Here is a 54,745-nt window from a genome sequence, read left to right on the forward strand (position 1 = left end):
GCTGTTGAGTTCTCAAGGAACGGTCGCTTCCTTTGTACTCACCCTCTCGGGCTTTCCTCCGGGCTTCCCTTCGGTGTTTCCGACTCTATCAGATCCTTTCGGCTCCGATTCCCGGTCGGCGGGTTTGTCTGAGGACTTTCGGATTTCTCCGTCGCCCTTTCGACATTCACTACGCTAGCTCATTTCCTCCGGGGCTCATAATCGAGTCCCTCGAGTTCGAATTCGGGCGCGTCAAAGCGTCGAAAACGACCCCGGTGAGGGGGTGAGACTAGGTAGTGGGTTGGCCGCTCCGGCTGCAGGCGATCGCCGTACCCGGTTCAGCGGCTCGGGATACATTACGCACCTTCGGGGGTCGAGTCAACTTCGCCTGCGCCTCGGCACATGAGCCCGGTAGGGGCTCACCGTCGGGTCGTCGGCCACCCAGTAGCGCCAGGGGTGGATGTCGCCGTTCCCGCCCTCGCCCGCGACCCCGGTGCGCGGACCGCTCCGTACCTGCTCGGCGCCGACGGGGGTACCGGCCAGCATGCGCAGCGGGGTCTCGCCCGCGGTGCAGGCGTCCGTGCCGTCCAGGGCGCGGTCGACCTCCAGTGCGGTGGCCAGGCGGGCCGGGCCTTTGGCCAGCTCCTTGTCGTCACGGGCGGTGGGCCGGCGCTTACGGGCCAGCTCCATGCCCTCGACGACCTCGCCGGCCCTCAGGAGTACGGCGCTCGCCCTGCCCTCGGGTCCGCACACGAGGTTCATGCAGTGCCACATGCCATAGGTGAAGTAGACGTACACATGTCCGGGCTCCCCGAACATCACCGCGTTGCGGGCGGTGCGGCCGCGGTAGGCGTGGGAACCCGGGTCGTTCGGGCCGTCGTACGCCTCGACCTCCGTGAGGCGTACCGAGATCGGGCCGTCGGACGTCGTACGCACCAGGACGCGTCCGAGGAGGTCGGGTGCGACCTGGAGGACCGGGCGGTCGAAGAAGCTTCGAGGCAGTGGCGTACGGTCCGGGGGCGCGATCATGCCGTCCGAGGGTAGTCCACGGGCATGGTCCGGACGGGTCACGGCCGGGGCGGAACCGGCCACGGGCGGATCGCGTTTGTAGGGGCGAGGTCCGTTCGTAAAGGGAGAGTCAATGGCGTTCAAGAAGCTGCTCGCGAGCCTCGGAGCCGGCGGTGCCTCGGTCGAGACCGTGCTCACCGAGGTGAATGTCGTACCGGGTGGCGTGGTCCAGGGCGAGGTGCGGATCCAGGGCGGTTCCGTGGCCCAGGCCATCGAGGGGCTGTCCGTCGGCCTCCAGGCGCGGGTCGAGGTCGAGAGCGGCGACCAGGAGTACAAGCAGGACATCGAGTTCACCAAGGTGCGGCTCGGCGGTGCCTTCGAGCTCCAGGCCGGTGCGGTGCACGCGGTGCCGTTCGGGCTGGAGATCCCCTGGGAGACGCCGGTGACCATGATCGACGGCCAGGCGCTGCGCGGGATGCACATCGGGGTGACGACCGAGCTGGCGATCGCCCGTGCCGTGGACTCGGGCGACCTGGACCCGATCAACGTGCACCCGCTGCCGGCGCAGCAGGCGATCCTGGACGCGTTCATCCAGCTGGGCTTCCGCTTCAAGACCGCCGACATGGAGCGCGGCCACATCCGGGGTACCCGGCAGCGGCTGCCGTTCTACCAGGAGATCGAGTTCTACCCGCCGTCCCAGTACCGGGGCCTGAACCAGGTCGAGCTGAGCTTCGTGGCGGACGAGCACGCCATGGACGTCGTACTGGAGATGGACAAGAAGCCGGGGCTGTTCAGCGAGGGCTCGGACACCTACCGGTCCTTCCAGGTGGGTCACCACGACTGGCAGGGGACCGATTGGGCGGCGTACCTCAACCAGTGGCTGTCCGAGGTCGGGAGCAAGCGCAACTGGCTCTAGGCTTCGGTCTGTTCTTTCCAGATCATCGATCAGGAGGTACCAAGGTGACCGAGCTCAAGCGGCGGCCGCTCCCCCATGACTTCCACCCGCCGGTGCCGTCTTTCACGGTGACGAGCGCGGACGTCCAGGAGGGCGCGACGCTGAAGGGCGCTCAGGTCTACGCGGACGGGAACACCTCGCCGCACCTGCGGTGGGAGGGCTTCCCGCCCGAGACCAAGAGCTTCGCCGTGACCTGCTACGACCCCGACGCGCCGACCGGCAGCGGGTTCTGGCACTGGGTGCTGTTCGACATCCCGGCCTCGGTGACGGAGCTGCCCGCCGGTGCGGCGAGCGGCAAGTTCGAGGGCCTGCCCGAGGGCGCCGTGCACGCGCGCAACGACTACGGGACGCGGGACTTCGGCGGCGCCGCTCCGCCGCCCGGTGACGGCCCGCACCGTTACGTGTTCACGGTGTACGCGGTGGACCAGGAGAAGCTGGGTCCCGACGCGGACGCCTCGCCGGCCTTCGTCGGGTTCAACCTGCGGTTCCACGCGATCGCGCGGGCGCAGCTCATCGGCGAGTACGAGAACACCGAGCAGGGCTGAGTGCCCCGCTCCGATTGAGCCAAGCGTTCATTGAACGTTTGCCCGCCTCCGGTCTTGGAAGTGATCGGAGGCGGGCATTTTTTATTGCGTTGTCCATCTCGGCGCGCCCGTCCAGAGTTGAGCCAAGCCCGCCGGGGGGTGGGCAGGTGCGCACGGGAGGTGGGCTGGATGCGGGACACGCTGGTGCTGAACGCGAGCTTCGAGCCGCTGTCTACGGTGACTCTGAACCGAGCCGTCGTTCTGGTGCTCCAGGACAAGGCGGTGGTCGAGCAGGCCCATCCCGAGCTGCGGATGCGAGGGGCCGACGTGGACATACCCGCGCCCCGGGTGATCAGGCTGTGCAGGTACGTACGGGTGCCGTTCCGAAGACAAGCTCCATGGTCGCGGCGGGGGGTGCTCGTGCGGGACCGGCACCGGTGCGTGTACTGCGGGCGCCGGGCGACGACCGTGGACCACGTGGTGCCGCGGGCGCGGGGCGGGCAGGACACGTGGCTGAACACGGTGGCGGCGTGTGCGGAGGACAATCACCGCAAGGCGGACCGGACTCCGGAGGAGGCCGGGATGACATTGCTGCGGGCACCCTTCGAGCCGACGCCCGCGGACGCGATGCTCCTGGCTCTGGGGCAGGACGACCTGGCCGCGCTTCCCGAGTGGCTCGGGAAGGACGCGGCCTGATTCAGCCGAGTCCTGTCCGTCGGCGGCCGCGGGGTCGTGTCCGGTCGATCGCGCCCACGCGGCGGAACCGCGTGCCGATACAGCCCGCGCCCCTTTCGGGGCGCGGGAGGGAACCGGCGTTCAGCGGTGACCCCTAGTCGATGCTCGGCTTTTCGCGGCGCTCCGTCGCCGGGCCGTTGTTCTGGGCCGGGAGGGTGGCACCGCCGTTGCCGTTGCCGCCCAGGGGGCCGAAGTTGCCCATGGCGCCGGACAGGCCCTTGAGGGCGTCGCCGATCTCGCTGGGGACGATCCAGAGCTTGTTGGCGTCGCCCTCGGCGATCTTCGGGAGCATCTGGAGGTACTGGTAGGACAGCAGCTTCTGGTCGGGGTCGCCGGCGTGGATGGCCTCGAAGACCGTGCGAACGGCCTGGGCCTCGCCCTCGGCGCGCAGGGCGGCCGCCTTGGCCTCACCCTCGGCGCGCAGGATCTGGGACTGCTTCTCGCCCTCGGCCGTGAGGATCGCGGCCTGCCGGGTGCCTTCCGCGGTGAGGATCGCGGCGCGCTTGTCACGGTCGGCGCGCATCTGCTTCTCCATCGAGTCCTGGATGGAGGTCGGCGGCTCGATGGCCTTCAGTTCCACGCGGTTGACTCGGATGCCCCACTTGCCCGTGGCCTCGTCCAGGACGCCGCGCAGGGCGGCGTTGATCTCCTCACGGGAGGTCAGGGTGCGCTCCAGGTCCATGCCGCCGATGATGTTGCGCAGTGTGGTGACGGTGAGCTGCTCGATCGCCTGGATGTAGCTGGCGACCTCGTAGGTGGCCGCGCGCGCGTCCGTCACCTGGTAGTAGATGACGGTGTCGATGTTGACGACCAGGTTGTCCTGGGTGATCACCGGCTGGGGCGGGAACGGTACGACCTGTTCACGCAGGTCGATCCGGTTGCGGATGGTGTCGATGAACGGGACCACGATGTTCAGTCCCGCGTTCAGGGTCCGCGTGTAGCGGCCGAAGCGCTCGACGATGGCGGCGCTGGCCTGTGGGATGACCTGGATGGTCTTGATCAGGGCGATGAAGACCAACACCACCAGAATGATCAGGACGATGATGACCGGTTCCATCGTTTTCCCCGTACCCCTCTCCGCCTGGACGCCTTCGGACGATCTCGTGTCCGTCGCGCGTGCCTGTTCAAAGGATCTTGCCCGTCGAGTCTGACAGACTACGGCCCAACTCGCAGGCAGGATGGCTCAGATGACGACCGCGGTGGCTCCTTCGATGTCCACGACGTCCACCTCCTGGCCCGCCTCGTAGGCCCGGTCGGCGTCCAGGGAGCGGGCCGACCAGATCTCTCCGGCGAGCTTGATGCGCCCGCCGGAGCCGTCGACCCGTTCCAGTACGACGGCCTGCCTGCCCTTCAACGCCTCGACGCCGGTGGCCAATCGGGGGCTCTGCCGGCTGTGCCGGTTCGCGATGGGCCGTACGACGGCGATGAGGGCGACGGAGACGACGAGGAACGCGAGCACCTGGACGACGACGCCGAGGCCGAGCGCGGCGACGACCGCGGCCGCGACGGCGCCCACCGCGAGCATGCCGAACTCGGGCATGGCGGTGACGACGAGCGGGATACCGAGCGCCGCCGCGCCGACGAGCCACCACACCCATGCGTCGATGTCGTTCACGTGGTCATCGTAGGGCCACGACCGGGCGGCGGACAGGGCGCGTTGGGGGCCCCGGCCGGTTTGCGCGGGGGCCCGGCCGGGGGTCCGGTCGGGGGTGGGACAGGAGGGCGGCGCGGGCGGGGCGGGGTCAGGACAGGGGCAGGCCGTGGGCGGTCCAGCGGTCGCCGACCTGCTCGACCACGAGCGGGAGGCCGAAGCAGCGGGAGAGGTTGCGGGAGGTCAGCTCCAGCTCGATCGGGCCGGCGGTGAGGACCTTGCCCTGACGGATCATCAGGACGTGGGTGAAGCCGGGGGCGATCTCCTCGACGTGGTGGGTGACCATGATCATCGAGGGCGCGATGGGGTCGCGGGCGAGCCGGCCGAGGCGGCGGACGAGGTCCTCGCGGCCGCCGAGGTCGAGGCCGGCGGCGGGCTCGTCCAGAAGGAGCAGCTCGGGGTCGCTCATCAGGGCGCGGGCGATGAGGGTGCGCTTGCGCTCGCCCTCGGAGAGGGTGCCGAAGCGGCGGTCGAGGTAGTCGCTCATGCCGAGGCGGTCGAGGAAGGCGCGGGCGCGCTCCTCGTCCACGTCCTCGTACTCCTCGTGCCAGGCGGCGGTCATGCCGTAGGCGGCGGTGAGGACCGTCTGGAGGACCGTCTGGCGCTTGGGGAGCTTCTCGGCGAGGGCGATGCCGGCCACGCCGACGCGCGGGCGCAGCTCGAAGACGTCGGTGCCGGCCTTGCCCAGGGTCTCGCCGAGGATGGTGACGGAGCCCTTGGTGGGGTAGAGGTAGCTGGAGGCGACGTTCAGGAGGGTGGTCTTGCCGGCGCCGTTGGGGCCGAGGATGACCCAGCGTTCGCCCTCCTTCACCGACCAGGAGACCTGGTCCACCAGAGCCCGGCCCTCGCGGACCACGGATACGTCCTGAAGCTCCAGAACATCGCTCATGAGCGCGTTGTCTCCCCTTGCAGTGTGGCCGGTCTCGGCTGTCGCGTACGCCTGTGGCGCGGTCCGCCGCGCCGGTGGGCACGGCCCATATGAAATCTACGCCACCAGCGCGCCGGTCCATTCCATCGGTCCGGTCCTTAGGGTGGGGGCATGCTCACGGAACCGCGTTCAGGACGCCTCGCCGCTTGGGGAAATGCCCTTTTGGCCGGACTTGTCTCTCCGGATGACGCCGCGCTCGCCATTGTGGGTGAGGACACCGTCCACCGGGTGGCCGGGCTGCCCGGGGAGGCCGCGCCGGTGGGGCTCACGCTCGCGCTGGGGCGGCTGCGGGCGTTGGGCGCGTCGGGGCTGCGGGTCGCGCTGCCGGCGCCCGGTCATCCGCTGGGGCTCAGCGGACCGCCGGAGTTCAACGCGCGGGCGCTGGAGGCGGAGGAGGCGGTGGTCTGCGTCGGCGCCGCGTTCGGGCTGGTCCCGGAGGTGCGCGAGGCCGGGCCCGCGGGTGATGTGCACGCCGAGGTGGTCTGGCACGCCCTCCCGGTCCGTGAGGCCCCGCCCGCGGACGTGCCCTCCCTGGGCGAGGCGGAGCGCGAACTGGCGGAGGCGCTGCGCGACGCGACGGCGGTGCTGGCCCGGCTGGACGTCGCCGCCTCCGGGCCGGTGGCCGAGGCCGCGATCGACGCGTACCGGGCGAGGGCGGAGGCCGGCCGGGAGGTCCTGGCCCCGGGCTACCCGCCCCGCGCCGCCCGCGTCCTGGAGCTGGCCCAGCGCATCGCCCTGCTGATCTCGCTGGCCCACGACCACGGCCACGGTGCGGCGGTGACGGCCTCCGAGATGGCCGCGCGGGCGCAGGCCCTGCGCCCGGTGGAGCGGACGGCGCGGCGCGCGCAGGTGGCGGCGTACAACTCGATGGTGGAGGAGAGGGAGCGGGGGGTCCGGTGATCTCCGGGGCGTTCGCGGTGGTCGGCTGACACAGGACAATCGGCTGACACAGGACAAAGGGACAGGCCCCCCGGTGGATCCGGGGGGCCTGAGCCTCGGTCGAGGTGCCTCAGTGGTTGAGGCTGGTGTTGCCGAAGGCCGGGTTCAGGACGCCGATGACGCTGACGCTGTCGCCGGTCGCGTTCACCGGGACGTGGACCGGCGCCTGGATGGTGTTGCCCGAGACGACGCCCGGGGAGTGCACGGCCGCGCCGTCCGCCTCGCTCTGGGCGGAGGCCAGGCCGGCGCCGGCGGCCAGCAGGCCACCCGCCACCATCGTCACAGCCGCTGCCTTCTTCAGGTTCTTCACTTTCAACCCCTCTGGAACGTTCACCACGGCGGTTCTCCGTGGCACGCACTGGAGAACGGCGGAGATCGCCAGGAGATGCGCCAACCGGGTGACATTCCCACGACGGTATGAATCTCAGCCCGGAGTGGAACCTCAGCGAGCGGCGGGGTGTAGTGCGGGCGAGGACGGCTCAGCCGCTCACCCCGTGCCGTACGGCCCACAGCGCGGCCTGTGTGCGGTCGGCGAGGTCGAGCTTCATCAGGATGTTCGAGACATGTGTCTTGACGGTCTTCTCCGACAGCACCAGCGCGCGGGCGATCTCCCGGTTCGAGCGGCCGTCCGCGATCAGGCCGAGCACCTCACGCTCCCGCTCGGTGAGCGAACCGCCCCTGCCCTGACCGGAGTTCGCCTCCTCCTGGGAAAGCAGCGCGCCCGCGACCTCGGGCTGGAGCAGGATGTGCCCTGCGTGCACGGAGCGGATGGCGCCGGCGAGGGCGTCGGGGTCCACGTCCTTGTACACGTACCCGGCGGCGCCCGCGCGCAGGGCGGGCACGACGGTGCGCTTCTCGGTGAAACTGGTGACGATCAGCACCCGTGCGGGGTTGTCGAGTTCGCGCAGCTTGCGCAGGGCGTCGATGCCGTCCGTGCCCGGCATCTTGACGTCCATGAGGACGACGTCGGGCCGCAGCTCCTCGGCGCGGGCCACCCCCTCCGCGCCGTCGGCCGCCTCGCCGACGACGGCTATGTCCTCCTGCACCTCCAGGAAGGTCCGCAGGCCCCGGCGGACGACCTGGTGGTCGTCGACGAGCAGCACCTTGATGGGATCAGCCACCGGGGACCTCCATCTCGATCGTGGTGCCCTTGCCGGGCGCCGATTCCACGGTCAGCGTGCCGCCGACCCCGCTCGCCCGGTCCCGCATCGAGACCAGGCCGAGGTGCCGCCCGGCGCGGCGGACCGAGGCCGGGTCGAAGCCGGCGCCGTCGTCGCTGACCCGCAGCACCGCTCCGGTGCCCCGCCGCTCCACGCTCACGTCGACGCGCTCGGCCTGCGCGTGGCGCAGCGCGTTGTGCAGGGCCTCCTGGGCGACCCGGAGCACGGCCTCCTCCTGGGCGGCGGGCAGCGCCCGGTACCCGGCGCCGGTGAAGGTGACGCGGGCGGTGTGGGCGCGGTCGAGGACCTGGATCTGGGTGCGCAGGGTGGCGATCAGTCCGTCCTCGTCCAGCGCGGCGGGCCGCAGCTCCACGACGGCGGCGCGCAGTTCCTCGGCGGCCTCGGCGGCGAGCGCGGCGACCTGGTGCAGTTCGCCCTTGGCGCGCGCGGGGTCACGGTCGACGAGCGCGGCGGCGGCCTGGGCGGTCAGGCGGAGCGAGAACAGCTTCTGGCTGACCGCGTCGTGGAGTTCATGGGCGAGCCGGGACCGCTCCTCGGCGATGGTGAGTTCACGGCTGCGCTCGTAGAGCCGGGCGTTGGTGAGCGCGATCGCCGCGTGCTGGGCGAGCAGGGCGAGCAGTTCCTCGTCCTCTTGCGTGAAGCCGCAACTGCCTTCCGGTTTCGGACAGTTCTTGTTCGCGAGGAAGAGCGCGCCGATGATCTCGTCGCCGTCGCGGACAGGCAGCCCGAGGAAGTCCACGAGGTCGGGATGGGCGTGGGGCCAGCCCTCGAAGCGGGGGTCCTTGCGCACGTCGGCGAGGCGCTCGGGGCGGGCCTCGTGCAGCATCGCGGCGAGGATGCCGTGCTGGCGGGGCAGTGGGCCGATCGCCTTCCACTGGGCGTCGCTGACGCCGTCCACGACGAACTGGGCGAAGCCGCCGTGGTCGTCGGGGACGCCGAGGGCGGCGTACTGCGCGTCGAGCAGTTCGCGGGCGGAGGCGACGATCGTCTTCAGGACGTCGCGCATCTCCAGGTGCCTGCTCATGGCCAACAGCGCGGAACTCACCGCGGCGAGGCCGGACCGGGGACCGTGACTCATGACCTCACGGTACCGGCGGGGTGTGACAGCGCGGATGGGGCCGCCGTCGGCCCGGCACCGTCCGCTGGTCCTAGGGCGAGGGGCGTACGCCCCGAGGACCGGGTCCGGTGTCGTACGCCGCGGGACCAAGGCCCGTCGTCGTACGTCGAAGGGCTCCTCTTCTTCGGGGCTCGCGGCCGAGGCGGTGGGCGAGGGGGTGTTCCTACGGTGATCCGCACCCGTCCGACCGGGCGGGAGCGACGAGGGGACGGTAGTCATGCCGGTAGGGATCATCACGGGTGCCTCGAAGGGGCTGGGGCGGGCGCTCGCCGAAGCGCTGGCCGGGCGCGGCTGGGACCTGGTGCTGGACGCCCGGGGCGAGGGGGTGCTGAAGGAGGCCGCGACGGCGGTCGGCCGGTACGGCACCCGGGTCGTGGCGCTCCCCGGGGACGTCACGGACGCCGGGCACCGGGCCGCGCTGGTGGCCGCCGCGCGGAGGCTGGGCGGTCTCGATCTGCTGGTGAGCAACGCGAGCGCGCTCGGCGCCGAGCCGCTGGTCCGGCTGGCCGGGCTTTCGCTGGACGGGCTGCGGCGGGCGCTGGAGGTGAACGTCACCGCCGCGCTGGGACTCGTACAGGAGGCACTGCCGCTGCTGCGGGCGTCGGCCGCGGGCACGGTGATCGCGGTCAGCTCGGACGCGGCGGCACAGGCGTACGAGACGTGGGGCGGTTACGGGGCCTCGAAGGCGGCCCTGGACCAGCTGGCTGCGGTGCTCGCCGTGGAGGAGCCGGGCCTGCGGGTGTGGGCGGTGGACCCCGGGGACATGGCGACCGACCTGTACGCGGCGGCCGTACCCGACGACGACGACGCGCGGCCGGCACCCGACACCGTCGTACCGGCCTTCCTGCGGCTGCTGGACGAGCGGCCGGTCAGTGGGCGGTACGCGGCGCCGATCCTCGTGGCGGGCCGATGACCACGGTCGTACGCGTGCCGGAGGAGCTGTCCGCGCGGGTGCCGGCCGAGCAGCGGGGACCGGGGCGCGAGCGGGACGACGTACGGCTCCTCGTGTCGCACGGGACCCGGGTGGCGCACCACGCGTTCCGTGAGCTGCCCCTGCTGCTGCGGGCCGGGGACCTGCTGGTGGTGAACACCTCCCCGACGCTGGCCGCGGCGGTGGACGGCCGGATCGGGACCGCGCCCGTGGTGGTGCACTTCTCGACCCGCGGGGACGACGGCCGCTGGGCGGTGGAGCCGCGGGAGCCGGACGGCCGGGGCACCACTCGCGCGCGGGCGGGCACCCGCGCGGGGACGGAGGTGACGCTCGCGGGCGGGTTCCGGCTGGTGCTGGAGGAGCCGGTGAGCGGGGGCGGGGAGCGGCTGTGGTGGGCGCGGGTCGAGGGCGGTCCGGTGCCGGAGCTGCTGCGGGGGCACGGGCGGCCGATCCGCTACTCCTACACCACGCGCGATCAGCCGCTGTCGGCGTACCAGACGCTGTTCGCCCTTCCTTCGCCCGACGGGGCGGGCAGCGCGGAGATGCCGAGCGCGGGGCGGCCCTTCACCGCGCGGGTGGTGGCGGAGCTGGTGCGCAGGGGGGTGGGGTTCGCGCGGGTCACGTTGCACACGGGGGTGGCGTCGGCGGAGGCGCACGAGCCGCCGTACCCGGAGTGGTTCTCGGTGCCGGAGGCGTCGGCGCGGCTGATCAACGCGGTGGCGGCCGGGGAGGGCCGGGTGGTCGCGGTGGGGACGACGGCCGTACGCGCGGTGGAGTCGGCCGCGGGGGCGGACGGGGTGGTACGGGCGGCCGAGGGGTGGACGGATCTGGTGGTCACGCCCGAGCGCGGGGCGCGGGTGGTGGACGGGTTGCTGACCGGGCTGCACGAGCCGGAGGCCTCGCATCTGCTGATGCTGCGGGCCGTCGCCGGGCGGGCCGCGGTCGACCGCGCGTACGAGGAGGCGCTGCGCGGGCTCTACCTGTGGCACGAGTTCGGGGACGTCCATCTCCTCCTCCGGGAGGAGACCCCGCACTGAGCCTCACAGAATGCGTTGCGAAGGCAACTCTTCGTGAGGTTGATCTGTCTCCCCTGTGAGCCCGCGCATAGGGCCTACATCACGTACGAACAGACATAGGAGATGTACCCCCTCCCACGAACGGGACAGAGGTCCAATCTGTCCCGTTTTGCCCTTCCCGGGTCCACTATCGAGCTTCGTACGTCACACCTTTGCCATGGCATTTTGCGGCCGCTAAGAATTGCACCCGTCGCTCAGCGCCGTGGGTTCATCCCCGCGGCATTTGTGCGGGAGGAACCGATCCCCCGGCGGAAGCAGGAGCGACCTCCGCGCTATCGAAGAGGTCCAACGCCATGCCCAAGAACATCCTCAGTCGTGCTCGCTATCGTGCCGTGACCAGGCAGCGCAAGCTCGCCGTCGCCGGTGTCGCAGCGCTCGGCACCGCCGCCATCGCCCTGTCGGCCGTCCCCGGCAACGCGGACACCGTCACCACCGGCTCCCCCGCCGCCGCCGCGCAGGTCGCGAAGGTCGCCACCCAGGACGCCGCGCTGTCCGGCGTCAGGGGCACCGTCACCGACCGCGCCGCCGCGCAGAGCGTCAAGCTCGACGCCATCGCCGCGCAGCAGAAGACCGCCGACCAGGCCGCCGCCAAGCAGCGCACCGACGCCGCCGCGAAGCAGGCCGCCGCCGACGCCGCCGCCAGGAAGGCCGCGCAGGAGCGTGCCGCCAAGCAGGCCGCGGGCCGGTCCGAGCAGCGCCCGCAGATGCAGACCGTCGCCGCGAAGACCTACGCGAACAACCTCGACGGCTGGATCCGCCAGTCCCTGGACATCATGCACGCCAAGGGCATCCCGGGCAGCTACAACGGCCTCTACCGCAACATCATGCGTGAGTCCTCGGGCAACCCGATGGCCATCAACAACTGGGACATCAACGCGATCAACGGCATCCCGTCCAAGGGCCTGCTCCAGGTGATCCAGCCCACCTTCAACACGTACCACGTGCCCGGCACCTCGTGGAACATCTACGACCCGGTCGCCAACATCACCGCCGCCTGCAACTACGCCGCCCACCGCTACGGCTCGATGGACAACGTCAACAGCGCGTACTGAGGTCGGCGCGGACCTCTGACGAACGCGGAAGGGCGGCACCCCGTTACGGGGTGCCGCCCTTCGTGGTGCGCCGCGGAGACTACTTGCGCATGACCTCCGGCTCGTGGCGGCGCAGGAAGCGCGCCACGAAGAAGCCGCAGACCGCGCCGAGCGCGAGCAGCGCGATCATGTCAAGGGTCCAGGCCCCGGCCGTGTGGTTCCACAGCGGGTCGGTGCTGCCCGGGTTGTCACCGTTGGGGGCGATGTTGTTCAGGTCCAGCGTGGTGCCGGCCGCGGCCACCGCCCAGCGCGAGGGCATCAGGTACGAGAACTCGTTGACGCCGAGCGTGCCGTGCAGGGTGAACAGGCAGCCGGTGAAGACGACCTGGATGATCGCGAACATCACCAGCAGCGGCATGGTCTTCTCGGCGGTCTTCACCAGCGAGGAGATGACCAGGCCGACCATCATCGAGGTGAAGCCGAGCGCCATGATCGGCAGGCACAGCTCGAACAGGGTCGAACCGCCGAGGATGACGCCCTGGTCCGGGATCTTGCGCGGCGAGAAGCCGATCAGGCCGACCATCAGGCCCTGAAGCACGGTGACGGCGCCGAGCACGACCACCTTGGACATCAGGTAGGCCGACCGGGACAGGCCGGTCGCCCGCTCCCGCTCGTAGATCACCCGTTCCTTGATCAGTTCACGCACGGAGTTCGCGGCGCCCGCGAAGCACGCGCCGACCGAGAGGATCAGCAGCACGGTGGTGGCGGTGCCGTTGGGTACGTGCAGGCCGGTGCGCGGGTCGACCGCGGGGTTCACCAGCAGGCCCCGGTCGTGGTTCATCAGCAGGCTGACCGAGCCGAGGACCGCCGGCAGGATCACCGTCAGCGCGAGGAAGCCCTTGTCGGAGACGATCACCGACACATAGCGCCGGATCAGGGTCAGCAGCTGGGAGCCCCACGCCTGCGGCTTGGGCGGCTTGAGGGCCACCGGCGGCGGCATGTAGGCCGCCTGCTGCGGGGCGACGGCGTCGAAGTCCGCGGCGTACATCTGGTAGTGCTGCGAGCCCTTCCAGCGGCCCGCCCAGTCGTAGTCGCGGTAGTTCTCGAAGGCGGAGAAGACGTCGGCCCAGCTGTCGTAGCCGAAGAAGTTCAGCGCCTCCTCCGGCGGCCCGAAGTAGGCCACCGCGCCGCCCGGCGCCATCACCAGGAGCTTGTCGCACAGCGCCAGCTCGGCCACCGAGTGGGTGACGACCAGCACGGTGCGGCCGTCGTCGGCGAGGCCGCGCAGCAACTGCATGACGTCGCGGTCCATGCCCGGGTCGAGGCCGGAGGTCGGCTCGTCCAGAAAGATCAGCGACGGCTTGGTCAGCAGTTCGAGGGCCACCGAGACGCGCTTGCGCTGACCACCGGACAGGGACGTGACCTTCTTGTCCTTGTGGATGTCCAGCTTCAGCTCGCGCAGCACCTCGTCGATGCGGGCGTCGCGCTCCTGGGCGGTGGTGTCGGCCGGGAAGCGCAGCTTGGCCGCGTACTTCAGGGCCTTCTTGACGCTGAGTTCCTTGTGCAGGATGTCGTCCTGCGGGACCAGGCCGATGCGCTGGCGCAGCTCCGCGAACTGCTTGTACAGGTTGCGGTTGTCGTACAGCACCTCGCCCTGGTTGGCGGGCCGGTAGCCGGTGAGCGCCTTCAGCAGCGTCGACTTGCCGGAGCCGGAGGGGCCGATGACCGCGATCAGGGACTTCTCCGGGACGCCGAACGAGACGTCCTTCAGGATCTGCTTGCCGCCGTCGACCGTGACCGTCAGGTGGCGCGCGGAGAAGGAGACCTCACCGGTGTCGACGAACTCCTCAAGCCGGTCGCCGACGATACGGAAGGTGGAGTGGCCGACGCCGACGATGTCGGCCGGGCCGAGCTGCACCGAGCCGCCCTTGGGCACCGGGCTGCCGTTGACGTACGTGCCGTTGTGCGAGCCGAGGTCGCGGATCTCGAAGCGGCCGTCGGGCGTCGAGTGGAACTCGGCGTGGTGACGGGAGACCTGGAGGTCGGAGACGACCAGCTCGTTCTCCAGCGCACGACCGATGCGCATGACCCGGCCGAGCGAGAACTGGTGGAACGTGGTCGGGCTGCGGTCCCCGTGCGCCGCGCCCGGACCGGCCTGCTGCGGGTAGGCGGCGGCCTGCGGGTCCTTCTGCTGCGGGAACGCGGCCTGCTGCGGGACCTGTTGGGCGGGGTGCGGCTGCTGCGCCTGCTGCCAGCCGTTCTGCGGGGCGGGTGCCTGCTGGGGCACCGCCTGGTGCGGGGGCTGGGCCACCTGGGCGGGTGCCTGGTGGGGGGCCGCCTGCTGGGCCCAGCCCGCGGGGGCCGCCGCGTACGGCGCCTGCTGCGCCTGGCCGACGGCTGCACCGGCGAGATTCAGCCGCGGTCCGTCCGTCGCGTTGCCGAGGTGCAGCGCCGTCCCCGGGCCTATCTCCGTCCGCTGGATCCGCTGACCCTGGAGATACGTGCCGTTGGTGCTGCCGTGGTCCTCGATGACCCAACTGCGGCCGTCGAAGCTGACCGTGGCGTGTCGCCAGGAGACCCTGGCGTCGTCGAACACGATGTCACCCTGCGGATCTCTGCCGAGGGTGTAAGGCCTGGACGGGTCGAGCGTCCAGGTACGTCCGTTTGTTTCCAGTACGAGTTCCGGCACTCCATGCCCCACTGAGTTGTCCCCCGAATTACCCCCATCGCAGGGAGTCTAGGGATGTCGAACATCGTGGGGAACTATTTCAGGCCCGCCCCCCTGACCAAAACCCGGGCCTTGCGCGCAGCGCCGTACGGCGCTCCGACCGGAGTGCGGCAATTCCGGCGAGCGGGACAAGTAGGGCTGGTGGGGGCGGGATTGCAGGGGCAGTGGGCAGGTCGGTTGCCTCTGGAGCCTTGCGGGGAGGAGGAGTTGGAGGCGGGCTGCGGGGGGGGGGGTGGGGTGCGGCCGGTCAGAGGTGCGGGGGGGGCCGGGGGTGGGGTTCGCTGGGGACGGGGTGGGGTGCGGCCGGTCAGAGGTGCGGGGGGCCGGGGGTGGGGTTCGCTGGGGACGGGGTGGGGTGGGGGACGAGGTGGGGTACGGCGCTGGGGGTGCCGGGGTGCCGGGGTGCCGGGGTGCCGGGGTGCCGGGGTGCCGGGGTGCCGGCGGCGGCACGGTGCGGCGGTCGCGCGGGGCCAGGGCGGCGGGCGGCGGGGTGCTTCTCGCGAGCGGGCCGCGCCTGCCGCCGGGCCCCGGCACGCATTCCTCCCGGCGGATGCCGGAGGCGAAGCGCGAGGAACCGTGGGAGCGGCCGGCGTCGCGTGCTGGGGGACGACGGACACGCCCCCCAGCTCGCCGACCGCTCGCCGGCCGCGGGAAACCCGCCTCACGCGACTCCGCCCGCTCACGGCGCCCAGCCCGCGGTCCCCGGCGCGCTCGGTCACCTCTGCGGTCGCGGTGGCGATGACCTCGGTGGGAAGCTGTTGGCAAGATCCTTGATGCCGGGGCGCCATCCATTGTTCCGTGTCCGTCAGGCGGACCTCGGCGACGGGCGGCACTGGGTGCCGGATACGGTGGTGAGACCATGACTGCTGCGCAGACCCCCGAGGTCCCCACTCTCCTCGTCAAGATCTTCGGTAAGGACCGGCCGGGTATCACGGCCGGACTCTTCGAGACCCTTGCCGCGTACTCCGTCGATGTGGTCGACATCGAGCAGGTCGTCACCCGGGGACGCCTGGTCCTGTGCGCGCTGGTGAGCCAGCCGCCGGCCGGCATCGAGGGTGATCTGCGGGCCACCGTGCACAGCTGGGCCGAGTCGATGAAGATGCAGGCGGAGATCATCTCGGGGCACGGCGACAACCGTCCGCGCGGTCTCGGTCGCTCCCTGGTGACCGTCCTCGGCCATCCGCTCACCGCCGAGTCGACGGCCGCCGTCGCCACCCGCATCGCGAAGGCGGGCGGCAACATCGACCGTATCTTCCGGCTCGCCAAGTATCCCGTGACCGCCGTGGAGTTCGCGGTCTCCGGCGTGGAGACCGGGCCCCTGCGCACCGCGCTGGCCTCGGACGCCTCGGCACTCGGTGTCGACATCGCCGTCGTCTCCGCGGGGCTGCACCGGCGCGCGCAGCGTCTCGTGGTCATGGACGTGGACTCCACCCTCATCCAGGACGAGGTCATCGAGCTGTTCGCCGCCCACGCAGGCTGCGAGGACAAGGTCGCCGAGGTCACCGCCGCGGCGATGCGGGGCGAGCTGGACTTCGAGCAGTCGCTGCACGCCCGTGTCTCCCTGCTGGCCGGGCTCGACGCCTCCGTGGTCGACAAGGTGCGCAACGAGATCCGGCTGACCCCCGGCGCCCGCACCCTGATCCGCACCCTGAAGCGGCTCGGCTACCAGGTCGGCGTGGTCTCCGGTGGCTTCACCCAGGTCACCGACGATCTCAAGGAGCGCCTCGGCCTCGACTTCGCCCAGGCCAACACGCTGGAGATCGTCGACGGCAAGCTGACCGGCCGGGTCACCGGCGAGATCGTGGACCGCGCGGGCAAGGCGCGGCTGCTGCGCCGGTTCGCCGCGGAGGCCGGGGTGCCGCTGGCGCAGACGGTGGCGATCGGTGACGGCGCCAACGACCTCGACATGCTGAACGCGGCCGGTCTCGGCGTCGCCTTCAACGCCAAGCCCGTGGTGCGCGAGGCGGCGCACACGGCCGTGAACTTCCCCTTCCTCGACACGGTCCTCTACCTCCTCGGCATCACGCGCGAAGAGGTCGAGGCGGCCAACACCCACGACGAGAGCTGAGCCCGCGCAGCAGGCACAGCAGGCGCAGCAGGGACCGCGCCCTGTGAGCGGCCCGCTCCCCAGGACACGAAGGCCCGGCCCGCCTCACGGCACCGGGCCTTCGCCGTCTCTCGGTGTCACCTCATTCGGACGGCGCCCAGTAGTCCGTCAGCGTGGCCACGCCCGGCTCCAGGCTCTTCCACGGGCCCTCGAAGGACAGCAGCGCGAATGCGGCGGCGGGGAAACCGCGGCGGTTCATCCGGTCGCGGGCGTCTCCGTCGGCCGAGCCGGCCAGGATCTCGGCGAGGCCGTGGACCCCCGGGTTGTGGCCGATCAGGATCAGGGTGCCGACCTCGTCCGGGACCTCGTTCAGAAGGGCGATGAGCCGGCCCGGGGAGGCCTCGTAGATCCGCTCCTCGTAGACGGTCTTCGGCCGGTGTTCCAGTTCGTGGACGGCGAGCTTCCAGGTCTCGCGGGTCCGGGTCGCGGTGGAGCACAGGGCCAGGTCGAAGGTGAGGCCGGTGTCGGTCAGCTTGCGGCCGGCGACGGCCGAGTCCATGCGGCCCCGCTCGGCGAGCGGGCGCTCATGGTCGGACACCTGGGGCCAGTCGGCTTTCGCATGCCGGAAAAGGGCGATCCTGCGGGGTTCTGCGACGCTCATGCGTCCCAGCTTCGCATGAAACAGGCCACCGGGCGCAGGGAGTTGACATGCGGATTCGCCATGTGAGGCGGCTTCCGGTCAGCGCGTGAGCAGCTGCCGCGCGCGCTCGACCAGGTGGGCTATCTCCGGGTCCGCGCCCGCCGCGTGCGCGTCCGACGGGTTCAGTATCAGCAGGAACAGGATGGCGAAGGCGAGCACGGGCAGCGCGAGGGCCCACCAGGGCAGCAGCACGTCGACGCCGCCCGTGGTCGCCGGGTGGGTCCGGAAGTGGGTGCGGGCGGGCATGATCGCCTCCGTGGTCCTTGAGCGGTTCCGTGACCACCCCCTGCGGTCACCACTCGAAGGTACGGAATCCGTGGCAGTCAACCCATCAGGTTTTCCACCCAGTTACCCCTGAGCCTTACCCCCTAGGGGACAGGGGGGCCAGCACCACCATCCGCCGGAACCGTCCGGTGGCGGGGGGCCGGCCGGGCGGCGTCACGGGGACGCGATGGTCGCGACGATGGCGATGACGACGAAGATCGCGAAGAAGGAGCCGAAGACGAGCATCATCTTCTTCTGACCGTCGCGCGGGTTCGGGTCGAGCACAGGCTGCATGCGCCCAGTCTCGCATCCCTTCCCCGGCATCCCGTGCACGGGGTCAGCGCGTCGCGGCCTCCTCCTCCACCGTGCGGTCGCGGCCCGCCAGGAAGCCCACCACCATCTGGGGCACCATGAGGCCCGCCATCAGGGCGATCGGCAGGCCCCAGCCGCCGCTGTGCTGGTAGAGCACGCCGACCAGCAGCGGGCCGGGGATGGAGATCAGATAGCCGGTGCTCTGCGCGAACGCGGACAGCTGGGCCACACCGGGACCGCTGCGGGCGCGCATGCCGACCATCGTCAGCGCCAGCGGGAAGGCGCAGTTCGCGATCCCGAGCAGCAGCGCCCAGGCCCAGGCACCGGCGGCCGGGGCGAGGTAGAGACCGGCGTACCCGGCGAGGCCGCACACGCCCAGGACCAGCACGATCGGCCCCTGGTGGGGCAGCCGGGCGGCGATCCGCGGGATGACGAAGGCCAGCGGTACGCCCATCACCATCGTCACGGCGAGCAGCAGACCCGCGGTGCCGGCCGACACCCCCGCGTCCCGGAAGATCTGCGCCATCCAGCCCATGGTGATGTAGGCGGCGGTGGCCTGGAGGCCGAAGAAGACGGCGAGCGCCCAGGCGGTACGGCTGCGGGCGATCCGCAACGGGGGCTGCTCCCCCGCCGCCCCCGTCGGCCCCGGTGCCGGCGCCGGCTTCGAATCCGGCTCCGGGCCCCGCGCCGGGCGGGACGCCCCCACGGCAGCCGCGGAGGTCGCGGAAGCCCCCCGCCCGGTCGCACCCTTCTCCCGCGCGGAGCCCTCCCGGCCCTCCCGGACCAGCGGCACCCAGGGCACCACCGCGACCGCGGCGAGCAACGCCCAGACCGCGAGCCCCGGCTTCCAGCCGCCGCCCATGGCATGGGTCAGCGGGACCGTCACCGCGGCCGGAAGGGACGTACCGAGCGCGAGCACCATCGAGTACAGGCCGGTCATGGGGCCGACCCGGTCGGGGAACCAACGCTTGACGATGACCGGCATCAGCACGTTGCTGACGGCGATGCCCATCAGTGCGAGCGCGCTGGCGGCCAGGAACCCGGCGGTGCCGCCGGCGTACGGCCGTATCAGCAGGCCCGCGAAGATCGCGGCCATGCCGGCGCACACCACGGCGGCCGGTCCGAAGCGGCGCGCCAGGCGGGGCGCCGTCACACCGAAGACGGCGAAGCACAGCGGGGGCACGGAGGTGAGCAGCCCGGCCACGCTGCCGCTCATGCCGAGCCCGGCGCGGACCTCCTCCAGCAGGGCGCCCAGGCTGGTGATGGCGGGGCGGAGGTTGACCGCGGACAGCATGATGCCGACGACCACCAGGCGGGTCACCCACGCGCGCGCGGGACCCGTTCCCGGGATCGTCGTCGTCGCGCCCGCCGCGGCGGACGTGTCGCGTTCGCTCGGGGGCATCGCCGTACGGGTGTCCGTTGCCCGGGTTTCCTCACTCACCATGAGGCACATCATAGAATCATAGGATGATTGGTTGTCCATCCCCGGAACTGCCGGAGCGTGCGCGCCCCGGTCTGTCGTGCGAAGGTGTGCCATGCCTCTGAGCCACCCGCGCCGTTCGGCCCTCTCCGAGCAGGTGATCGCCGAACTGCGCAACCAGATCGCCACCGGCGAGTGGCCGGTCGGCTCCCGTATCCCGACCGAGCCCGAGCTGGTCGAACAGCTGGGCGTCGCCCGCAACACGGTCCGCGAGGCCGTGCGCGCGCTCGCCCACAACGGGCTGCTGGACATCCGGCAGGGCTCCGGCACCTATGTGGTGGCGACCAGCGAACTGGCCGGCGTGATGCACCGCCGGTTCGCCGACGCGGACCCCCGGCACATCGCCGAACTGCGCGCCACGCTGGAGTCGGCCGCGGCCAAGCTGGCCGCCGAGCGGCGCACCGAGAAGGACCTCAAGCAGCTGGACGCGCTCCTGGCACGGCGCGAGGAGGCATGGGAGAGCGGCGAGGCGGAGGCCTTCGTGGCCGCCGACGCCACCTTCCACCTGGCCGTGGTGGCCGCGTCCCACAACGAGGTCATGACGGCGATGCACGCCGACCTGGGCGAGCTGCTGCGGGACGCGCTGCGCGCGGACGTCGGCGCCGAGCTGACACCGGACACGCACATGGACCACAGCCGCCTGATGGACGCGATCCGCGCCGGCGACGCCGAGGCGGCGGCCAGGGAGGCGGCGAGCTACCCCTTCCAGTGCCGTCCGGGGCGGCCCGGCATCGGCTGACGGCCCGGTTCAGCGCACCTTCTGGTGGCTGATCCACACCGAGCCGACCTCCTTCCAGCAGCGCCCGGTGAGCCGTACCGTCAGCGCCGGCTCGTCGTCCACCGGGGCGCTGTCGGTGTCGATGTCCCACCAGCGGGCGCACTCGATGTGCAGGCGTACCCGGTCGGTGTCGGCATAGGGGTTGTGGCAGTACGCCACCACATGGGAGCCGCTCACGGCCGTCCGGCACGCGGCCCCGAACAGGGTCGGCGCGGGCGGGCCGGCGCTCGCGCGGGCATGGGGCGTCGCGTCGTACGGCAGGGAGAGTACGAGGGCGACGGCCGCGGTCAGCGGGGCCAGGCAGCGGGACAGGCGCACAAGGAGACCTCCTCGGCCGGGCTGGCTGCGGAGGAACGCGCCGCACGGACGTGTCTTCAGGGTGCGCCGCGCGGGGGACGGCCCGCCCGACCGGTGAGCCGAACGGGTGACGGCGCGGGAACGGACGACGCCGGACGCGCGACCCGGAACGGACGGCCCCGGAACGGACGACCCCGGAACGGACGACCCGGAACGCACGACGCCGAGCGGACGCCGCCGGAGACGGCGAAGGCCCGCGCCCCCTCGGGGGTGCGGGCCCGGCCGTGAAGTGAAGCCGTACGGCCGTGAAAGGCGCGACAGCGGGTTTCAGCCGCGCGGCAGCGCTCAGGCGCCGATCGCGTGCAGGCCGCCGTCCACGTGGATGATCTCGCCGGTGGTCTTCGGGAACCAGTCGCTGAGCAGGGCGACGATGCCCTTGCCGGCCGGCTCCGGGTCCTTCAGGTCCCACTCCAGCGGGGAGCGGCTGTCCCACACGGAGGCCAGTTCGCTGAAGCCCGGGATGGACTTGGCGGCCATGGAGCCGATCGGGCCCGCGGAGATGAGGTTGCAGCGGATGTTCTGCTTGCCCAGGTCACGCGCCATGTAGCGGTTGGTCGCCTCCAGGGCGGCCTTGGCCGGGCCCATCCAGTCGTACTGCGGCCAGGCGAACTGGGCGTCGAAGGTGAGGCCGACGACCGAGCCGCCGTTCTGCATCAGCGGCAGGCAGGCCATGGTGAGCGACTTCAGGGAGAACGCCGAGACGTGCATGGCGGTGGCCACGGACTCGAACGGCGTGTTGAGGAAGTTGCCGCCGAGCGCGTCCTGCGGGGCGAAGCCGATGGAGTGCACGACGCCGTCGAGGCCGCCCAGCTCCTCGCCGACCACGTCGGCCAGCCGCCCGAGGTGCTCCTCGTTGGTCACGTCCAGCTCGATGACCTTGGTGGGCTTCGGCAGCTTCTTGGCGATGCGCTCGGTCAGCGTGGGCCGCGGGAAGGCGGTCAGGATGATCTCGGCGCCCTGCTCCTGGGCCTGCTTGGCGGCGTGGAAGGCGATGGAGGACTCCATCAGCACACCGGTGATCAGGACGCGCTTGCCCTCAAGAATTCCGCTCATGGTGATCAGTGACCCATTCCCAGTCCGCCGTCAACGGGGATGACGGCTCCAGTGATGTACGAGGCGTCGTCCGACGCGAGGAACCGGACGGCCGCGGCGATCTCCTCCGGCCGCGCGTAACGGCCGAGCGGCACCTGCGACACGATGCCCTGGCGCTGCTCGTCGCTGAGCACCTTGGTCATGTCGGTGTCCACGAAGCCGGGCGCGACGACGTTGAAGGTGATGTTGCGCGAGCCCAGCTCACGGGCGAGGGAGCGCGCGAAGCCGACCAGGGCGGCCTTGGAGGCGGCGTAGTTCGCCTGCCCCGCCGAGCCGAGCAGACCGACCACGGAGGAGATCAGGACGACGCGGCCCTTCTTGGCGCGCAGCATGCCGCGGTTGGCGCGCTTGACGACGCGGAAGGTACCGGTGAGGTTGGTGTCGATGACCGAGGTGAAGTCCTCCTCGGACATGCGCATCAGGAGCTGGTCCTTGGTGATCCCGGCGTTGGCGACGAGCACCTCGACGGGACCGTGCTGGTCCTCGATCTCCTTGTAGGCCTGCTCCACCTGCTCGGGGTCGGTGATGTCGCACTTGACGGCCAGGAAGCCGGCCGGCGGCTCACCCGAGCGGTACGTGATCGCGACCTTGTCGCCGGCGTCGGCGAAAACGCGGGCGATGGCGAGGCCGATGCCCCGGTTGCCTCCGGTGACGAGAACCGAGCGGCTCAACGGATCACCCTTTCGATAGCGGTCTGCTGGAAGTCCGACAACCCGCCCGAACACCTGGATGACAGGCGGCTTCACCGAAAACCTATCGGTACGGCCGCGTCGGTGGGCATTCGGGCACCGACAGTGGCGCGGGACCGTCGCTGTCGGGTCCCTACAGATTCGCGGGGGTCCGGGTCCGAAAGGTGTGTGGTCCGTGGGGCCGCCCGCAGGACATGATCGGAGCCGACAGGCCACGACAGCAGGGAGACCTCCGTGCCTCATTCCATCGACGAAGCCTTCACGGCACTTCCGCTAAGGTCCCTCGCCGACGCCGCGCTCGCCCGCGCGCGCTCGCTCGGAGCCGAGCACGCCGACTTCCGGTTCGAGCGGGTGCGCAGCGCGACCCTGCGGCTGCGGGACGCCCGGCCCGCGGGGTCCTCGGACGACACCGACCTCGGGTACGCGGTCCGGGTCGTGCACGGCGGTACGTGGGGCTTCGCCTCCGGGGTCGACCTGACGCTGGACGCGGCGGCCCGGGTCGCGTCGCAGGCGGTCGCCATGGCCAAACTGTCCGCGCAGGTCATCAAGGCCGCCGGGGCCGATGCGGGGGCACCCCCCACGCGGGTCGAGCTGGCCGACGAGCCGGTGCACGCCGAGCGGACGTGGGTGTCGTCGTACGAGATCGACCCCTTCTCGGTGCCGGCCGAGGAGAAGTCGGCGCTGCTCGCCGACTGGAGCGCGCGCCTGATGGCGGCGGACGGCGTGAGCCATGTGGACGCCTCGCTGGTCACCGTGCACGAGAACAAGTTCTACGCCGACACGGCCGGGACCGTCACCACGCAGCAGCGGGTGCGGCTGCATCCCGAGCTGACCGCGGTCTCGGTGGACGAGTCCAGCGGGGAGTTCGACTCCATGCGGACGCTGGCGCCGCCGGCCGGGCGCGGCTGGGAGTACCTGACCGGCACCGGCTGGGACTGGGACGGCGAGCTGGCGCGGATCCCGGAGCTGCTGGCCGAGAAGATGCGGGCGCCGAGCGTGGAGCCGGGCCTGTACGACCTGGTGGTCGACCCGTCCAACCTGTGGCTGACCATCCACGAGTCCATCGGGCACGCCACCGAGCTGGACCGGGCGCTCGGCTACGAGGCCGCCTACGCCGGCACCTCCTTCGCCACCTTCGACCAGCTGGGCAAGCTGAAGTACGGCTCCGAGCTGATGAACGTCACCGGCGACCGCACCGCCGAGCACGGCCTGGCGACCATCGGGTACGACGACGAGGGCGTCGAGGCGCAGTCCTGGGACCTGGTGAAGGACGGCACGCTGGTCGGCTACCAGCTGGACCGCAGGATCGCCCGGCTGACCGGCTTCGAGCGGTCCAACGGGTGCGCGTACGCCGACTCCCCCGCCCATGTGCCGGTGCAGCGCATGGCCAACGTGTCGCTGCGGCCGGACCCGGCGGGGCTGTCCACCGAGGATCTGATCGGGGGCGTGGAGCGGGGCATCTACGTGGTCGGCGACCGGTCCTGGTCGATCGACATGCAGCGCTACAACTTCCAGTTCACCGGGCAGCGCTTCTTCCGGATCGAGAACGGGCGGCTCGCCGGGCAGCTCAAGGACGTCGCCTACCAGGCCACGACGACCGACTTCTGGGGATCGATGGCGGCGGTCGGCGGCCCGGGGACGTACGTCCTGGGCGGCGCCTTCAACTGCGGCAAGGCCCAGCCGGGCCAGGTGGCCGCCGTGTCCCACGGGTGCCCCTCCGCCCTCTTCCGGGGCGTAAACATTCTGAACACCACGCAGGAGGCCGGTCGATGAGCGCTGGTACCAGCAAGCCGCACGAGATCGTCGAGCAGGCACTCGCGCTGTCCCGGGCGGACGGGTGCGTCGTCATCGCCGACGAGCGCTCCACCGCGAACCTGCGCTGGGCGGGCAACGCGCTCACCACGAACGGGGTGACCCGGGGCCGTGGCCTCACGGTGATCGCGACCGTGGACGGGCAGCAGGGCACCGCCTCCGGCGTCGTCTCGCGGTCGGCGGTGACCTCGGACGAGCTGGAACCGCTGGTGCGGGCCGCGGAGGCCGCCGCGCGGGGGGCCGGACCCGCCGAGGACGCGCAGCCACTGGTCACGGACGTACCCGCGGCGCCCGACTTCACGGACGCACCCGCCGAGACCTCCTCCGCCGTGTTCGCCGACTTCGCCCCGGCGCTCGGCGAGGCCTTCGCCCGCGCCCGGGCCGGCGGCCGGGAGCTGTACGGCTTCGCCAACCACGAGATGGTGTCGACCTACCTGGGCACCTCGACCGGCCTGCGGCTGCGGCACGACCAGCCCACCGGCACCCTGGAACTGAACGCCAAGTCGCCCGACCACACCCGCTCCGCATGGGCCGGACGCTCCACCCGGGACTTCAAGGACGTCGACCCGGCCGCCATGGACGCCGAGCTGGCCGTGCGGCTGGGCTGGGCGCAGCGGCGCGTGGAGCTGCCCGCGGGCCGCTACGAGACCCTGCTGCCGCCCACCGCGGTGGCGGACCTGCTGGTCTACCAGTTGTGGTCGGCCTCGGGGCGGGACGCGGCGGAGGGCCGCACGGTCTTCTCCAAGCCCGGCGGCGGTACCCGGATCGGCGAGCGGCTCTCCGAGCTGCCGCTGACCCTGCGCAGCGACCCGAACGAGCCCGGACTGGAGTGCGCGCCCTTCGTGATCGCCCACTCCTCGGGCGGCGACCGGTCGGTGTTCGACAACGGACTGCCGGCCCCGGCCACCGACTGGATCCACCAGGGCGTGCTCCGGAACCTGACCACGACCCGGCACAGCGCCGCCCTGACCGGACTGCCGGTCACCCCCGCCGCGGACAACCTGGTCCTGGACGGCGGCAACCGCTCCCTGGACGAGATGGTCGCGGACACCGAGCACGGGCTGCTGCTGACCTGCCTGTGGTACATCCGCGAGGTCGACCCGGCGACGCTGCTGCTCACCGGCCTGACCCGGGACGGCGTCTACCTCGTGGAGAACGGCGAGGTGACCGGGCAGGTGAACAACTTCCGGTTCAACGAGTCGCCGGTGGAGCTGCTGCGCCGGGCGATCGAGGCGGGTCGCACGGAGAAGACGCTGCCCCGCGAGTGGGGCGACTGGTTCACCAGGGCCGCGATGCCGCCGCTGCGGGTCCCCGATTTCAACATGAGTTCTGTCAGCCAGGGCGTATAACCTCGTAGTCGGCTGTCACCCGACCGCCCGAGGATCATCAAGGAGACACGAGAACCGTGACGGACATCGTCGACGAACTGAAGTGGCGTGGGCTCATCGCCCTCTCCACGGACGAGGACGCATTGCGCAAGGCGTTCGCGGACGGTCCCGTCACGTTCTATTGCGGCTTCGACCCGACCGCGCCCAGTCTGCACCTCGGCAACCTCGTGCAGATCCTGACGATGCGCCGCATCCAGCAGGCGGGCCACCGCCCGCTGGGTCTGGTCGGGGGCGCGACCGGTCTGATCGGCGACCCGAAGCCCACCGCCGAGCGCACGCTGAACGCGCCGGAGACCGTCGCCGAGTGGGTCGAGCGGCTGCGCGGCCAGATCGCGCCGCTGCTGGACTTCGAGGGCCCGAACGCCGCGGTGATGGTCAACAACCTGGACTGGACCCAGGGCCTGTCGGCCATCGAGTTCCTGCGGGACATCGGCAAGCACTTCCGGGTCAACAAGATGATCGCCAAGGAGGCCGTCTCCCGGCGGCTCAACTCCGACGCGGGCATCAGCTACACCGAGTTCAGCTACCAGATCCTGCAGGGCATGGACTTCCTGGAGCTGTACCGGAGGTACGGCTGCACGCTGCAGACGGGTGGCAGCGACCAGTGGGGCAACCTCACCTCCGGCACCGACCTGATCCACCGGGTCGAGCCCGACGCCGTGGTGCACGCGCTGGGCACACCGCTGATCACCAAGGCGGACGGCACGAAGTTCGGCAAGACCGAGTCCGGCACGGTGTGGCTCGACCCCGAGATGACCACGCCGTACGCGTTCTACCAGTTCTGGATCAACGCGGACGACCGGGACGTGGCCAAGTTCCTGCGCATCTTCAGCTTCAAGTCCCGCGAGGAGATCGAGGAGCTGGAGCGGCTGACCGAGGAGCGGCCGCAGGCGCGGGCGGCTCAGCGGGCGCTGGCCGAGGAGCTGACGACGCTGGTGCACGGGGCCGAGCAGACGGCCGCGGTGGTCGCCGCGTCGAAGGCGCTGTTCGGGCAGGGCGAGCTCGCGGAGCTGGACGGCCGGACCCTGGCGGCGGCGCTCTCCGAGGTGCCGCACGTCCAGGTCGCCGAGCTGGGTTCCGTGGTGGATCTGTTCGCTGAGGTCGGGCTGGTGGCGAGCAAGTCCGCCGCGCGCAGGACCGTGAAGGAGGGGGGCGCCTACGTGAACAACGTCAAGGTGGCCTCCGAGGACGCGGTGGCCTCGACCGGGGATCTGCTGGACGGGCGGTGGCTGGTGCTGCGGCGCGGCAAGCGGAATCTGGCGGCGGTGGAGGTTGTCGCGGGATGACTCCGCCGGGGCGCGGTGGCTCGACACGGCCCCGCGCCCCCGGGTCGCTCCGGTCGGAGGCGTCTCAGACTCTCTGGCGTTTCCTCTTGCCCAGCGTCGCCATGTAGAGGGCGTCCACCACGGCGACGATGATGATCGCGGCCACCAGCTGGAAGATGTGGCGGCTCCAGTCGATGCCCCGGGTCTCCTCGACGTTCAGGGCGCGGGCGATCGCGTTGCCCGCGATGGCGCCGAGGATGCCGCAGATGGTGGTCAGCCAGAGGGGGCTGTGCTGCTTGCCGGGGATGACCGCTTTGGCGATCACACCCAGTACGAATCCCACGATGATCGCCCACAACCAGCCCATGGCTGCCTCCTCGTCCGGATCGACGTGAGCTTTACGTCAGTGTCGGCCGGTGCGCCACAGGACGCATGTCGTATCCCGCCGTACGGCCGGGCATCGGCGCAGGCAGCGGGCGACCCGGTCTCGTCGGGCGCGCGGCCGCGGCGTACCGTAAGACGTGTCCCGGCACCGGCTTCCGCGCCGGGGGGGTGGACGTGGGTGCGGGCCGGGAAGGTCCGATACGGCGGATGGTGAAGGCGATGCGGAAACAGCACGGCGCCGGCGGCCAGGTGTTCCGGATCACCGGGGCCCGGACCGGTCTCGCCGAGGACGTACGCGGGCGGCAGCGGCGGTACGTCATCTCGATGGCGATCCGCACGGTGGCGGTGATCCTCGCGGCCACGTTGTGGAACGTCGAGCGGCCCTTCGCCATCGTGGCGTTGGTGGCCGGTGCGATCCTGCCCTATATCGCGGTGGTGATCGCGAACGCGGGCCGTGAGCGGCCGCCCTCCCTGCCCTCGACGTTCGTCACCGCGCCCATGCGCCCGATGATCGGGACGACGCGCGGCGAGGACGAGCAGCCGCCCCGCAATCAGGGCTAGTACGGAGGAAGCGGACACCGACCCGGCCGCATCCTCAAGAAAAGCTCAAAATCAATCGCGCAGTTCCGGTGCCGGGCAACGGGTCGGCCGTGACATACTGCGTAAGCGCTCCGCATCCCCCGTCGGAGCGACGGACCGACGCCGGGCAGCTCCCCCCGTGGCTGCTCGGCGTCGCCTCGTTCTGCACCCGATCTGGTGAGACGAACCTGTGAGTGACGAAACCCCCATCTGCTCCGCCAAGGGCTGCCGCATCGCCGCCGTGTGGGTGCTGGCCTGGAACAACCCGAAGCTTCACACGCCGGAGCGGCGCAAGACCTGGCTCGCCTGCGAGGAGCACCGCGAGCACCTGTCCTCGTTCCTGGGTGTTCGGGGGTTCCTGAAGGACGTCGTCCCGCTCAAGGAGTGGGAGCAGAGCGGGAGTTGAGACCTGCGGGCGGCCGCGGTCCGGCCGCCGGTCAGCCCTCGCTCAGCCGCCGATCGCCGACATCGGGCGGTCCGGCTGGACGAAGGACGGGTCGTCCAGGCCCGCGCCCGCCTTCTTGCCCCACATCGCCTGGCGCCAGAGGCGGGCGATCTCCTCGTCGGGCGCGCCGGAGCGCAGGGCCTCGCGCAGGTCGGTCTCCTCGGTGGCGAACAGACACGTGCGGATCTGGCCGTCGGCGGTGAGCCGGGTGCGGTCGCAGGCCGCGCAGAACGGGCGGGTGACCGAGGCGATCACGCCGACCCGGTGCGGGCCGCCGTCCACCAGCCAGCGCTCCGCCGGTGCCGAACCGCGCTCCTCGACGTCCTCCGGGGTGAGGTCGAAGCGGGTGCGCAGGGAGGCGAGGATGTCGCCGGCGGTGACCATGCCCTCGCGCTTCCAGCCGTGCTGGGCGTCCAGGGGCATCTGCTCGATGAACCGCAGTTCATAGTCGTGTGCGACGGCCCAGGCCAGCAGGTCGGGGGCCTCGTCCTCGTTGAGGCCGGGCATCAGGACGCTGTTGACCTTGACGGGCGTGAGGCCCGCGGCGCGGGCGGCCCGGAGTCCTTCGAGGACGTCCTTGTGGCGGTCACGGCGGGTGAGGGCCTTGAAGACGTCGGGGCGCAGGGTGTCCAGGGAGACATTGACCCGGTCCAGGCCCGCGTCCCGGAGCGCGGCGGCGGTGCGGCCGAGGCCGATTCCGTTGGTGGTGAGGGACACCCGCGGGCGCGGGTCGAGGGCCGCGACGCGCTCGACGATGCCGACCAGGCCGGGCCGCAGCAAGGGCTCGCCGCCGGTGAAGCGGACCTCCTCGACGCCGAGCAGGCGCACCGCGATGTCGATGAGGCGGACGATCTCGTCGTCGGTGAGCAGGTCGGGCTTGGCCAGCCACTGCAGGCCCTCCTCGGGCATGCAGTACGTGCAGCGCAGATTGCACCGGTCGGTCAGCGAGACCCTCAGGTCGGTGGCCACGCGGCCGAACGTGTCGATGAGCACGTGGGCCCCCTCCCTCGTTCGAGCATCGGCGTCGTTTCCGTTTCATCTGCGAGCCTACGTGACGCCACCGACATCGACACCGGCCCGATCGGACGAGGAGTCCGGCGGCCGCGCCGTAGGACCGTACAGCCCTGGGGACCCGTACGGCTCCGGCGACGCGGCCGGTCGTACGGGCGTCAGTGCGCGCCCGTCCCGGTGAGGGAACGCACCTCCAGTTCCGCGTACTTGCCGGCGGCCGGCACCTCCTTCGACAGCAGGGTGCCCACGGCGCCGAGCAGGAATCCGACGGGGATGGAGATGATCCCGGGGTTCTCCAGCGGGAACCAGTGGAAGTCGACGTCCGGGAACATCGAGGTCGGGCCGCCGGAGACGACCGGGGAGAACAGCACCAGGCCGACCGCGGTGACCAGGCCGCCGTAGATCGACCACAGGGCGCCGGCGGTGGTGAACCGCTTCCAGAAGAGGCTGTAGAGGATCGTCGGCAGGTTCGCGGAGGCGGCGACGGCGAAGGCGAGCGCCACCAGGCCGGCCACGTTGAGGTCGCGGGCCAGGGCGCCGAGCACGATGGAGACCGCGCCGATGCCGACGGTGGCCCAGCGGGCCGCGCCCAGTTCCTGCTTCTCGGTGGCCCGCCCCTTCTTGACGACGTTCGCGTAGATGTCGTGCGCGAAGGAGGAGGACGAGGCGAGGGTGAGGCCGGCGACGACGGCGAGGATGGTGGCGAAGGCGACGGCGGAGATGGTGGCGAGCAGGACGGCGCCCCCGTCGGAGTCGACGCCGCCGAGGTGCAGGGCGAGGAGCGGGGCCGCGGTGTTGCCCGCCTTGTTGGAGGCGGTGATCTCGTCCGGTTTGATCAGCGCGGCGGCGCCGAAGCCGAGGGCGAGGGTCATCAGGTAGAAGACGCCGATCAGGCCGATGGCCCAGATCACCGACTGACGGGCGGCCTTCGCGGTGGGCACCGTGTAGAAGCGGATCAGGATGTGCGGCAGGCCCGCGGTGCCGAGGACCAGGGCGAGGCCGAGGGAGAGGAAGTCCAGCTTGGTGGTGCCGGTGGCGCCGTACTTCAGGCCGGGCTCCAGGAACGACGCGCCCTTGCCGCTGTTGTCGGCGGCCCTGCCGAGCAGGTCCGAGACGTCGAAGTGGAACTTCACGAGGACCAGGAAGGTCAGCAGCAGGGCGCCGAGCATCAGCAGCACGGCCTTGACCATCTGTACCCAGGTGGTGCCCTTCATGCCGCCGATGGTGACGTACATGATCATCAGAACGCCGACCAGGGCGACGATGCCGATCTTGCCCATGTCGCTGGTGATGCCGAGGAGCAGGGAGACCAGGACGCCCGCGCCGGCCATCTGGGCGAGCAGGTAGAAGATCGACACCACGATGGTGGAGGTGCCCGCGGCCGTGCGGACCGGGCGCTGGCGCATCCGGTAGGCGAGCACGTCGCCCATCGTGTAGCGGCCGGAGTTGCGCAGCGGTTCGGCGACCAGGAGCAGCGCGACGAGCCAGGCGACCAGGAAGCCGATGGAGTAGAGGAAGCCGTCGTAGCCGAAGAGGGCGATGGCGCCGGCGATGCCGAGGAAGGACGCGGCGGACATGTAGTCGCCGGAGACGGCGAGGCCGTTCTGGAAACCGGTGAACTGGCGTCCGCCCGCGTAGAAGTCGGCGGCGTCCTTGGTCTGGCGGCCCGCCCAGACGGTGATGACGAGCGTGGCGGCGACGAAGACGGCGAACAGGGTGACGATCAGCGTCCGGTGCTCGCTCGCCTCGCCCGCGGCCAGCAGGGTGTGGTGGGTCGCGGGGCTCATTCCGCGCCCTCCATACGGGACTTGATGGCCCTCGCCCTCGGGTCCAGCTTGGCCGCGGCGTGCCGGGCGTACCACCAGGCGATGAGGAAGGTGGTGAGGAACTGGGCGAGCCCGAGGACCAGGGCGACGTTGACGTTGCCCGCGACCTTGGTGCCCATGAACCCGCCGGCGTAGTTGGAGAGCAGGACGTACAGCAGGTACCAGGCGATGAAGGCGAGGGTCAGCGGGAAGGCGAACGAGCGGTGCGCGCGGCGCAGTTCGCCGAAGTCCGCGCTCTGCTGCACCGCGGTGAACTCATCGGCGGTGGGAAGGGGTACCCCCGGTGTCGCGGGGGGCGGTGTCTCGGTGGCCACGGGTTCTCCTCGCGGGTGCTGTCGGACAGGGCGGCCGGGGGCTCGATGGTGCTCGCGCTCCCTGCCCAGGTCCACGGCGCCACGCGAAGGCCGGTTCAAGTCCTATGAGTTCTTTCGCAAGCGGTCTGATCGAGTCATTGCCAAGTCATTGCCGATCACAGAGGTGACGGGTTACGTTCCGGATGCACCACTCACCATGCGCCTGCCCGAGCACCGACCCGTGTCTCGGGCGGCTTCGTATCGGGATGAAGTGGAGAACCCATGCCTCATCTGCGCCCCAGACGCCGGCCGGTGTTCGCCGTGCCGGCCGTGCTGTCGCTCACCGCCTCGCTCGGCTTCCTGCCGGCCGCGGCCTCGGCCGCGCCCGCGACGACGGCACACGCCGCGGTCGGGGCACCGGCGTCCGGGACACCGGCCGCGAACACCTCGACGGCGGACGGCCCGAACCTGTCGTATGTGGTCAACACCCGCACGGACCACGGCACGCTCGACTCGGTGCGGCGCGAGATCACCCGCAACGGCGGCACCCTGGTGGCCGGTTACGACCGGATCGGCGTCCTGGTCGCGCACTCCGCGAACCCGGACTTCGCCCGGCTGATGCGCGCGGTGCCCGGGGTCGCCTCGGCCGGTGCCACCCGCCACACCCCGCTGGCCTCCGCGTCCACGACGGACAGGGGCGCGCCGCAGGTGCTCGGCGGCGCGCAGGCGGCCGCGGCCGGCGCGGCGGCGACCGGGGACCAGGACCCGCTGGAACCGCTCCAGTGGGACCTGCCCGCCGTCAAGGCGGACAAGGCGCACGAGAAGACGCTCGGCAGCCGTGAGGTCACGGTCGGGGTCATCGACAGCGGCGTGGACGACACCCACCCGGACATCGCGCCCAACTTCGACCGCGCCGCCTCCGTCAACTGCGTGTCGGGCAAGCCGGACACCACCGACGGCGCCTGGCGGCCCGGTGCCTCGGAGAGCCCGCACGGCACGCATGTGGCGGGGGAGATCGCGGCCGCGAAGAACGGCGTGGGCATGACGGGCGTGGCACCGGGCGTCAGGGTGGCCGGCATCAAGGTGGCCGATCCGAACGGGTACTTCTACACCGAGGCCGTGGTCTGCGGCTTCGTCTGGGCGGCCGAGCACCACGTCGACGTGACCAACAACAGCTATTTCACCGACCCCTGGTACTTCAACTGCACCACCGACCCGGACCAGAAGGCACTCGTGGACGCCGTCGGCCGGGCCTCGCGGTACGCGGAGCGGCGGGGCACGGTGAACATCGCGTCGGCGGGCAACGAGAGGTACGACCTGGCCGCCGACGCGATCACCGACCCGGACTCGCCGAACGACGGCACCGCGTCGTCCCGGGTGATCGACCCGCGCCGCTGCTTCGACATCCCGGCCCAGTTGCCGGGGGTCGTGACGGTCGCGGCGACCGGCGCGAAGGGCCTGAAGGCGTCGTACTCCAACTACGGCCTGGGCATCATCGACATCGCCGCGCCCGGCGGCGACTCGACGGTCTACCAGACGCCCGCGCCCCCGGCGACCAGCGGCCTCATCCTCGGCCCGCTGCCGGGCGCCAAGTGGGGCTACATGGCCGGCACGTCCATGGCGGCCCCGCATGTGGCCGGTGTTGCCGCATTGATCAAGTCAACCCATCCGCACGCGTCCGCCGCCCTGGTCAGGGCACTCCTGTACGCGGAGGCCGACGCCACCCCGTGCACGGACCCGTACGACATCAACGGCGACGGCAAGGTCGACGCGGTGTGCCAGGGGCCGGCGAACCGCAACGGCTTCTACGGCCGGGGCATGGCCGACGCGCTGGCGGCGGTGACCGGATAAGACCCCTGTACGGGCGGGTGGTCCGCAGGTATCCGGCCACCCGCCCGTCCGTCATCCGTCCTGGTGTCCTGGGGGCGGTGATGGACGTCGTCACGGCGTTCAGCGCGGGGGACGCGGGCTGCCACCGCGCACGCGTCGACAAGGGCGTCCGTAAAGAGGCGGACCTTTACCGGCCGACGCCGGGTCCCTACAAAGGTTGATTGAATCAATAATGCATAGTGCAGTCATGACGGATATCGCGTTCGCATGGTCTGCGCTGGGCGGGGACCCCGCCCTGCTCTCCCGGGTGACGACGGTCGAGCGACCGGGAACCCTCCCGTCCCGCCTTCCGGTACGACGGTTCGCGCGCACCTGTGCCGGGGTGTGCGCCCTGGCCGCCGCCGAGCTGGCGGCCCACCGGACCGGTCGCGAGGCGCCCGGGGTCCGGGTCGACGACGGTGCCGTGGCCGCCGCGTTCCACAGTGAACGGCTGCTGCGCACGGACGGGCGGGCGACGGTCTCCTTCGCGCCGCTGTCGCGGTTCTGGCGCACGGCCGACGGCTGGGTGCGCACCCACGCCAACTACCCCCACCACCGGACCCGCCTGCTCGCCGCGCTGGGCCTGCCGGACGGCGCCGCGCCCGAGGACGTGGCCGCCCGGCTCGCGGACCGCACCGCCGCCGGGACCGAGGAGGCGGTCTACGGCGCCGGCGGCCTCGCGGTGGCCCTGCGTGCACCCGAGGAGTGGCGGGCCACCGAACAGGCCGCCGAGGTGGCCGCGCGGCCCCTCGTGGAGCGCGTACGGCTCGGCACCGCTCCCGTGCGCGCGCTCCCGCCGCTCGACCCGGCCGCCGCCCCGCTGCTGCCCGCCGCGGGGGTCCGCGTCCTCGACCTGACCCGGGTCCTGGCGGGCCCGGTCGCCACCCGCACCCTCGGCCTGCTGGGCGCGGACGTGCTGCGCCTGGACGCGCCCTGGCTGCCCGAACTCCCCGACCAGCACGCCGACACGGGCTTCGGCAAGCGCTCCGCGACCCTGGACCTGGCGGCCGACCGGGCCACCTTCGAGGAGCTGCTGTCCGGGGCGGACGTCGTGGTCACCGGCTACCGTCCCGGCGCGCTCGACCGCTTCGGCCTCTCCCCCGAGGCGCTGGCGGAACGGCACCCCGCACTGGTGGTGGCCCAGGTGTCGGCGTGGGGCGCGTACGGGCCCTGGGGCGACCGGCGCGGCTTCGACAGCCTGGTGCAGGTCGCCACCGGCATCGCGGTGACCGAGGGCTCCTCCGGGCAGCCCGGCGCGCTGCCCGCGCAGGCCCTGGACCACGGCACCGGCTATCTGCTGGCGGCGGCGGTCCTGCGGGCGCTGACCGAGCGGTCGTACGACGGCGGCGGCCGCGCGGTCCGGCTGGCGCTGGCGCGCACGGCGCACTGGCTGACGGACGGGATGCCGTACGACGCCCCGGAGACGGACGACCCGCCGGGCGCCCCTCACGTCGCCCCGGACGCCTGGCTCGCCGAGGCCGACGGTCCCCTCGGCCGGCTGCGGCACGCCCTCTCCCCGGTGAACTTCGCGGGCGGGCCCACCGATTGGGCCCGGCCCCCGGCGCCCTGGGGTTCGGACCGGCCCGTCTGGCCGTGAGGGCGGGTCACACCCCGACCGCTCCCAGCAGACTGCCCGCCGCGTACGTCACGGCCATCGCCAGCGCCCCGCCCCCCACGTTGCGCAGCACCGCCCGCCCGGGGGCGGCGGCGCCGAGGCGGGCGCTGGCCCAGCCGGTGAGCACCAGCGCGGCCAGCACGGAGACCACGGTCACCGGCAGCCGCCAGCCGCCCGGGGGCAGCACGATGGCCAGCAGCGGCAGCAGGGCGCCCACGGTGAAGGCCAGGAAACTCGCCCAGGCCGCGTGCCACGGGTTGGTCAGCTCGTCGGGGTTGATACCCAGCTCCACACTGGCGTGCGCCCGCAGCGCGTCCCGCTCGGTGAGCTGTTCGGCGGCCTCCCGGGCCACTTCCTCGGACAGCCCGCGCGACTGGAGCATCTGGGTCAGCTCGCGCAGTTCGGCCTCGGGCTGCTCGCGCAGTTCCCGCTTCTCCACGGCCAGCGCGGCCAGCTCGGAGTCGCGCTGGGTGGACACGGAGACGTACTCCCCGGCCGCCATGGACATCGACCCGGCGAGCAGCCCGGCCAGGCCCGCGGTCAGCAGGGCGGAGCGGCTCCCGGTCGCCCCGGCCACGCCGACGACGAGTCCCGCGGTGGAGACGATGCCGTCGTTCGCGCCCAGCACGGCGGCGCGCAGCCAGTTCAGCCGCGAGCCGAGCGCGCCGCCGTGGCTCTCGTCGTGGTTCAGTTCCGTCACACCAGGGAGGATCGCACTTCGGGGCGGCTCGCGCCGCTTCGACGCTCCACCGAGGGACAACAGGCCCAACGGAAAGGGACGTTCGGTACGGGCGGGGTCCCCACCGGCACCCGGGCGGCGCAACCCGGGGACTCCCGCGGAACCCTGCGGGGCGAAGATGTCGGTCACGGCCCGTATCCTCAGTGACCATGCTCGAAGACCGTGCGACCGCAGTGTCCTCCCCCACCCAGTGGCCGGCCGCGTATCCCCAGGGATACGCGGTCGTTGACGTGGAGACCACCGGCCTGGCCCGGCACGACCGGATCATCTCCGCCGCCGTCTACCGGCTGGACGCGCGCGGCGAGGTCGAGGACCACTGGTACACCCTGGTCAATCCGGAGCGCGACCCGGGACCCGTGTGGATACACGGTCTGACGAGCGAGGTGCTGGAGGGCGCGCCGCTGTTCGCGGACATCGCCGAGGAGTTCGCGGCCCGCCTGGAGGGCCGGGTGCTGGTCGCGCACAACGCGGTCTTCGACTGGCAGATGATCGCGCGGGAGTACGCGCGCGCCGAGCGCCGGGCGCCGGTGCGCCAGCGGCTGTGCACCATCGCGCTGTCGAAGGAGCTGGGGCTGCCGCTGCCCAACCACAAGCTGGAGTCGCTCGCCGCGCACTTCGGCGTGGTGCAGCAGCGGGCGCACCACGCGCTGGACGACGCGCGCGTGCTCGCGGAGGCGTTCCGGCCCAGCCTGCGGGCCGCGGCGGCGGGCGGCGTACGGCTGCCGCTGCTGGAGTGCCGCGCCCTGACGGAGTGGTCGGACGGCCCGGTGCCCCGGCAGTCCTCCGGCGGCGCCGGTGGCTACGGCGGCTACCGCCCGGGCAGTTGGCGCCCCTCCCGCAAAAGGCCCGCATGCCCCTATCCCAACCCAGGCCGCTATGAAGACGGCAAGCCTCTCAAACAGGGCATGCGGGTGGCGTTCTCCGGTGACACCTCCGTCGAGCGGGAGCTGCTGGAGGACCGGGCGACCGAGTGCGGGCTGCATGTGGCGTCCAGCATCTCCCGGCTGACCAGCCTGCTGGTGACCAACGACCCCGACTCGGGCACCTCCAAGACGGTCAAGGCGCGGCAGTTCGGCACGCCGGTCGTGGACGAGGCCGCGTTCGGGCAGCTGCTGCGGGACGTCGAGCCCGCGGACGAGTGAGACCGGGACCCCGGGTGAGTGGGCGGGACCCCGGGTGAGCGGGACCGGGCCCGCGGAGGCGTGACACCGGCTTCACGGACGGGTGGTCGTACGAAAGGGTGATTGACGCACGACTCACCCGGCACCCGCTCGCCCACGCGCCCGGGACGGCTCACCCTGTGGCTCATGGCGAGATGCGAAGTTTGCGGCAATGACTACGGAATGACCTTCGAGGTCCACGCCCAGGGCGCGGTCCATGTCTTCGACTGCTTCTCCTGTGCGATCCATCGCATGGCCCCGATCTGCGAGCACTGCCGGGTGCAGATCATCGGACAGGGCGTGGAGGTGGAGGGCCACTGGTACTGCGGCGCGCACTGCGCCCGCGCGGAGGGCCGTGCGGGAGTCGTCGACCGGGTGTGACCCGGCGGTCGTACGGCACCGGGTGTGACCCGGTACCCGCCCGATTGCACCCCGCGGCCCGGATGTACCGTCGTGGGGTGCATCGCTATCGCTTCCTGTTGTCCCGCCAGTGGGTCATCCTCACCATCGTCGCGATCGCGTTGATCCCCACGATGATCAGGCTGGGTTTCTGGCAGCAGCACCGCTACGAGGAGCGCACCGCGCGGAACGACCTGGTCGCCGCCGCGCTGCACGCCGAACCGGTCCCCGTCGAGCGGCTGTCCTCCCCCGGCCACGCCGTCACCCGGACCGAGAGGTACCGCACCGTCACCGCGACCGGCGCCTTCGACACCGCGAAGACGGAGGTGGTCCGGCGCCGGACCGACGCCGACGGGAACGTCGGCTACCACGTCCTCACGCCGTTCGTCCTCGACGACGGCAAGGTGCTGATGGTCAACCGCGGCTGGGTCGCCGCGGACGGGTCCCAGACCGCCTTCCCGAAGATCCCCGCACCGCCGGCCGGCCGGACCACCATCAGGGGACGCCTGATGGCCGACGAGACGACCGCGGCGAGCGGCATCAAGAACATCAAGGGCCTGCCCGACCGGCAGATCATGCTGATCAACAGCGCCGAGGAGGCGCACCGGCTCGGCGCGCAGGTGCTCGGCGGCTACATGGAGCAGACGGCGCCCACGCCCAAGGGCGGCTCCCCGGAGCAGATCTCCGACCCCGGCACCGAGGACGCCCCGCTGAACTACGCCTACATGATCCAGTGGTGGCTGTTCGCGGCGGCCGTCCCGGTCGGCTGGTGGTTCCTGGTGCGACGGGAGATCCGCGACCAGGAGGAGGCCGCGGCGGCACCGCGGCCGGAGGAGAGCGAACCGGCCACGGTCTGAGATCGCCGAGCGGGGGGGCGTCCCGGGCCGGACGTGCCCGGCGTGCTCGCGCGCTGTGTTCACTCCCCCGGCGCACCACCTGATTGGCCCCCAGGGTCGCAGGGAAACCGCATCCCGTGGACGCTCGTATCGAGGACTACGCCCTCATCGGCGACGAACAGACCGCCGCGCTGGTCGGCAGGGACGGCTCGATCGACTGGCTGTGCCTGCCCCGCTTCGACTCCGGCGCCTGCTTCGCCCGGCTGCTGGGCGAGGACGAGCACGGCCACTGGCGGATCGCCCCCAAGGCGGCCGAAGGGAACAAGCGTGACTGCACCCGCCGCGTCTACCGGCCCGACACCCTCGTCCTGGACACCGAGTGGGACACCCCGGACGGCACGGTCCGCGTCACCGACCTGATGCCGCAGCGCGAGCACGCCCCCGATGTCATCCGCATCGTGGAGGGCGTCAGCGGCCGGGTCACCGTCCGCAGCACACTGCGGCTGCGCTTCGACTACGGCTCGATCGTGCCGTGGATGCGCCGCTCCGACGGCCACCGGGTGGCGGTCGCGGGCCCCGACTCGGCGTGGCTGCGCTCCGAACCGCCCGTGCACACCTGGGGCGAGGACTACGGCACCCACTCCGAGTTCACCGTCGGCGGGGGCGAGCGGGTCGCGTTCGTGCTCACCTGGCACCCCTCCCATGAACGGCGCCCGGGGCTCGTCGACCCGTACGAGGCGCTGGAGGACAGCCTCACGGACTGGCGGCGCTGGGCCGGGCGGTGCCGTTACGACGGCCCCCACCGGGACGCGGTCGTCCGCTCCCTGATCACCCTCAAGGCGCTCACCTACGCGCCGACCGGCGGGATCGTCGCCGCGGCCACCACCTCGCTGCCGGAAAGACTCGGCGGGGTGCGCAACTGGGACTACCGGTACTGCTGGCTGCGGGACTCCACCCTCACCCTCGGCGCGCTGCTCACCGCGGGTTACCAGGAGGAGGCCGAGGCCTGGCGCAACTGGCTCCTGCGCGCGGTCGCCGGGGACCCGGCCGCCCTCCAGATCGTGTACGGCGTCGCGGGCGAGCGGCGGCTGCCCGAGCGGGAGCTGCCCTGGCTGCCCGGCTTCGCCGGCTCCTCCCCGGTACGGACCGGCAACGGCGCCCTGGACCAGCTCCAGCTCGACGTGTACGGCGAGGTGATGGACTCGCTGTCGCTGGCGCGCGGCGCGGGCCTGCCCACCCGGCCGCACATGTGGGCCATCCAGCGTGCGCTGATGGGCTTCCTGGAGTCGGCCTGGCGGGAGCCGGACCAGGGCCTGTGGGAGATGCGCGGCGACGCGCGCCACTTCGTGCACTCCAAGATGATGGTGTGGGTGGCCGCCGACCGGGCGGTGCGGACCCTCGAAAGCCACCAGGAGCTGGACGGCGACCTGGAGGGCTGGCGGCGGCTGCGCGAGGAGGTGCACCGGGAGGTGTGCGAGAAGGGCTACGACCCGGAGCGCAACACCTTCACCCAGTCCTACGGCTCCCGCGCGCTGGACGCCGCCCTGCTGCTCATCCCCCGCGTCGGTTTCCTGCCGCCGGACGACCCCCGGGTGATCGGCACGGTCGACGCCATCCGCGCCGGCCTCGGCCACTGCGGCTTTCTGCGCCGCTACGACTCCGAGGCGGACGACGAGGCGGTGGTCGACGGGCTGCCGGGCGGCGAGGGCGCCTTCCTCGCCTGCTCGTTCTGGCTGGCCGACGCGCTGCACCTGACCGGGCGCCCGCAGGAGGCGCGGGAGCTGTTCGAGCGGCTGGTGCGGGTGGCCAACGACGTGGGACTGCTGGCCGAGGAGTACGACCCCGTCGCGGACCGCCAGCTCGGCAACTTCCCGCAGGCGTTCAGCCATCTCGGCCTGGTGAACTCCGCCCTCACACTGTTCGGGGCCGAGGAGGCAGGATAGGGGCATGGATCTTGGACTGAAGGACCGGGTGTACATCGTCACCGGAGCCACCCGCGGTCTGGGCAACGCCGCCGCGCGGCAGCTCGTCGCGGACGGGGCGAAGGTGGTGATCACCGGCCGCGACAAGCAGCGGGCCGCGGACGCCGCGGCCGAACTGGGCCCCGACGCGGTGAGCGTGGCCATGGACAACGCCGACGCCGAGGCGCCCGAGCGGCTGATCGCGGCCGCCCGTGAGCACTTCGGCGGCTTCGACGGGGTGCTGGTGAGCGTGGGGGGGCCGCCGCCCGGCTTCGTCGCCGACAACACCGACGAGCAGTGGCGCGACGCGTTCGAGTCGGTCTTCCTCGGCGCGGTGCGGCTCGCCCGCGCGGCGGCGGCCGAGCTGGACGAGGGCGGCGTCATCGGCTTCGTGCTGTCCGGCTCGGTGCACGAGCCGATCCCGGCCCTCACCATCTCCAACGGACTGCGCCCCGGTCTCGCCGGGTTCGCCAAGTCCCTCGCGGACGAGCTGGGGCCGCGCGGCATCCGCGTCCTCGGCCTGCTCCCGGCCCGCATCGACACGGACCGCGTCCGCGAACTGGACGCCCTGTCCGCGGACCCCGAGGCCACCCGCGCCGCCAACGAGTCCCGCATCCCGCTGCGCCGCTACGGCGCCCCGGAGGAGTTCGGCAAGGTGGCGGCCTTCCTGCTGTCCCCGGCGGCTTCCTATCTGACCGGGATCATGGTGCCGGTGGACGGGGGCATGCGGCACGGATTCTGACGGTTCGCCGAGTACTCCTCGGACCCGTCAGACGACCCTCTCCGCCCGGTGTCCGACCGCGCGCACGCGGACCTCCGCCGGGAGGGAGGGCAGACCCGCCGACTCACGTGCGTGGGTCAGCGGTCCGTCGGTGAACTCGGCCAGGGCGGTCGACGGGGCGGCCTCGGGCTCCAGCCGGAGCCAGGCCCGCGCCCTGGGCCTCGTAGGGCGGCCCCCCAACAGGGCCTGCGCGTGGGCCACGCCGGATCCGGCGGTCGCCTCCTCGGCCAGGGCGCTCTCCAGTGCCCTGGCCCGCAGCACGGCCGAGGCGCCGTCGCCGGTGTCGACCCGGATCTCGGCGAGCCGGCGCCGGCGCAGGATCGCCGTCAGCCACCACAGGGCCAGCAGGACGAGCACGGTCAGCGCGGCGATGACGGCGGGCCACCACCATCGCGCGGCGCGGTAGCGGGTGCGCTCGGCGCGGCTGAGCAGGACGTCGTGCGGGCCGCCGTGGATCCACCAGGAGGGCGGCCGGACGCCGAGGCCGACGGCCAGCACCGCGCCGCCGACGGCGAGCAGCAGCAGGCCGGTCAGGGCCAGCAGCACACGATTGACTCCACCGGAACGCATCGCCGTCCGTCACCCCTTCCGCTCGGCCCGGCTCACCCGCAGGGCGAGCCGGGGCGGCCTGGTCAGACCGAGGCCGCGGATCGCCTCGGTGAGAGTGGTGTCCAGGTCGGCGCGTACGTCGCCCAGTTCACGGAAGTGCGAGACGGCGCGGACCGCGGCCCGTCCGCGGCGGATCCGCACCCGTACGGCCCGTACCCCGGACACGTCCATGGCCCGGTCGCGCAGCACCTGGGCCGCCGCGTCCCGCCTGAGCGCCGCGCGGACGTCCGGGTGCGGGCGGCGCATCGGCAGCAGGGCGCGCAGTCCCGGCGTGAGCGCGAGGGCGAGCAGCCACAGGCCGAGGGCGGCCGCGAGGGCCGCGCCGGCCAGCACCCAGGTGTCGTCCAGGGGCCGTTCGGCCAGCTGCCGGGCCAGGGCGCGGCGCCAGCGCATCCCGGGCCGGTGGGCGCGCACGGCGGCCACGTCGTAGAGCAGCAGGCCCGCGCCGGCCGCCAGCAGGACGGCGACGACGCCCGCGGGGATGCGGCGCGGCGACCAGAAGCGGCCGCTGGCGCCGGCGTCCACCGGGGCGCCGGCGGTCCTGTCGAGGGTCGTGGTGGCGTCCGTCCCGCTCATCGAGTCCTCCCGCCTGCGGCCGTCGGCGGGTGCAGGCGCTCGACCCGGACGGCGACCTCGGACACCTTCAGGTTCACCAACGCGCCTACCCGCTCGGTCACATGACGACGCACGGCGGCGCAGCGCGCGCCGATGTCGCAGGGGTAGGCGAGTTCGAGATGGACGCGGATCCGGGCGGTGTCCTGGTGCACGACCACCGTGGCGTGCGGCGCCCCGGCGTCGTCGGGCGGTGGACCCACCGCCTCCCGGGCGGCCTGCGCGGCGACCTTGGCCACGACCCGGTCGGCGATCCGGGTGGCGCCCCGCTCCCCCGGCGGTACCCGGGCGGGTGGGTGGCGCACCACCCCGGTCGCGGTGGTCACGGCGGTCACCGCCGCCGGTCGCGGCGCTCGTCGCGGGAGCGGAAGAAGTCGCCGGCGTCCAGGTCGCCCTCGGCGAACCGGCCGACCACGAACCCGACGGCCCCCAACGCCGCCACCAGCAGGAACGCGCCGAACCCGCCGAAGTACCCGGCGAAACCCAACGCCATTCCGGCGATCATGCCCACCAGGGCCATGCTCATGCAGCGCTCCTCAGCTCGTCAGGGGTGCGGGGTTGCGGGCGCGTCGAACGGTGTACGCCTCCGGGGCGTGCTGCCCGGTCACTGGATCCGGGGCTCCGGCTCCTCTTCCTCCTCCTCGGGCAGTTTGACGTCGCTGACCGCGATGTTGACCTCGACGACCTCCAGGCCGGTCATGCGTTCCACGGCGGCGACCACGTTCTCCCGCACGGCGCGCGCGACATCGCTGATGGAGACGCCGTAGTCCACCACGATCTCCAGGTCGAGGGCGGTCTGCACCTCCCCGACCTCGGCCTTCACCCCGCGGGTCACCGACTTGGAGCCGCCGGGCACCCGGTCGCGCACGGCGCCGAGGGTGCGCGCGAACCCGCCGCCCATCGCGTGCACACCGATCACGTCCCGGGCGGCCAGGCCGGCGATCTTCTCCACCACGCCGTCGGCGATGGTGGTCCGCCCGCGGGTGCCCGGGTCCCCGCTGCCACGCCGGACGGCCTTACGGGTCGACAGCTGCGGCTCGGCGCCGCCTTCAGGGGTCGTCGTCATGTCGGTCATCGCCGTACGTCCCTTTCGGTCGTCGTCCTTCGACCACCGTAAGCAAGGTTGCGCGACCGCGCGCCGGGGATGCGGCAGGCTGGAGGAATGACGGACGGGTGGACCCAGGTCGTACGACACCACGTAGGGCTCGGCAGACTGCTGCCGCTGGGAGGGCCGGGCGACGGCGCGTGGATCGCGGAGGACGCGGCGGTCGCGGCGCTGCGCCGTGCGGTGGCGGCGGGCATGCCCGGGGTACGGCTCGGCACGCTGCGGATCGCGCTCGCCGATCCCCTGCGGACGGCCGAACCCGTCGTGCCGGGCCCGCCGAGCGCGTTGCCGCCGGGTCCCCTGCGGGTGACGGCCGACTTCGCGGCGACCTCCGCCGAGCCGCTGCCGGAAACGGCCGCCCGTCTGCGGGAGAGCCTCGCGACGGCGGCGACCGAGCGCCTCGGCCTGGTGGTGACGGAGGTGGACCTGCGGGTCACCGACCTGCTGGAGGCGGAGGGCCGGGCCCCGGAGGTACGGCCGCCGCGGCCGCCGTCGGCCCGGGAGGCGACGGCCCCGGGTGAGGCCCGCGCGGCCGAGGCGGCGCTGTCCGTGGCCGGGGTCGTCCGCCTGACCGGTCCGGGCCGGGCGGTCCGCATCGAGGTACGCGCGGACGGCACGGCCGCCCTGGTCCACCGTCACGTGCGGGTGGACCTGGCCGCGGACGCGACCCACCGGACCGTTGAGGTGGCCCGGCGGGTGCGCGCGGCCGTACGGGACGCGTCGCAGGACAGGCCGACGGTGGCCGTCCTCGTCACGGCGGTGGGCTAGGACCCACGTCGGCTCATTCGCCGAGCCCGGCCAGGTCCCGCAGTCGACGCCCCTGAGCCGCCCGCTCGGCGGCACGCTGCTCGTCGTACGCACGGCCGGCCGCGCCCCGGAGCAGCGCCTTGGTCTCCACGACGGCATCCCGCGGCGCGGCCACCAGCGCGGCGACCAGGTCCCGCACGGCACCGTCGAGTTCGGCCGCCGGAACCGCGAGGTTCGCGAGGCCCGAGGCCACCGACTCCGCCGCGCCGACGAACCGCCCGGTCACGCAGATCTCCAGCGCGCGGGCATACCCGACCAGACCGACCAGCGGATGCGTGCCGGTCAGGTCGGGGACGAGGCCGAGGCTGGTCTCGCGCATGGCGAACTGCACGTCGTCCGCGACGACCCGCAGGTCGCAGGCGAGCGCCAGCTGGAACCCGGCACCGATGGCATGTCCTTGAACAGCGGCGACGGACACGATGTCATTGCGCCGCCACCAGGTGAACGCCTCCTGGTATTCGGCGATGGTCGCGTCGATCCCGGCGTCGTCACGGCGTGCGAGATCGATGAAGGTCGGCTCGCCCGGGATCCCCTCCGGGGTGAACATCTGCCGGTCCAGCCCGGCGGAGAAGGACTTGCCCTCGCCGCGCAGCACCACGACGCGGACGGAGCCCGGCAGCAGCCGGCCGGCCTCGGCGAGCGCCCGCCACAGAGCGGGACTCTGTACGTTGCGCTTGGCCGGGTTCGTCAGCGTCACCGTGGCGAGCGTGTCGTCGACGGTGAGCCGTACGCCGTCCTTGTCGAGTACAGGAGCGAGGTCCTGGTCGGGCGTGGCCATGGGGCGCCTCCGATGGGTGCGGTCAGCGAAGCTGAGCTAAGTGACTGCACAGTAACCACCCGGCCGGTCGGTTCGCCGACCGGGTGGCCACCATCGAAGCCGATGGGCCGCCCGGAGTCAGGACGAAGCGGCCTTCTTGCCCCGGGTCGCCCCGCCGCGCCCACGCAGCGTGACGCCCGACTCGCTGAGCATCCGGTGCACGAAGCCATACGAGCGGCCGGTCTCTTCGGCCAGTGCTCGGATGCTCGCACCGGAGTCGTACTTCTTCTTCAGGTCTGCCGCGAGCTTGTCGCGCGCGGCGCCGGTCACCCGGCTGCCCTTCTTCAGAGTCTCGGCCACCCGTGCCTCCTCATGGGAAGTGCGCTCTGGTCCCCTCATGATCACCCCTCCGGGGCGTGATGGCCACCCATTCGGCAAGGTCGGTGGGACATCGTTGTGACGACAGGAGCGGATACCCACAAGCGGAATGCCGTATTTCAGGGCTCGCCGCCGACAGGGCCGAACGGGTGGACCCGAGAAGTACCAGGTCAGGGACGTGCCACGGCCGATCCCTTGCTGGACAAGGAATCGGCCGGGAAATCGGTGTACGACACACCCTGATATGAGGAGATCTCACACAGATGATGGATCACGGCTCGGCCGAATGATCCATCATCAGTGGATCAGACTTTCGATCACGCCAGGGCGACGAGATCCGCGTAGTCGGAGCCCCACAGGTCCTCGACGCCGTCGGGCAGCAGGATGATCCGCTCGGGCTGGAGCGCCTCGACGGCACCCTCGTCGTGGGTGACGAGGACGACCGCGCCCTTGTAGGTGCGCAGGGCGCCGAGGATCTCCTCGCGGCTGGCCGGGTCGAGGTTGTTGGTCGGCTCGTCCAGCAGCAGCACGTTCGCGGAGGAGACCACCAGGGTCGCGAGCGCGAGGCGGGTCTTCTCGCCGCCGGACAGGACGCCCGCGGGCTTGTCGACGTCGTCGCCGGAGAACAGGAACGAGCCGAGCACCTTGCGTACCTCGACCAGGTCCATGTCGGGGGCGGCCGAGCGCATGTTCTCCAGGACCGTGCGCCCGGGGTCGAGGGTCTCGTGCTCCTGGGCGTAGTAGCCGAGCTTGAGTCCGTGACCGGGTACGACCTGGCCGGTGTCGGGCTGCTCGACGCCGCCGAGCAGGCGCAGCAGGGTCGTCTTGCCCGCGCCGTTGAGACCGAGGATGACGACCCGGGAGCCCTTGTCGATGGCGAGGTCGACGTCGGTGAAGATCTCCAGCGAGCCGTACGACTTCGACAGGCCCTCGGCCATCAGCGGGGTCCTGCCACAGGGTGCGGGCTCGGGGAAGCGGAGCTTCGCGACCTTGTCGGACTGGCGGACCGCCTCAAGACCGGAGAGCAGCTTGTCGGCGCGGCGGGCCATGTTCTGCGCGGCGACGGTCTTGGTGGCCTTCGCGCGCATCTTGTCGGCCTGCGCGTTCAGGGCGGCGGCCTTCTTCTCGGCGTTGGCCCGCTCGCGCTTGCGGCGCTTCTCGTCGGCCTCACGCTGCTGCTGGTAGAGCTTCCAGCCCATGTTGTAGACGTCGATCACGGAGCGGTTGGCGTCCAGGTAGAACACCTTGTTGACGACCGTCTCGACCAGGTCGACGTCGTGGGAGATCACGATGAAGCCGCCGCGGTAGGTCTTCAGGTAGTCCCGCAGCCAGATGATCGAGTCGGCGTCGAGGTGGTTGGTCGGCTCGTCGAGCAGCAGGGTGTCCGCGTCCGAGAACAGGATCCGGGCCAGCTCGATACGGCGGCGCTGACCGCCGGAGAGGGTGTGCAGCGGCTGGCCGAGCACCCGGTCGGGCAGGTTCAGCGCGGCGGCGATGGTGGCGGCCTCGGCCTCGGCGGCGTACCCGCCCTTGGTGAGGAACTCCGTCTCCTGACGCTCGTACTGCTTCATCGCCTTGTCGCGGGTGGTGCCCTTGCCGCTCGCGATCCGCTGCTCGTTCTCGCGCATCTTGCGCAGCAGCACGTCCAGGCCGCGCGCGGACAGGATGCGGTCGCGGGCGAGGACGTCCAGGTCGCCGGTGCGGGGGTCCTGCGGGAGGTAGCCGACCTCGCCGGAGCGGGTGATGGTGCCGGCCGCGGGGATGCCCTCGCCGGCCAGGCACTTGGTGAGGGTGGTCTTGCCGGCGCCGTTGCGGCCGACGAGACCGATGCGGTCACCCTTGGCCACGCGGAAGGTGGCGCTTTCGATGAGGATGCGGGCGCCGGCGCGCAGCTCGATTCCGGAAGCGGAGATCACGGACAGACTCCTGGGCGTACAGAGGTTGGCGGGTGGGCGGCTGAGGACGTTCCCGCCGTCTAATGCGCGAGGAGAATGGCCATGGGAGAAGTCTAACGGGGCCGTGCAAGCGGTTTTCCCGCGTCCGTGGTCCGTCCGCATCCCCCGCCGACGGGGCGGGGAGAACTCCTCGGGAGGAGTGATCTGTATGGCGGGAATGGGTGGAGGACGGCCGGGCATCTGCCCCACGCTGCTGTACGCGGACGCGAAGGCGGCGATCCGGCAGCTCACGGAGGGCCTCGGGTTCACCGAGCTGACGGTGTACGAGGCGGCCGACGGCAAGGTGCTGCACGCCGAGCTGGTCCAGGGCAACGGCGCGGTGATGATCGGCTCCAAGGGCCGCGGCGGGCCGTTCGACACGGCGATGGAGCACGCGGGGCCCGCCGGGGTCTACGTCGTGGTGGACGACGTGGACGCCCACCACCGGCGGGCCGTGGCGCACGGCGTGGAGATCCTCATGCCCCCGACGGACCAGGACTACGGCGCACGGGACTATCTGGCCCGGGACGTCGAGGGCAACATCTGGAGCTTCGGGACGTACGCGCCGGAGATCGGCGTCTGAGGCGTCCCGAGGCGCTCACCCGCCGGTGTGCACCTGGAACGCGGCCCGGCGCACGGCCTTGGCGAGGGCCGGGTCGGGGTGGGCGGCGGCGAGGGCGACCAGGACCTGCACGGTGCGCGGATGGCCGACCGCGCGGACCTCGTCGAGCAGCCGGGGCACGGTGGGCTGCACCGCGGACTCCAGGTGACGGACCAGCATCGGCGCCTCGCCGTGGTCGGCGACGGCCGCGGCGGTGTCCACCCACAGCCAGGTGGCCTCCTCGCGGGTGAGGACCTCGTGGGCGTCCTCCGGGTCGAGGCCGTCGTGCTCGGCGAGCCACAGCAGGGCGTACGGCCGCAGCGTCGGCTCGTCCACCACGGCGCGCACATCGGGCTCGGCGGGCGCGCCGACCACGCGCAGCGCCTCGAAGGCCAGCCCGCGCAGCAGGGCGTCCTCGCCGCGTGCGGCGTCGATCAGCTCGCTCACCGCGCTGCCGACGGTGCGGGCGGCGAGCCAGGCGCGGTACTCGGCGCGGGCCGCGTTGGGGCGCAGCTGGGCGCAGCCGCGCAGCATGTCCTCGGCGGACTGCTCGATGTTGCCGGCCGGGCTCTGCGCGGCCACGCAGATCTGCTCCAGCTTGACCCAGACCGCCCAGCTGCCCAGCGGGGTGAGGGTGGCCTGGCCGGCGTCGCAGGTCAGGGCGCCGACGCTGGCGAGGGCCTCCAGGGCCCAGTCGAGGAGCGGGGCGAGGGAGGCGGGCGGGGTGTCCGGGCTCCCGGCGGGCTCGGCGGCCTCGACGGGAGGCTCGGCGCCGGGCTCGTAGGTGACCTCGCAGCGTTCGGTGCGCAGCTCGGTGACCCGCTGCTGGAGCAGGTCGAGCAGCTGTTCGACCGGCACGGGTCCGGCGGACAGCTGGAGGAAGGAGAGCACCTGCGGCATGGCGGAGACGGCCTCCGCGACGGCGGCCGGCTCGTGCCCCTCGGGTTCGGGGAGGGCGAGCGACCAGGCGTCGAAGAGGGCGACCCAGCCGCGCAGCACGGCGCTGTCGTCGCGGTCCCAGGCGCGCAGCCGCCAGCCGGGGCGCGCGCTGTCACCGTGCACCTCGACCAGTCCGGCGAGGCGTGCGGTGTCCCAGTCGGCGCGGACCTGGTCGGGACTGAGCCCGAGGTCGGCGGAGGCGCGGTCGGCGGAGGCGGCGGAGAGGGTGGCCTTGCCGTCGGCGGTGGCGGCGTCACGGCCGGGGCCCAGGGCGTTGTCCGCCCAGCGGGCCACGCGGACCGCGCCGGCCAGCCCGGTGCGGGCCATTTTGGCCAGCTCGGCGGCGGCGGGGGTGCCCTCCGGCGGCCGGGGTGCGGGGCGGCGCGGGCGCCGCTGGTTCACAGCTCTGGGGGCGGCGGCCAGGGGCCGAGGTCGGACGAGTCGGAGCCTGGAGTCGCGCGGGATACGGGACGTCACAGGGGCAGTCTTCCGGTTGACGGTCCGAAAACCCAAACGGAATGTCACGGCGGGCTACGGGGCTGGCCAACGCACCGGGTTCCGCGGGTGGTCGGCAGGCGTGTTTCGGCCAACCGCACGGCCGCAAGCGGAACGCTCGCGCCCGCCCGGGGCGAGCCCGGTGCGCGCCGGCGTGCGCCGTCACATGAGCGGGGTCAGGAAACGCCGCAGCCGTTCCTCGTACGCCGGGGGGTCGGGGTTCCACATCGCCGCGTGCGGGGCGTTCGGCACGGTGTGCAGGGCGACGCGGTCGGGGCGGCGCGCGGCGAGCAGCCGGGAGAACTCCCAGGGAGCGACCCGGTCGCCGGGGCCGTGGATGATCAGGGCCGGCGCGGCGAGCCGCTCGGGGTCGGTGATCTCGGCGACCCGGCCGGCGCGCAGGCCGGCGCGGCCCTGGGCGGCCCGGACGGCGAGCGGCAGCAGCGGGGCGGGGACGTGCCGGGCGCGGGCGAGGGCGCGCAGCGTGGCCTCCCAGCTGAGCACCGGCGAGTCGAGGACCAGCCCGGCGACGCGGTCGCGCACGGGCGAGTACTCGGCGGCGCGCAGGGCCATGGTGGCGCCGGTGGACCAGCCGAGCAGGACGACGCGGCGGGCACCGAAGCGCACGGCGTAGCGGATCGCCGCGTCCACGTCGCGCCACTCGGTCTCACCGAGGTGGTTCAGGCCGTCCGCGGGGCGCGGGGCACCGAGGTCGCCGCGGTGGGCGAGGGCCAGAACCGGAAGGCGGCGCCCGTGCAGGAAGCCCATGACGTTCATGGCGTGCTCGCGGGTGGTGCCCAGGCCGTGCACGGCGATCACCCAGGTGTCCCGGTCGCCGGGCAGGAACCAGGCGGGCAGCGAGCCGAGTTCGCCGGGCACGTCCACGTCGACGTGGTCGAGGCCGAGGGCGGCGCGCGGGTCGCCGACGTACAGGTTGGGCGTGAGCCACACGGAGTCGCCGGGCGCGAGGGTGCCGTGCGTCACGCGGTCCAGGCGCCGTACGACGGTGTCGGCGGTGTGCCGGGCCGTCTCCAGCACGGGCCCCACGACCGCGTGCGAGCCGTCGCCCGCGAGGCCGTAGGTGCCGGGGCGAAGGGAGGCCAGGTCCCGGGTGAGGGCGATCTGCCCGGCCGCCGTGCCGTGCACGGTGAGGCGGGGCTCGGTGGGCAGCGGCCGGCCGCCGTTCGCCTTCAGCGCGACGTCGCTGGCGAGCCGCCCGGCGGCCACGGATGCCATCCCGGCGGCCACGACGGCGGTGACCGCCGCGGCGGTCGCTGTGAGGGGGCGCACGGGACCAGTGTCACGGGGTGCCGGTCGCCGGGCCAGTGGAGAGGCTGAGGGGGGTGACGGGGGTGGGAAGCGGGGCGAAAGACGAAGGGAAGGGGTCAGGTCGCGGATCGGGGAGCGGTGTGGCACGGGTCACCTCCGTTGGCCGTATCCCTTCAGGCGTTCCCCGACCTCGGCGAGTTGTGCCTCCGTCAGCAGAGACGGGGTCAGGTTCGGGACGGAGGAGGCGGTCAGCCACAGGCGGCACATCCACTCCAACTGGGCGGTGCGGTCGTAGGCCTGGTCGAGGGTGGCGCCGTAGGTGAGGGTGCCGTGGTTCTGCAGGAGGCAGCCGGAGCGGCCGGCGAGGGCGCGGAGCATGTGCTCGGCCAGTTCGTCGGTGCCATAGGCGGCGTACGGCGCGACGCGGACCGGTCCGCCGAGGGCGGCGGCCATGTAGTGGACCAGCGGCAGCTCGGGCACCAGCGTGGAGACCGCGGTGGCGTGCACGGCGTGGGTGTGGACGATCGCGCGGGCGTCGGTGGTGCGGTAGACGGCGAGGTGCATGGGCAGCTCGCTGGTCGGCACCAGGGAGCCGAGCACCTGACGGCCGGTGAGGTCCACGCCGGTGACGTCCGCCGGGGTGAGCCGGTCGTAGGGCACGCCCGACGGGGTGACCAGCACCACGTCGCCGACGCGCGCGGAGACGTTCCCGGAGGTGCCGACGACCAGCCCGTCGGCGACGCTCCGCCGCGCCGTCGCGACCAGTGCCGTCCATCGTTCCGCCACTTCCTCGCGCACTTCTCCACCCGTCTCCCGCAGCTCCGAGGTCATGCCGGCGATCCTGCCAGCGCGCGGTACACCACGCGGCCCCGCGCCGCACTTCTGTCCGAGTTCCCGGGCCCCCAAAAGGGTGCATATCACGCCAAACGCCACAAATCTGCGCCGATTCGGTGACCGCCGGCCCTTGAATGAGCCCTCCTTGCCCGCGAGGCGACCTGGTCGTCCGTCACCCCCGGGGAGTTGGCACATGGCCCGTGACCGCACCCACCTCCGCCGCCGCGCCGGTGCCCTCGCGGCGACCACCGCGGCGCTCGCCCTCACCTGCGCCGCCACCGCCTGGGCCGGCCCCCCGGACCGGGCCGGGAGCCGGCCCCGGGGGCACGACGTGTCGTCCCATCAGAAGAGCGTGGACTGGCCGGCCGCCCAGGCCGACGGGGCGCACTTCGTCTACGTCAAGGCGAGCGAGTCCACGAGCTACCACAACCCTTATTTCCACCAGCAGTACGACGGGGCACGCGACGCCGGCCTGGTCCGCGGCGCCTACCACTTCGCACTGCCGGACGAGTCCTCCGGCGCGAAGCAGGCCAGGTACTTCGTCGCGCACGGGGGGGGCTGGCGGGCCGACGGCTGGACCCTGCCGCCCGCGCTCGACATCGAGTACAACCCGTACAGCGCGGAGCACAAGTGCTACGGGCTGAGCAAGAAGCGCATGACGGACTGGATCTGGTCCTTCAGCAACGAGATCCTCCGCGAGACCGGCCGCCGCCCCGTGATCTACACCACGACCCAGTGGTGGCGGCTGTGCACCGGCGACAGCCACGCGTTCGCCTCCCGCCACCCCCTGTGGATCGCCCGTCACGGCACGTCGAAACCGGGGGCGCTGCCGGGCGGCTGGCAGTACTGGACCTTCTGGCAGTACGCCACGTCCGGCCGGCTGCCGGGTGACCAGAATCTCTTCAACGGCAGCTCCGGCGAGCTGCGGGCCTTCGCGGTGGGCTGGTAGCCCAAGGGGCGCCTTGGGGGCGTCCGGCCCGAAGGGGGGAAGCGGAGGCTCGCACCCCCGTTGCGGACACCCCTGCGCCCGCCCCAGTTCATCTTCCGTTCACCCAGGTTGCCTACGTTCATCCGGACAACGACCTCGAACGATTGCCTGGGTAAATGGAAAGCTTCTCGCTGATCCTCGCGATTGTGGTGGTAACCGCACTCGCGTTTGATTTCACGAACGGTTTCCACGACACCGCGAACGCGATGGCCACCACCATCTCCACAGGCGCGATGAAGCCGAAGCTCGCGGTAGCCATGTCCGCCACCCTCAACCTGGTGGGCGCCTTCCTCTCCGTGGAGGTCGCCAACACGATCTCCAAGGGTCTCGTCGACGAGAGCGGCATTCGTCCCGAGGTCATCTTCGCCGCCCTGGTCGGCGCGATCCTGTGGAACCTGCTGACCTGGCTGGTGGGCCTGCCCTCCAGTTCCTCGCACGCCCTGATGGGCGGCCTGATCGGCGCGGCCGTCGCCTCCGCCGGATTCGGCGCCGTGCACGGCGGGGTGCTGGTCACCAAGGTGCTGCTCCCCGCGGTCGCCGCGCCGCTCGTGGCGGGCGTCGCCTCGCTGGTGGCCACCCGGTTCTCCTACGGCATCGGCGGCAAGGCCGAGGGCGAGGCCACCCGCAAGGGTTACCGCGCCGGGCAGGTCGCCTCCGCCGGCCTCGTCTCCCTCGCGCACGGCACCAACGACGCGCAGAAGACGATGGGCGTCATCACCCTCGCGCTGATCGCGGGCGGCGCCATCGCCCCCGGTTCCAACCCTCCCGTCTGGGTGATCCTCTCCGCCGGCCTGGCCATCGCGCTCGGCACCTACATCGGCGGCTGGCGCATCATCCGCACCATGGGCACGGGCCTGACCGACCTGGAGCCCCGTCAGGGCTTCGCCGCGCAGACCAGCGCCGCGACCGCCATCCTGGCCTCCTCGCACCTCGGCTTCTCCCTCTCCACCACCCACGTCGTCTCCGGCGCGGTGATGGGCTCGGGTCTCGGCCGCAAGGGCGGGGTGGTCCGCTGGTCCACCGCGACCCGGATGACCCTCGCCTGGGTGCTCACCCTGCCGGCCGCCGCGCTGGTCGGTGCGGGCGCCGAGGCCGTCACCGAACTCGGTGCCTGGGGCACCGCCGTGGTCGCCGTCTTCCTGGTCGCCGCGAGCGCCTGGATCTACAAGCTGTCCCGCCGCGAGGTCATCGACCACACGAACGTCGTCGCCGACCCGGCCGAGGAGTCCTCCGGCGTGGTGACCACCGCCATCGCCGCGGTGACCCCGCCCCCGGCGGGCACCATCACCGAGGACCTCACGGCCACCATCCCGGCCCCGGCCCAGACCGCCGACCCGGCGGCCCCCGCCGCCTCGACGGCCCCGCCGGCCGCCGTCTGACCCCGAGCCCCGTTCACCAAGGAAGCATCCCCATGAAGATCGACTGGGCGGCCATCGGCTCCGTCTTCGGCGTCAGCCTCGCCTTCACGGTGGGCCTGGTGGTCCTGTTCACCCTCGGCGTCAACGGCCTGGCCCGGCGCGAGAAGGCCGCGGCCGAGGGCGGCTCCGCCCCACTCGCCGTCACCGGCGCCTACGTCTGCTTCGCGGCCTGCGCGGCGGCGGTGGCGTACGGCATCCTCCTGATCGTCTCCAAGTCCTGACCCCGGGGCCCCTCGGGGCCCCGCGCCACCCAGGCAGTTCCCGAAGGCTCCCCTCCGCCCGTGCGGCAGGGGGGCCTTCGGCGCGTCCGGCACCCCCGCGGTGTGGTGATCTGCACACTCCCGCAGGTCAACGGCAGGTTGACGGCCGTTCCGGGCGCGTGGTGGACTGCCCAGGCCATATACGGCGGCAGGAGAGGAAGCCGGTGCGAATCCGGCGCGGTCCCGCCACTGTCACCGGGGAAGAACCCCCGGGAGCCAGGAACTCTCGCCGCCGGATCACGTCGAACCAGGGCGCGGACACCCTGAGTGAGGACACATCGCCATGCTCGGCTGCCGAAGGACCAGTACCAGGACCACTGCCGCGGTACCCACGGCCCACTGAGCCGATGGACGCCGATCGCAGATACGCGTACGGCGCCGCCGCCGGACTCCTCGGCGACCTCCTCCTCGGCGATCCCCGCCGGGGACATCCGGTCGCCGCGTTCGGGCGTGCGGCCGCCGCCGCCGAGGGCGCGTTGTGGCACGACCACCGCGGCTGGGGCGCCCTGCACACCACCGTGTGCGCCGGTGGCGCCGTCGCGCTCGGAGCGCTGGCCACGCGTGCCGTCCGCCCCTCCCCCGCCGCCTCCGTCGCGCTGACCGCCGCGGCCACCTGGGCCGTCGTCGGCGGTACCTCGCTCGCCCGCGAGGCCCAGGCCATCGGGCGCGCGCTCGCGGCCGGGGACGTCGAGGCGGCCCGCGCCCGGCTGCCGCACCTGTGCGGCCGCGACCCGCAGGCGCTGGACGCCGACGGCATCGCGCGGGCCGTGGTCGAGTCGGTCGCCGAGAACACCTCCGACGCGGTCGTGGGCGCCCTGGTGTGGGGCGCGGCCGCCGGGGTGCCGGGGCTGCTCGGCTTCCGGGCCGTCAACAC

General features: G+C 72.3%; 58 protein-coding genes and 1 riboswitch (1 of these 59 cut by a window edge). Of the genes, 27 read left to right on the forward strand and 31 right to left on the reverse strand.

Annotated features, from left to right (window positions below; all coding sequences use genetic code 11):
• Positions 1–357: 357 nt before the first annotated feature.
• A complete protein-coding gene (locus ACWDD7_RS23790) occupies positions 358–1,008 on the reverse strand; it encodes a DNA-3-methyladenine glycosylase (protein ID WP_351879403.1) in 651 nt (216 codons plus the stop codon).
• Between the two features lie 112 nt (positions 1,009–1,120).
• On the opposite strand from ACWDD7_RS23790, the gene ACWDD7_RS23795 reads away from it, so the two are divergent.
• From ACWDD7_RS23795 to ACWDD7_RS23805, 3 genes are all read left to right on the forward strand, one after another.
• Positions 1,121–1,903 carry a sporulation protein gene (locus ACWDD7_RS23795; protein ID WP_351879406.1) on the forward strand — a complete coding sequence of 261 codons (783 nt, stop codon included), beginning with the start codon at positions 1,121–1,123 and terminating at the stop codon, positions 1,901–1,903.
• A 44-nt stretch (positions 1,904–1,947) separates the two neighbouring features.
• The gene (locus tag ACWDD7_RS23800; RefSeq protein ID WP_285553423.1) at positions 1,948–2,487 is read left to right on the forward strand and encodes a YbhB/YbcL family Raf kinase inhibitor-like protein; all 540 of its coding nucleotides are present in this window, start codon (positions 1,948–1,950) and stop codon (positions 2,485–2,487) included.
• A 168-nt stretch (positions 2,488–2,655) separates the two neighbouring features.
• Positions 2,656–3,162, forward strand: a complete 507-nt coding sequence (locus tag ACWDD7_RS23805; protein ID WP_450458827.1) for an HNH endonuclease — start codon at positions 2,656–2,658, stop codon at positions 3,160–3,162.
• Positions 3,163–3,295: 133 nt separating this feature from the next.
• Here the strand turns inward: ACWDD7_RS23805 and ACWDD7_RS23810 are convergent, their stop codons facing one another.
• The 3 genes from ACWDD7_RS23810 to ACWDD7_RS23820 all read right to left on the reverse strand — a co-directional run bounded on the left by ACWDD7_RS23810 (position 3,296) and on the right by ACWDD7_RS23820 (position 5,741).
• Positions 3,296–4,258 (reverse strand): SPFH domain-containing protein, encoded by a 963-nt coding sequence (locus ACWDD7_RS23810; RefSeq protein WP_351879416.1) that lies wholly within the window; start codon positions 4,256–4,258, stop codon positions 3,296–3,298.
• Positions 4,259–4,384: 126 nt separating this feature from the next.
• Positions 4,385–4,816 carry an NfeD family protein gene (locus tag ACWDD7_RS23815; RefSeq protein WP_351879419.1) on the reverse strand — a complete coding sequence of 144 codons (432 nt, stop codon included), beginning with the start codon at positions 4,814–4,816 and terminating at the stop codon, positions 4,385–4,387.
• Between the two features lie 127 nt (positions 4,817–4,943).
• Complete coding sequence (locus tag ACWDD7_RS23820; protein WP_285553428.1) at positions 4,944–5,741, reverse strand: ABC transporter ATP-binding protein; 798 nt, start codon at positions 5,739–5,741, stop codon at positions 4,944–4,946.
• Between the two features lie 150 nt (positions 5,742–5,891).
• Here ACWDD7_RS23820 and ACWDD7_RS23825 point away from each other — a divergent pair, with 150 nt between their 5' ends.
• Positions 5,892–6,680 carry a hypothetical protein gene (locus ACWDD7_RS23825; protein WP_450458828.1) on the forward strand — a complete coding sequence of 263 codons (789 nt, stop codon included), beginning with the start codon at positions 5,892–5,894 and terminating at the stop codon, positions 6,678–6,680.
• A gap of 109 nt (positions 6,681–6,789) precedes the next feature.
• Here the strand turns inward: ACWDD7_RS23825 and ACWDD7_RS23830 are convergent, their stop codons facing one another.
• From ACWDD7_RS23830 to ACWDD7_RS23840, 3 genes are all read right to left on the reverse strand, one after another.
• Positions 6,790–7,029, reverse strand: coding sequence for a chaplin (locus ACWDD7_RS23830; RefSeq protein ID WP_450458908.1), 240 nt, complete (start codon positions 7,027–7,029; stop codon positions 6,790–6,792).
• Positions 7,030–7,198: 169 nt separating this feature from the next.
• The gene (locus ACWDD7_RS23835) at positions 7,199–7,840 is read right to left on the reverse strand and encodes a response regulator transcription factor (protein ID WP_351879428.1); all 642 of its coding nucleotides are present in this window, start codon (positions 7,838–7,840) and stop codon (positions 7,199–7,201) included.
• Positions 7,833–8,978 (reverse strand): GAF domain-containing sensor histidine kinase, encoded by a 1,146-nt coding sequence (locus ACWDD7_RS23840; RefSeq protein ID WP_450458829.1) that lies wholly within the window; start codon positions 8,976–8,978, stop codon positions 7,833–7,835. Before ACWDD7_RS23840 ends, ACWDD7_RS23835 begins: the two co-directional genes overlap by 8 nt.
• 256 nt (positions 8,979–9,234) lie before the next feature.
• On the opposite strand from ACWDD7_RS23840, the gene ACWDD7_RS23845 reads away from it, so the two are divergent.
• The 3 genes from ACWDD7_RS23845 to ACWDD7_RS23855 all read left to right on the forward strand — a co-directional run bounded on the left by ACWDD7_RS23845 (position 9,235) and on the right by ACWDD7_RS23855 (position 12,076).
• Positions 9,235–9,930 (forward strand): SDR family NAD(P)-dependent oxidoreductase, encoded by a 696-nt coding sequence (locus ACWDD7_RS23845; RefSeq protein ID WP_450458831.1) that lies wholly within the window; start codon positions 9,235–9,237, stop codon positions 9,928–9,930.
• Positions 9,927–10,985: an S-adenosylmethionine:tRNA ribosyltransferase-isomerase gene (locus ACWDD7_RS23850; RefSeq protein WP_450458832.1), complete on the forward strand. Its 1,059-nt coding sequence runs from the start codon at positions 9,927–9,929 to the stop codon at positions 10,983–10,985. The genes ACWDD7_RS23845 and ACWDD7_RS23850 overlap by 4 nt, the downstream gene beginning before the upstream one ends.
• Before the next feature lie 332 nt (positions 10,986–11,317).
• Positions 11,318–12,076 carry a transglycosylase SLT domain-containing protein gene (locus ACWDD7_RS23855; protein WP_450458833.1) on the forward strand — a complete coding sequence of 253 codons (759 nt, stop codon included), beginning with the start codon at positions 11,318–11,320 and terminating at the stop codon, positions 12,074–12,076.
• Positions 12,077–12,155: 79 nt separating this feature from the next.
• Here the strand turns inward: ACWDD7_RS23855 and ACWDD7_RS23860 are convergent, their stop codons facing one another.
• Positions 12,156–14,744, reverse strand: a complete 2,589-nt coding sequence (locus tag ACWDD7_RS23860) for an FHA domain-containing protein (RefSeq protein ID WP_450458834.1) — start codon at positions 14,742–14,744, stop codon at positions 12,156–12,158.
• 898 nt (positions 14,745–15,642) lie between these two features.
• Here ACWDD7_RS23860 and serB point away from each other — a divergent pair.
• Positions 15,643–16,851, forward strand: a complete 1,209-nt coding sequence (serB, locus tag ACWDD7_RS23865) for a phosphoserine phosphatase SerB (RefSeq protein WP_450458835.1) — start codon at positions 15,643–15,645, stop codon at positions 16,849–16,851.
• 121 nt (positions 16,852–16,972) lie between these two features.
• Here the strand turns inward: serB and ACWDD7_RS23870 are convergent, their stop codons facing one another.
• The 4 genes from ACWDD7_RS23870 to ACWDD7_RS23885 form a co-directional block, all read right to left on the reverse strand.
• Positions 16,973–17,491 (reverse strand): SixA phosphatase family protein, encoded by a 519-nt coding sequence (locus ACWDD7_RS23870; RefSeq protein ID WP_351865513.1) that lies wholly within the window; start codon positions 17,489–17,491, stop codon positions 16,973–16,975.
• 78 nt (positions 17,492–17,569) lie between these two features.
• Complete coding sequence (locus tag ACWDD7_RS23875) at positions 17,570–17,776, reverse strand: hypothetical protein (RefSeq protein WP_450458836.1); 207 nt, start codon at positions 17,774–17,776, stop codon at positions 17,570–17,572.
• Positions 17,777–17,968: 192 nt separating this feature from the next.
• Complete coding sequence (locus ACWDD7_RS23880) at positions 17,969–18,088, reverse strand: SGM_5486 family transporter-associated protein (RefSeq protein ID WP_450458837.1); 120 nt, start codon at positions 18,086–18,088, stop codon at positions 17,969–17,971.
• Positions 18,089–18,131: 43 nt separating this feature from the next.
• Complete coding sequence (locus ACWDD7_RS23885; protein ID WP_450458838.1) at positions 18,132–19,550, reverse strand: CynX/NimT family MFS transporter; 1,419 nt, start codon at positions 19,548–19,550, stop codon at positions 18,132–18,134.
• Between the two features lie 91 nt (positions 19,551–19,641).
• Here ACWDD7_RS23885 and ACWDD7_RS23890 point away from each other — a divergent pair, with 91 nt between their 5' ends.
• On the forward strand, positions 19,642–20,325 hold the full coding sequence (locus tag ACWDD7_RS23890) for a FadR/GntR family transcriptional regulator (protein WP_450458839.1): 684 nt from the start codon (positions 19,642–19,644) through the stop codon (positions 20,323–20,325).
• A gap of 9 nt (positions 20,326–20,334) precedes the next feature.
• Here ACWDD7_RS23890 and ACWDD7_RS23895 read toward each other — a convergent pair whose 3' ends face one another.
• The 3 genes from ACWDD7_RS23895 to fabG form a co-directional block, all read right to left on the reverse strand.
• Positions 20,335–20,682 carry a hypothetical protein gene (locus tag ACWDD7_RS23895; protein WP_351865500.1) on the reverse strand — a complete coding sequence of 116 codons (348 nt, stop codon included), beginning with the start codon at positions 20,680–20,682 and terminating at the stop codon, positions 20,335–20,337.
• A gap of 324 nt (positions 20,683–21,006) precedes the next feature.
• Positions 21,007–21,774 carry an enoyl-ACP reductase FabI gene (gene fabI / locus ACWDD7_RS23900; RefSeq protein ID WP_285553461.1) on the reverse strand — a complete coding sequence of 256 codons (768 nt, stop codon included), beginning with the start codon at positions 21,772–21,774 and terminating at the stop codon, positions 21,007–21,009.
• Between the two features lie 5 nt (positions 21,775–21,779).
• Positions 21,780–22,484 (reverse strand): 3-oxoacyl-[acyl-carrier-protein] reductase, encoded by a 705-nt coding sequence (gene fabG / locus ACWDD7_RS23905; RefSeq protein WP_037656620.1) that lies wholly within the window; start codon positions 22,482–22,484, stop codon positions 21,780–21,782.
• 252 nt (positions 22,485–22,736) lie between these two features.
• Here fabG and ACWDD7_RS23910 point away from each other — a divergent pair, with 252 nt between their 5' ends.
• The 3 genes from ACWDD7_RS23910 to tyrS are packed head-to-tail and all read left to right on the forward strand — an operon-like array spanning position 22,737 to position 26,988.
• Positions 22,737–24,275 carry a TldD/PmbA family protein gene (locus tag ACWDD7_RS23910; protein ID WP_351865496.1) on the forward strand — a complete coding sequence of 513 codons (1,539 nt, stop codon included), beginning with the start codon at positions 22,737–22,739 and terminating at the stop codon, positions 24,273–24,275.
• Complete coding sequence (locus tag ACWDD7_RS23915; RefSeq protein ID WP_450458841.1) at positions 24,272–25,663, forward strand: metallopeptidase TldD-related protein; 1,392 nt, start codon at positions 24,272–24,274, stop codon at positions 25,661–25,663. The genes ACWDD7_RS23910 and ACWDD7_RS23915 overlap by 4 nt, the downstream gene beginning before the upstream one ends.
• A 56-nt stretch (positions 25,664–25,719) precedes the next feature.
• Positions 25,720–26,988 (forward strand): tyrosine--tRNA ligase, encoded by a 1,269-nt coding sequence (gene tyrS, locus ACWDD7_RS23920; RefSeq protein ID WP_351865490.1) that lies wholly within the window; start codon positions 25,720–25,722, stop codon positions 26,986–26,988.
• A 64-nt stretch (positions 26,989–27,052) separates the two neighbouring features.
• On the opposite strand, the gene ACWDD7_RS23925 is transcribed toward tyrS, so the two are convergent.
• Positions 27,053–27,334, reverse strand: coding sequence for a GlsB/YeaQ/YmgE family stress response membrane protein (locus ACWDD7_RS23925; RefSeq protein WP_450458842.1), 282 nt, complete (start codon positions 27,332–27,334; stop codon positions 27,053–27,055).
• A 236-nt stretch (positions 27,335–27,570) separates the two neighbouring features.
• Here ACWDD7_RS23925 and ACWDD7_RS23930 point away from each other — a divergent pair, with 236 nt between their 5' ends.
• Positions 27,571–27,912: a DUF3099 domain-containing protein gene (locus tag ACWDD7_RS23930; protein ID WP_351865486.1), complete on the forward strand. Its 342-nt coding sequence runs from the start codon at positions 27,571–27,573 to the stop codon at positions 27,910–27,912.
• Between the two features lie 208 nt (positions 27,913–28,120).
• On the forward strand, positions 28,121–28,336 hold the full coding sequence (locus ACWDD7_RS23935) for a hypothetical protein (RefSeq protein ID WP_450458843.1): 216 nt from the start codon (positions 28,121–28,123) through the stop codon (positions 28,334–28,336).
• A gap of 42 nt (positions 28,337–28,378) precedes the next feature.
• Here ACWDD7_RS23935 and moaA read toward each other — a convergent pair whose 3' ends face one another.
• The 3 genes from moaA to ACWDD7_RS23950 form a co-directional block, all read right to left on the reverse strand.
• Positions 28,379–29,368 (reverse strand): GTP 3',8-cyclase MoaA, encoded by a 990-nt coding sequence (gene moaA, locus ACWDD7_RS23940; protein ID WP_450458845.1) that lies wholly within the window; start codon positions 29,366–29,368, stop codon positions 28,379–28,381.
• 176 nt (positions 29,369–29,544) lie between these two features.
• A complete protein-coding gene (locus ACWDD7_RS23945) occupies positions 29,545–31,173 on the reverse strand; it encodes a solute symporter family protein (RefSeq protein ID WP_450458846.1) in 1,629 nt (542 codons plus the stop codon).
• On the reverse strand, positions 31,170–31,526 hold the full coding sequence (locus tag ACWDD7_RS23950; RefSeq protein WP_450458847.1) for a DUF485 domain-containing protein: 357 nt from the start codon (positions 31,524–31,526) through the stop codon (positions 31,170–31,172). Before ACWDD7_RS23950 ends, ACWDD7_RS23945 begins: the two co-directional genes overlap by 4 nt.
• A gap of 261 nt (positions 31,527–31,787) precedes the next feature.
• Here ACWDD7_RS23950 and ACWDD7_RS23955 point away from each other — a divergent pair, with 261 nt between their 5' ends.
• On the forward strand, positions 31,788–33,356 hold the full coding sequence (locus tag ACWDD7_RS23955; RefSeq protein WP_450458848.1) for a S8 family peptidase: 1,569 nt from the start codon (positions 31,788–31,790) through the stop codon (positions 33,354–33,356).
• 226 nt (positions 33,357–33,582) lie between these two features.
• Positions 33,583–34,971 (forward strand): CoA transferase, encoded by a 1,389-nt coding sequence (locus ACWDD7_RS23960; RefSeq protein WP_450458849.1) that lies wholly within the window; start codon positions 33,583–33,585, stop codon positions 34,969–34,971.
• 7 nt (positions 34,972–34,978) lie between these two features.
• Here the strand turns inward: ACWDD7_RS23960 and ACWDD7_RS23965 are convergent, their stop codons facing one another.
• The gene (locus ACWDD7_RS23965; RefSeq protein WP_351865465.1) at positions 34,979–35,689 is read right to left on the reverse strand and encodes a VIT1/CCC1 transporter family protein; all 711 of its coding nucleotides are present in this window, start codon (positions 35,687–35,689) and stop codon (positions 34,979–34,981) included.
• Positions 35,690–35,877: 188 nt separating this feature from the next.
• Between ACWDD7_RS23965 and ACWDD7_RS23970 the strand changes: the two genes are divergently transcribed.
• The 5 genes from ACWDD7_RS23970 (at position 35,878) to ACWDD7_RS23990 (ending at position 40,826) form a co-directional block, all read left to right on the forward strand.
• Entirely contained in the window at positions 35,878–36,870 is a 993-nt protein-coding gene (locus tag ACWDD7_RS23970; protein ID WP_450458850.1) for a DEDDh family exonuclease, read from the forward strand.
• 165 nt (positions 36,871–37,035) lie between these two features.
• Positions 37,036–37,269 (forward strand): hypothetical protein, encoded by a 234-nt coding sequence (locus ACWDD7_RS23975; RefSeq protein WP_078873419.1) that lies wholly within the window; start codon positions 37,036–37,038, stop codon positions 37,267–37,269.
• 62 nt (positions 37,270–37,331) lie between these two features.
• The gene (locus ACWDD7_RS23980) at positions 37,332–38,144 is read left to right on the forward strand and encodes an SURF1 family cytochrome oxidase biogenesis protein (RefSeq protein ID WP_450458851.1); all 813 of its coding nucleotides are present in this window, start codon (positions 37,332–37,334) and stop codon (positions 38,142–38,144) included.
• 116 nt (positions 38,145–38,260) lie between these two features.
• Positions 38,261–40,066 (forward strand): glycoside hydrolase family 15 protein, encoded by a 1,806-nt coding sequence (locus ACWDD7_RS23985; protein WP_450458852.1) that lies wholly within the window; start codon positions 38,261–38,263, stop codon positions 40,064–40,066.
• 4 nt (positions 40,067–40,070) lie between these two features.
• Entirely contained in the window at positions 40,071–40,826 is a 756-nt protein-coding gene (locus ACWDD7_RS23990) for an SDR family oxidoreductase (RefSeq protein WP_450458854.1), read from the forward strand.
• A gap of 27 nt (positions 40,827–40,853) precedes the next feature.
• On the opposite strand, the gene amaP is transcribed toward ACWDD7_RS23990, so the two are convergent.
• The 5 genes from amaP to ACWDD7_RS24015 form a co-directional block, all read right to left on the reverse strand.
• Positions 40,854–41,435 carry an alkaline shock response membrane anchor protein AmaP gene (gene amaP, locus ACWDD7_RS23995; RefSeq protein ID WP_450458856.1) on the reverse strand — a complete coding sequence of 194 codons (582 nt, stop codon included), beginning with the start codon at positions 41,433–41,435 and terminating at the stop codon, positions 40,854–40,856.
• A gap of 9 nt (positions 41,436–41,444) precedes the next feature.
• Entirely contained in the window at positions 41,445–42,050 is a 606-nt protein-coding gene (locus ACWDD7_RS24000; protein WP_450458857.1) for a DUF6286 domain-containing protein, read from the reverse strand.
• Positions 42,047–42,421: an Asp23/Gls24 family envelope stress response protein gene (locus ACWDD7_RS24005; RefSeq protein ID WP_351865446.1), complete on the reverse strand. Its 375-nt coding sequence runs from the start codon at positions 42,419–42,421 to the stop codon at positions 42,047–42,049. The genes ACWDD7_RS24000 and ACWDD7_RS24005 overlap by 4 nt, the downstream gene beginning before the upstream one ends.
• The gene (locus ACWDD7_RS24010; protein WP_351865443.1) at positions 42,418–42,612 is read right to left on the reverse strand and encodes a hypothetical protein; all 195 of its coding nucleotides are present in this window, start codon (positions 42,610–42,612) and stop codon (positions 42,418–42,420) included. The genes ACWDD7_RS24005 and ACWDD7_RS24010 overlap by 4 nt, the downstream gene beginning before the upstream one ends.
• A 78-nt stretch (positions 42,613–42,690) precedes the next feature.
• Positions 42,691–43,161: an Asp23/Gls24 family envelope stress response protein gene (locus ACWDD7_RS24015; RefSeq protein ID WP_450458858.1), complete on the reverse strand. Its 471-nt coding sequence runs from the start codon at positions 43,159–43,161 to the stop codon at positions 42,691–42,693.
• Between the two features lie 87 nt (positions 43,162–43,248).
• On the opposite strand from ACWDD7_RS24015, the gene ACWDD7_RS24020 reads away from it, so the two are divergent.
• A complete protein-coding gene (locus ACWDD7_RS24020) occupies positions 43,249–43,959 on the forward strand; it encodes a nucleopolyhedrovirus P10 family protein (protein ID WP_450458859.1) in 711 nt (236 codons plus the stop codon).
• A 13-nt stretch (positions 43,960–43,972) separates the two neighbouring features.
• Here ACWDD7_RS24020 and ACWDD7_RS24025 read toward each other — a convergent pair whose 3' ends face one another.
• From ACWDD7_RS24025 to ACWDD7_RS24035, 3 genes are all read right to left on the reverse strand, one after another.
• A complete protein-coding gene (locus ACWDD7_RS24025) occupies positions 43,973–44,776 on the reverse strand; it encodes an enoyl-CoA hydratase/isomerase family protein (protein ID WP_450458860.1) in 804 nt (267 codons plus the stop codon).
• Between the two features lie 117 nt (positions 44,777–44,893).
• The gene (locus tag ACWDD7_RS24030) at positions 44,894–45,115 is read right to left on the reverse strand and encodes a helix-turn-helix domain-containing protein (protein WP_004002281.1); all 222 of its coding nucleotides are present in this window, start codon (positions 45,113–45,115) and stop codon (positions 44,894–44,896) included.
• Positions 45,116–45,450: 335 nt separating this feature from the next.
• Positions 45,451–47,049, reverse strand: a complete 1,599-nt coding sequence (locus ACWDD7_RS24035) for an ABC-F family ATP-binding cassette domain-containing protein (RefSeq protein ID WP_351865432.1) — start codon at positions 47,047–47,049, stop codon at positions 45,451–45,453.
• A gap of 187 nt (positions 47,050–47,236) precedes the next feature.
• On the opposite strand from ACWDD7_RS24035, the gene ACWDD7_RS24040 reads away from it, so the two are divergent.
• Complete coding sequence (locus tag ACWDD7_RS24040; protein WP_351865429.1) at positions 47,237–47,650, forward strand: VOC family protein; 414 nt, start codon at positions 47,237–47,239, stop codon at positions 47,648–47,650.
• A 15-nt stretch (positions 47,651–47,665) separates the two neighbouring features.
• Here ACWDD7_RS24040 and ACWDD7_RS24045 read toward each other — a convergent pair whose 3' ends face one another.
• The 3 genes from ACWDD7_RS24045 to ACWDD7_RS24055 form a co-directional block, all read right to left on the reverse strand.
• A complete protein-coding gene (locus tag ACWDD7_RS24045) occupies positions 47,666–49,084 on the reverse strand; it encodes a hypothetical protein (protein ID WP_351865426.1) in 1,419 nt (472 codons plus the stop codon).
• A 180-nt stretch (positions 49,085–49,264) separates the two neighbouring features.
• Positions 49,265–50,392: an alpha/beta hydrolase gene (locus tag ACWDD7_RS24050; protein ID WP_450458861.1), complete on the reverse strand. Its 1,128-nt coding sequence runs from the start codon at positions 50,390–50,392 to the stop codon at positions 49,265–49,267.
• A gap of 129 nt (positions 50,393–50,521) precedes the next feature.
• Positions 50,522–51,202, reverse strand: a complete 681-nt coding sequence (locus tag ACWDD7_RS24055; RefSeq protein ID WP_392211434.1) for a class II aldolase/adducin family protein — start codon at positions 51,200–51,202, stop codon at positions 50,522–50,524.
• A gap of 196 nt (positions 51,203–51,398) precedes the next feature.
• Between ACWDD7_RS24055 and ACWDD7_RS24060 the strand changes: the two genes are divergently transcribed.
• From ACWDD7_RS24060 to ACWDD7_RS24075, 4 genes are all read left to right on the forward strand, one after another.
• Positions 51,399–52,154 (forward strand): lysozyme, encoded by a 756-nt coding sequence (locus tag ACWDD7_RS24060; protein ID WP_450458862.1) that lies wholly within the window; start codon positions 51,399–51,401, stop codon positions 52,152–52,154.
• A 155-nt stretch (positions 52,155–52,309) separates the two neighbouring features.
• Positions 52,310–53,572, forward strand: coding sequence for an anion permease (locus ACWDD7_RS24065; RefSeq protein WP_450458863.1), 1,263 nt, complete (start codon positions 52,310–52,312; stop codon positions 53,570–53,572).
• A 32-nt stretch (positions 53,573–53,604) separates the two neighbouring features.
• Complete coding sequence (locus ACWDD7_RS24070) at positions 53,605–53,832, forward strand: hypothetical protein (RefSeq protein ID WP_351865414.1); 228 nt, start codon at positions 53,605–53,607, stop codon at positions 53,830–53,832.
• A 144-nt stretch (positions 53,833–53,976) separates the two neighbouring features.
• Positions 53,977–54,117, forward strand: a riboswitch (cobalamin riboswitch).
• 101 nt (positions 54,118–54,218) lie between these two features.
• On the forward strand, positions 54,219–54,745 hold the 5' portion of the coding sequence (locus tag ACWDD7_RS24075) for a cobalamin biosynthesis protein (RefSeq protein WP_351865412.1). Its footprint extends 427 nt past the window's final position; only the first 527 of its 954 coding nucleotides appear in the window; its start codon is at positions 54,219–54,221; its stop codon lies off the right edge, out of view.

It is taken from the genome of Streptomyces sp. NPDC001056, from assembly GCF_053598955.1.

Bases quoted from the DNA above. Each gene is read 5' to 3' on its own strand.
- ACWDD7_RS23795 (WP_351879406.1), top strand. From the start codon at position 1,121: ATGGCGTTCAAGAAGCTGCTCGCGAGCCTCGGAGCCGGCGGTGCCTCG.
- ACWDD7_RS23790 (WP_351879403.1), bottom strand. From the start codon at position 1,008: ATGATCGCGCCCCCGGACCGTACGCCACTGCCTCGAAGCTTCTTCGAC.
- ACWDD7_RS23840 (WP_450458829.1), bottom strand. From the start codon at position 8,978: ATGAGTCACGGTCCCCGGTCCGGCCTCGCCGCGGTGAGTTCCGCGCTG.
- ACWDD7_RS24070 (WP_351865414.1), top strand. From the start codon at position 53,605: ATGAAGATCGACTGGGCGGCCATCGGCTCCGTCTTCGGCGTCAGCCTC.
- ACWDD7_RS24000 (WP_450458857.1), bottom strand. From the start codon at position 42,050: ATGAGCGGGACGGACGCCACCACGACCCTCGACAGGACCGCCGGCGCC.
- ACWDD7_RS24025 (WP_450458860.1), bottom strand. From the start codon at position 44,776: ATGGCCACGCCCGACCAGGACCTCGCTCCTGTACTCGACAAGGACGGC.
- ACWDD7_RS23810 (WP_351879416.1), bottom strand. From the start codon at position 4,258: ATGGAACCGGTCATCATCGTCCTGATCATTCTGGTGGTGTTGGTCTTC.
- fabI (WP_285553461.1), bottom strand. From the start codon at position 21,774: ATGAGCGGAATTCTTGAGGGCAAGCGCGTCCTGATCACCGGTGTGCTG.
- ACWDD7_RS23980 (WP_450458851.1), top strand. From the start codon at position 37,332: ATGTACCGTCGTGGGGTGCATCGCTATCGCTTCCTGTTGTCCCGCCAG.
- ACWDD7_RS24060 (WP_450458862.1), top strand. From the start codon at position 51,399: ATGGCCCGTGACCGCACCCACCTCCGCCGCCGCGCCGGTGCCCTCGCG.
- ACWDD7_RS23890 (WP_450458839.1), top strand. From the start codon at position 19,642: ATGCCTCTGAGCCACCCGCGCCGTTCGGCCCTCTCCGAGCAGGTGATC.
- ACWDD7_RS23825 (WP_450458828.1), top strand. From the start codon at position 5,892: ATGCTCACGGAACCGCGTTCAGGACGCCTCGCCGCTTGGGGAAATGCC.
- ACWDD7_RS23915 (WP_450458841.1), top strand. From the start codon at position 24,272: ATGAGCGCTGGTACCAGCAAGCCGCACGAGATCGTCGAGCAGGCACTC.
- ACWDD7_RS23875 (WP_450458836.1), bottom strand. From the start codon at position 17,776: ATGCCCGCCCGCACCCACTTCCGGACCCACCCGGCGACCACGGGCGGC.
- ACWDD7_RS23975 (WP_078873419.1), top strand. From the start codon at position 37,036: ATGGCGAGATGCGAAGTTTGCGGCAATGACTACGGAATGACCTTCGAG.
- serB (WP_450458835.1), top strand. From the start codon at position 15,643: ATGACTGCTGCGCAGACCCCCGAGGTCCCCACTCTCCTCGTCAAGATC.
- ACWDD7_RS23990 (WP_450458854.1), top strand. From the start codon at position 40,071: ATGGATCTTGGACTGAAGGACCGGGTGTACATCGTCACCGGAGCCACC.
- ACWDD7_RS24015 (WP_450458858.1), bottom strand. From the start codon at position 43,161: ATGACCGACATGACGACGACCCCTGAAGGCGGCGCCGAGCCGCAGCTG.
- ACWDD7_RS23805 (WP_450458827.1), top strand. From the start codon at position 2,656: ATGCGGGACACGCTGGTGCTGAACGCGAGCTTCGAGCCGCTGTCTACG.
- ACWDD7_RS23925 (WP_450458842.1), bottom strand. From the start codon at position 27,334: ATGGGCTGGTTGTGGGCGATCATCGTGGGATTCGTACTGGGTGTGATC.
- ACWDD7_RS23960 (WP_450458849.1), top strand. From the start codon at position 33,583: ATGACGGATATCGCGTTCGCATGGTCTGCGCTGGGCGGGGACCCCGCC.
- ACWDD7_RS24010 (WP_351865443.1), bottom strand. From the start codon at position 42,612: ATGAGCATGGCCCTGGTGGGCATGATCGCCGGAATGGCGTTGGGTTTC.
- ACWDD7_RS23820 (WP_285553428.1), bottom strand. From the start codon at position 5,741: ATGAGCGATGTTCTGGAGCTTCAGGACGTATCCGTGGTCCGCGAGGGC.
- ACWDD7_RS23870 (WP_351865513.1), bottom strand. From the start codon at position 17,491: ATGAGCGTCGCAGAACCCCGCAGGATCGCCCTTTTCCGGCATGCGAAA.
- ACWDD7_RS23955 (WP_450458848.1), top strand. From the start codon at position 31,788: ATGCCTCATCTGCGCCCCAGACGCCGGCCGGTGTTCGCCGTGCCGGCC.
- ACWDD7_RS24020 (WP_450458859.1), top strand. From the start codon at position 43,249: ATGACGGACGGGTGGACCCAGGTCGTACGACACCACGTAGGGCTCGGC.
- ACWDD7_RS23880 (WP_450458837.1), bottom strand. From the start codon at position 18,088: ATGCAGCCTGTGCTCGACCCGAACCCGCGCGACGGTCAGAAGAAGATG.
- ACWDD7_RS24065 (WP_450458863.1), top strand. From the start codon at position 52,310: ATGGAAAGCTTCTCGCTGATCCTCGCGATTGTGGTGGTAACCGCACTC.
- ACWDD7_RS23855 (WP_450458833.1), top strand. From the start codon at position 11,318: ATGCCCAAGAACATCCTCAGTCGTGCTCGCTATCGTGCCGTGACCAGG.
- amaP (WP_450458856.1), bottom strand. From the start codon at position 41,435: ATGCGTTCCGGTGGAGTCAATCGTGTGCTGCTGGCCCTGACCGGCCTG.
- ACWDD7_RS24055 (WP_392211434.1), bottom strand. From the start codon at position 51,202: ATGACCTCGGAGCTGCGGGAGACGGGTGGAGAAGTGCGCGAGGAAGTG.
- ACWDD7_RS23845 (WP_450458831.1), top strand. From the start codon at position 9,235: ATGCCGGTAGGGATCATCACGGGTGCCTCGAAGGGGCTGGGGCGGGCG.
- ACWDD7_RS24040 (WP_351865429.1), top strand. From the start codon at position 47,237: ATGGCGGGAATGGGTGGAGGACGGCCGGGCATCTGCCCCACGCTGCTG.
- ACWDD7_RS23850 (WP_450458832.1), top strand. From the start codon at position 9,927: ATGACCACGGTCGTACGCGTGCCGGAGGAGCTGTCCGCGCGGGTGCCG.
- ACWDD7_RS23945 (WP_450458846.1), bottom strand. From the start codon at position 31,173: ATGAGCCCCGCGACCCACCACACCCTGCTGGCCGCGGGCGAGGCGAGC.
- ACWDD7_RS23885 (WP_450458838.1), bottom strand. From the start codon at position 19,550: ATGGTGAGTGAGGAAACCCGGGCAACGGACACCCGTACGGCGATGCCC.
- ACWDD7_RS23930 (WP_351865486.1), top strand. From the start codon at position 27,571: ATGCGGAAACAGCACGGCGCCGGCGGCCAGGTGTTCCGGATCACCGGG.
- ACWDD7_RS23970 (WP_450458850.1), top strand. From the start codon at position 35,878: ATGCTCGAAGACCGTGCGACCGCAGTGTCCTCCCCCACCCAGTGGCCG.